Source organism: Pseudoalteromonas sp. S327, assembly GCF_005886415.1.
Lineage (GTDB): Bacteria > Pseudomonadota > Gammaproteobacteria > Enterobacterales > Alteromonadaceae > Pseudoalteromonas > Pseudoalteromonas atlantica.
In genome coordinates, this window is sequence record NZ_PNDP01000053.1 from 1 (window position 1) to 46,622 (window position 46,622).

Sequence of the window (46,622 nt, forward strand, 5' to 3'; positions counted from 1 at the left end):
ACACCAACAAAAAAAGGCACTAAACAGCACCTTTTTAAAATGATTTAGGCTTTATTTTTAGTTTTTGAAACCTAAAAGCTTAAACCTAAAAGCTTAAACCTAAAACAGACGCGATATAAAATCGCTGCTACAACTTAAGCGATTTTTTTCTCTTCGATGCTAGCTAGGTATTCGTCAAACGTACCCTGAAAATCAATAACCTGCTTGTCTTTAATATCAATAATGCGTGTAGCTAAAGATGATACAAACTCGCGGTCGTGGCTTACAAAAATAAGCGTACCCGCAAAGTCTTTAAGTGCATTGTTTAGCGCTTCAATGGCTTCCATATCCATGTGGTTGGTTGGCTCGTCCATTACAAGTACGTTTACGTCTTGCATCATTAGCTTACCAAACAACAAACGGTTTTTTTCACCACCAGAACAGTTACGCGCTTTTTTGTTTGAATCGTCGGCGGTAAACAACAAACGCCCTAACATGCCGCGAACCATTAAATCGTTATGCTTGGCTGTACGCCATTGCGACATCCAATCAAATAAGGTTAAATCGTTATCAAAGTCTTTTGTGCTGTCTTGCGGGCAGTAGCCAAAGGTCGCATTTTCAGACCATTTAATTTCGCCTTCATTACTTTTAAGCTCGTCTACTAAACAGCGTAAAAAGGTGGTTTTACCCACACCGTTTTCGCCAATAACTGCAAGCTTAGCGCCTGCTTCTAGTAAAAAGTCGCCGCCGCTAAATAATGTTTCACCATCAAAACCGTGGCCAAGTTTATTAACTTCAAGCGCTTGGCGGTACATTTTTTTGCCTTCGTCAAAACTTAACGATGGGCTCATACGGCTTGACGCTTTAACTTCATCAAGCTTAATTTTATCCATTTTTTTAGCACGCGAACTGGCTTGTTTAGCTTTAGAGGCGTTAGCACCAAAACGGTTAACAAAGTCTTGAAGCTCGTCAATCTCGGCGCTCTTTTTAGCATTTTCGGCTAATAATTGCTCGCGCTGTAAGCCTGCGGCTTCTAAAAACTTTTCGTAGTTACCTGGGTAAATACGCAGCTCACCGTAATCAATGTCGGCCATGTGAGTACATACCGAATTTAAAAAGTGGCGGTCATGCGAAATAATAATCATGGTGCATTTACGTTTATTAAGCTCATTAGCTAACCACGTAATGGTATGAATATCCAAGTTATTGGTTGGCTCATCGAGTAGCAGTATGTCTGGGTTTGCAAACAGCGCCTGCGCTAAAAGCACACGTAATTTCCAACCTGGGGCAACGTTTGCCATTAACCCATAATGAAACTCTTTATCTATACCCGCTTCTAATAGTATTTCTTCAGCGCGGCTTTCGGCTGTGTAACCATCCATTTCGGCAAAAACGCTTTCAAGGTCGGCTACTTTCATGCCGTCTTCTTCGCTCATTTCGGGTAATGAGTAAATACGGTCGCGCTCTTGCTTTACTTTCCAAAGCTCTACGTCACCCATAATTACGGCATCTACAACGCTGTATTGTTCAAACGCAAACTGGTCTTGGCTTAGGTTACCTACTTTAAGCCCCGGTGTAATCGACACATTACCCGCACTTGGCACAAGCGCACCGCTTAAAATTTTCATGAAGGTCGACTTACCACAGCCGTTAGCGCCAATTAAACCGTAACGGTTACCGTTACCAAATTTAGCTGAAATGTTTTCAAACAACGGCTCTGCGCCAAACTGCATCGTAATATTTGCGGTGGAGATCAAAAAGTTAGTCCTAGAATGAGTACTGACAGGGGCCAACTGCAGCAAAACGCCACAAACAAGACCAAGCAATAGGGTAAATTAGCTGGCGAATTATACAGATCCCCCCATGGTAATGAAAGGTAAAAGATACATACCTAAAATGGCAGCACGCTGGGCTATGAATCTATATAAGTGTAAAGCCGCGGGTTAATAGGGTTTATAAATGCGCTCTATGGCCGCTTTATTATTTTTAATAAGGCGATTAATTACAGCGACTTCGTCAAGCGTGACCGACTGTTTACTCATCATAAAATGTACGCCATTAACATTAATAGCTGGCGCCGTTTTTACCGGCAAAATGGTGCTGTAGCGCTTAGCAAAATATTTTGCGACAACAGAGTCGTCAATCACGTAATCAACTCGCTTTTTGTTAAGCATACCAAAGCGCGTATTTGCATCTGCGGTAAGTACTATTTGGTTGGGGTAGTGTTTTCTTATTTTTTCAAACTCAGCGCCAAAAAAGCTGCCTCTGTTAACGCCAACAATAAAGCCACGTTCAAAAAGCGCCGCTAAGTTAATTACATCTTTGGCATTTTCATGCTTATAAAGCAGCATAACTTCATCGCGATAAACATCAGTAAAATAAGAGTACTCGGCGCGCTCTTTTGTATAACTTGCCGCAAAGGTAATATCAATATGGCCTGTTTTTAGCTCTTGCTGAACCCGCGATAAGCTCGGAAAATAAACCCACTCAATACAAAAAGGCGAATTTTTAAAAACAGCGTTAACCGTATCTACCTCTGCGCCTACAAAGGCATTGCCTTGTTTAATTAAATAGGGCGCCCAGTTGGTTTCGTTGGTGCCCATTTTTAGCGTTTTAGTGCATGCCAGTACATTAAATTGCGCCATCAAAACTATAAACGCTAACAGAAACATCTTCATAAAACGTCCTTTTATACCAATCCGCATAATTAAGTGATCTATTTTGAGGATGGATAAACGTGTTGATAGCAAGGCAAAAAATTCGCTATTTAGTTGTTCTAAATGAGAATTTTTTAACGCAGATAGCGACACATTTAGCCCCTGAAAATGATTAAGTATTAATGTGGGTTGGTATTATTACTTAAATAACGCCTTAAGCGCCGCTTTATTTTTTACAATATGCGCATTAATAGTGTTAACTTCTTCTAAAGTAATCGTTTTTTTGCTCATCATAAAATGCACATTATTTACGTTAATAGGCGCTACTTGCTCAACGGGTAAAATAGCCGTGTATTTTTTAGCAAAATGGTGCGCCACTAACGAATCGTCTACTACAAAATCTACCCGCTTTTTATTTAATAAAGCAAAGCGTTTATCGGCATCGCTGGTAAGTACTATTTGCTTGCTATATTTATCGCTTAACGCTTTAAAAGTGTGCCCTAAAAAGCTGCCGCGATTAACGCCGGCTGTTAAGCCCTTTTTAAATAACTGCTCTAACGAACTAATATTTGCCGAGCCAGCATGTTTATACAGCAACATTGCCTCTTCGCGATAAGGCAAACTAAAATGGGCGTAAGCTTGGCGCTCACGGGTTTTGCTTGCTGCAAACATTAAATCTACACGGCCGTGTTTTAGCTCTTCTAAGGCGCGTAAGGAGTTAGGTAATAACGTAAAATTTATACAAAAAGGGGAGTCTTTAAAAATGGTTTTAATTATATCTATTTCAACCCCCGTTAACGTATTGTTTTTTAGTACCACATACGGCGGCCAGTAGCGCTCGTTGGTGCCTACATTAATGGTTTTATCGCATGCTTGGGTTTTAGCACTAAATAACCCCAAACACGTTACCCACATCAATAAAAACACACGCGTACAGCTCAAAACATTCATTCAAACAGCGCCTTAAGTGCCGCTTTATTTTTAGCTATATGCGCGTTAATAATTTTAACCTCATCGGGCGTTACTGTTCTTTTGCTTAGCATTAAGTGTATTTGGTCTTTATTAATAGCGGGTACGGTAGGCGCCTTCATTAAGTTGTTACCACGCTTACTTAAATAATTGCCTACTAGCTCGTCTTCTATTGCGTAATCAATACGCTGTTTATTAAGCATTTCAAAGCGCTTACTGGTTGCGCTGGTGTATTCTATTTGTTTTTTATGGCTTTTTTTATACTGCTCAAACTCTTCGCCATAATAACTACCAAAGTTAGCGCCTATGGTTAAACCTTGGTTAAAAATATCAGCTAAGTTTTTAACCTTGTGTTGATTGTTTTTGTTTTCATATAAACGCATTACCTCGGTGCGGTAGCCCTTTGTAAAATGAGCATATTTAGCGCGCTCACTGGTGTAACTTGCCGCCCAGCCTATGTCTATTCGGCCATGGCGCAGCTCGGTAAAAGCCCGTTTAGAATTAGGCAGCATTTTTATTTCAAAACAAAAAGGCGAGTCTTTAAAAATAACAGTTAACGCATCCACCTCTTTACCCTGTAACTGGCCGCTAATGCCCATTACATACGGTGGCCAAAAAGCATCATGTGCGCCAACGCTAAGCGTTCTTTCGCAGGCAAACACACCCCAAGAGGTACTAAACAACACACACAATAATAAGGTTATTAATTTATTCATTAAGTCTCTGAGGTAAGCTTTTTTGTACGTTATTAAAACAGTATAACCTAGCAAAATAATATAATGGTGAAGGAATCATTAAAGTTGTAAAAAAATGTATCTAAAAAGGAGAGGGTTGAGGTTTTAAGGAGATAATTATTGCTAAATTCAATACAAACAGCGTATTAAGCTAAAAAAACCTACTTATAAGTTCTTTAATTTATCAGCTTGTTCCTGTAGATTAAACAAGTATGAATGCAGCATTAACATTGCAAACTCGCAAAAGCCAAGGAGCGGTATAAGCAGTGCCCAATACCACATTAAATTATTATAACCAAAATGCACAAACCTTTAGCGACTCAACACTTAATGTTGATATGTCGGCGCTTTACCGTGAGTTTTTACCTTATGTTGTCCAAAATGGCCATGTGCTAGATGCAGGCTGTGGCTCAGCTCGCGATGCTGCCTATTTTAAAAGCCAAGGCTTTAGTGTGTCGGCTTTTGATGCAAGCCCTGCACTTGCAGAGTTAGCCAGTAATTACTTACAACAACAGGTAGCTGTTAAAACCTTTCTAGAGCTTGAGTGTGTTAATAAATACGACGGTATTTGGTGCTGCGCCAGTTTGTTACATGTGCCAAAGGCCGAGTTACCGCAGGTGTTTATAAACCTGCAAAATGCGCTTAAACCCAATGGCGTTTTATATGTATCGTTTAAATATGGCACGCAAGAGCGTGTACATAATGGCCGTGAATTTACCGATTTAACCGAGCAGTTATTAAGTAGTTTGCTAAATCAACACACGCAATTAAGCATAATTAAGCACTGGCAAAGTGTTGATCAGCGCCCAGGGCGCGAAAGCGAAGTGTGGCTAAATGCATTGATAACGCATAGCAAAGCGAAATTATAAGTGAATAGTTTTAGCGAACATCAACACCTGCAAAATAATAACCAACAACTTATTACGGGTGATAATGACCCGTTATTACCTAATCTTGTGCATGCCATAAACAACGCCACTGAGATTGAAATTACAGTTTCATTTATTCAGCCAAGTGGCTTAGCACTCTTGTTCGACCCACTAAGCGAAGCGTTACAAAGCGGCGCAACGCTTAAGCTACTTACCTCAGACTACCTCGATATTACTCATCCTAATGCATTGAGAGAACTCATGGCATTAGTAGATCGGGGCGCCGATGTGCGTATTTACCAAACGCACAGTAATCAAAGCTTCCATATGAAGTCGTATATTTTTGTCAAAACAAACGACCAAAACGAGATTACTGATGGCTGCGCCTTTATTGGCTCGAGTAATATTAGTGCCAGCGCATTGACCGAAGGGCACGAGTGGAATTTTAGACATGATTATACACAGCCAAAAACAAGCCAAGCAGCGAAGCAGTTTTTAAGTATACGCACAGCTTTTGAAAATATTTTTAATCACGAATTTGTTACTCATTTAAGCCATGAATGGATAAATAACTACATTACTAGGCGTAAAACACAGCAGCTTGTATCGGTAAACCATACCGATACAGTTGAGCAAGTTATTGAAAAAAATGAAGCTAAAACACCAAGGCCAGCTCAAATTGAAGCGCTTAATGCCCTAGCGCAAACCCGTACTGAGGGTTTCAAACGTGGCTTAGTGGTATTGGCAACAGGCATGGGTAAAACATGGTTAAGTGCATTTGATGTAAAACAATTCAAAGCAAAACGTGTTTTATTTGTAGCACATCGCGAAGAAATACTTTTGCAAGCACAGCGTACATTTTCTGAATTACTCACTTTATCAACTGGGTTTTATAATGGTAAACAGCGAGACAAAAACGCTGAGTGTTTATTTGCCTCTATTCAAACCATTGGCCGTAGTAATCACTTAAAGCAATTTGCGCCAACAGCGTTTGATTACATTATTGTTGACGAATTTCACCATGCAAGTGCGCGTGTATATCGTCAGCTTTTAAACTACTTTGAACCCCAGTTTTTACTTGGTTTAACAGCTACACCAGAACGTACCGACCAAGCTGATATTTTAGGGCTATGCGACAACAACTTAGTGTTTGAGCGAAATTTAACACAGGGGATAGATCAAAAAACGTTAGTGCCATTTCATTACTACGGGATTTGGGATGAAAACGTAAACTATCAAGCTATTCCGTGGCGTAATGGTCGATTTGACCCAACAGCACTAGAAAACAAATTTGCGACCCAAAAACGAGCAGACCACGCACTTTTACAGTGGCAGCAATACAAGCAGCAGCGCACATTAGGCTTTTGCATATCTACCAAACATGCTGATTATATGGCAGCTGCATTTAATAAAGCGGGTGTAAAAGCGCTATCAGTGCATAGCCAATCAAAAGTACGCCGCAATGAGGCGCTTAAACAATTAGAACAGCGCCAAGTTGAAGTATTATTTACTGTTGACCTATTTAACGAAGGCACTGATTTACCAAGTATTGATACCATATTAATGCTGCGTCCAAGCGACTCTAAAATACTATTTTTACAGCAATTAGGCCGTGGTTTACGCACCCTCGAAGGTAAAACACATTTAGTGGTGCTCGATTTTATTGGTAACCACCACAGCTTTTTAAATAAACCCTATGCACTACTACATGAAACCACGCCAAGTGGTGTAGTTAAAAAGCTTAAAAAGCCCAACCTTGCAAATGGCTGCTTTATAAATATTGATTTAAAAGTTACCGACTTTTGGCAGCAGCTAGCCAAAATACAGCGTACTACGGCGTTAGAAGATATAACGCAGCTGGCTGAGCAACTTGGGCACTTACCCACGTTAAGTGAGTTTTACTACCACTATGGCGATATAAAAAAAGTAAACAGTAATTACACAAGCTGGTTTGAGCTAATTGCTAAAACACAAAATATTGATGATGAAGCACAACAAAGTGCCAAGCAATTAGCACCGTTTTACGACTTTTTATACAAAGGCATACAAACAACCAGTATGAACAAATGCTTCAAAGCTATTTTGCTTGAGGCGTATGTCGCTTTAAACGGTTTTGCTAACCCCCCAACAGTTGCAGAACTTGCAGCCATGAGCGCAAAGGTTTTAGCGCGCCATCCAAATTTAAAGCAACATGATTTACCTATTAAAGAACAGCAAGCAGCTGCAGATTCCCAAACATGGCAAAGCTACTGGCGTAAAAATCCAATTAAAGCCTATACCAATAAAAATAAAGACGGCACACAATGGTTTACCTTACAAAACAACACCGTAAAAGCCACGTTTGACGTACCCGCAGAAAAACGCGAATTACTAAACAGCGCCGTGTTAGAGCTGGTTGAGTACACCTTAGCCAAATACAACCAGCGCCTAAAAGTAAAAACGCCAACTACGAAACAAAATACAGAGCAAAAAGCTGACAATGTAACTCAATTAGCGTTCAAAGATCTTGCCGATACAGCAAACGAGCAAAATAGCGCATTAAAACTGCCGTACTTTCCCAATATTAAAATTGCCTGTGGGCATTTTAAAACTGGGGATGAAAGCGATATGGAATTAATGGACGCGCCATTTGGCGCGGGCAAGCTTGATCCAAACGTGCATTTTTTAGCACGTGCATCGGGCAACTCTATGAACGGCGGTAAACACCCAATACTTGATGGCGACTTATTGTTACTTGAGCTTATAACTTCCGATAGAGCCGGATCGCTACGTGACCAAATAGTTGTTATAGAGCGGGATGAAATAGGCGGAGATGGCCAGTATTTACTTCGCAAAGTTAATAAATTACCTAATGGGCAATATGAGCTAATTGCTCAAAACCCCGATTACGAAGTAATGATTGCTGATGAAAGCATGCGAACGTTCGCACGGTTTAAACAAGTGGTTGTGTAGTCGCGATTTTATATCGCGTTTTAACGTGTAGACGCGCAGCTTGCTGGCGTTAAAGGCGAAGCTTTTTATATAGCTATTTTGCGTGAGAGCTTTAGGGATTTAATAACCTCTATTCGAGGTTTTTGCCAGATTGCTGGCGGCAACCAAAGAGTGAATACCGCCGTCCACCCTTTGGAATCCCACGGCGCGCCCGAGGATCACACTGTGCCCTCAAGTTAAAAATTGATGTGAACGTAACCGCCGTGTATTCGCCATCCATGGCGAAGTCACGGCTTAACTTGCATCCATGCAAGTGATTACTCATCAATTGATAACTTTCGGGTGTGATCACGGGGAGTTGGAGTATGTTGGTAGATAGGTGTTTATAAATAATGGCAGACGTTTAATTCATGCTTTTAGTTATATGAGACATAAACAGGAAAATTATGTACGAAAATAGTTTTACTAATTGGATGCGCAGGGTTGATCGAGAACAAAGTGAGGGTATCCAATATCCGGGTACTTATATCTGTGCAATTACAGTTAAAGATTTATAAAGATTTTTCATGGATTACAAACATAGTGTAGGTAGGAATGGCGAGCTCTGAAAAGGATTAGAAGGAAGGCTAAAACAGTTTGATAACACAATAAAAGGAAAAAGTGGTTCCAGTGGGGCTGAACGCGTACGCTTTAAGCATCAAGACTAACAACAGTTAGCTTCCAATTTATTTGTTGCAATTGCCTCCTTTGAATGCAATGTAAAATCAAATACCCCACAAGACTTAAGGGTTATGGGAGAAGTTTCGAAGTTTGAATTTGACTGCTTTGGAAATTTCACAGAGTTATTTAAACTGATACCTGAATTCAATGACCGAAGAGGTCGCCCAAATACAGCTTAACAATAAGGCGTAAAAATAGGTTTTAAGGGAGTAGCGCTATTCTAATAGCTTTAAATACTTGGGTAACGCATCACCTTAATTGTCGGCAAAGAGCGATAACCGTTCATTCAAGTGAGTTGTGATGAACTAAGTAAGAATAAGAGGACACTTTCCTCTTTTTCACATGTTTATATAAGCTACAATAGGCATGATATTTATAGCTGGCAATAGTTTACACTATTTGCTAATAATATAAGTTCATAAAATACGGACGTTTTCGCGTTAAAATGATGCAAGTGTCCTCTGATAAAGCTGATTAGCATCACATATGAATACAGGTCACACATGGCATTCGATATCAAAGAAGTTCCTTTAGTAAAAAAATGGATAATGCAATTCGATCTTGTGGATAGATATGCCGCTGAATTACTGCTGCAATCACTAAGCTATATAAGTTTTGCTGATTTTGAGAAAAGCATACAAAATCAGGTCAAAGAAATAGTTGAAGAAGCCCAAAAGGTCGATAATTCATGTGTAGCTATTTTTACAGTTTCAAAAAACTTGCAACATAAATTTAATAAAGATAAAGAAAGAAAACCCGAAAATGATAGTTCAGGCCGAATTGGCCATGCTTTAAAAAACTTAGAAAGAAACCTTGGAAAAAGTGTAGAGCTGACTCCTAGAATCGCCTCAATGTCACAAAAAAAAGTACGTCATATAATCTATGTAGATGACTTTATCGGATCTGGAAAAAGGTTTATTGATTTCTGGAGGAAAGATGTATCTAGGTCCGTGAAAAGTTGGGTTTCTGGAGGCTATTGTAAAATATGGCTTGTTTCTCACACTATTCATAAAGAAGGAGTAGAAAAAATACTTAAAAACATTAGTGCAATTGATTGCTCGAGGGTTAGGTCTCAGAATTTAATTGAATCTTCACAACTTATCAGAAATAAAAAAATTAGAGATTTACTAGTAAAATACAGTACAAGAACAAATAAAAGCGATGCTGCATTGGGCTATGGGGATAATTGTTCGCCTGTTGTATTTCAATATGGGTGCCCAAATAATGCTCCAGCCATACTTTGGGCAAATGGTAAGCCTAATAAAAAATCGAATAGCCTTTCGGAAGGGCGATGGGATTCTTTATTTAGTGAGCGTTCAATTGATACCGAGCTTTATCCTCTTTTTGAGAATAGTATTGCATATCAAACGTACCCTGAGTTGTTATGGAGTGCTGGTCAACATAAGTTAGCATTGAAGTTTTGTGATGAAGCCGATGAAAACACGAAACTTTACAACTTGATTTTAGCGTTATCATCTAGTGGATATACTCGAAAAAAAATTGAAGAGGTGTTGTTGCCAATCCAAAAAAAATCTAATGATGCTATTAACAACCTAATAATATTTGGCCTAATTTATGATGATATGAAACTCTCAAGGTTTGGTGAAGATGTATTAGAAAATAATCGAAAACACAGAAAGATATTTGTTGATAAAGAATATGAAAACTTTTATCCTTCCAGTTACTTAGGATTTCATCGTGAAGTTTAGTGTTAGCTGGTCTAACTTCAGCAGAGAGTGGATTCCACTCCTCAATGGAAATGTCTACTATAGAGCAAGGGTTATGCAAAACCTTTGTTCATGCGTAGGCTTCATTCCAAAGCTTTTGCATCACCCTCACTTCGTGAGGTTAAGTAAATGAATCGATGGAATCCTAATACTTACAACCGAGTGGGGTTAGAAAATGGATATTCTCCTGATTACTTGCTAACTTTAATCAAAAGTGGCAAGGCAATAAACTCAAAACATAAGCCTGTTATATTCACACTCGCACATTTGGCTAATTGTACTGATACTCAATATTCAGATCTTCATGCTTTTGTATCTAGAAAGAACTATTTCTCTGATGAAAACCCCCATTATCGAACTTTTAGCATAAACAAGAGGACTGGAGGGTATAGAATTATACACGCTCCTCACCCTGTATTAAAAATAGTTCAATCATGGATTGCTAGAAATATATTAGCTGATGCAAATGTTCATGATGCAGCTAAAGCATATAAAACGGGTGAGTCAATAGTTGATAATGCATTACCGCATTGTAAAGCTGAGTGGTTATTGAAGCTAGATATACGTGACTTTTTCAACCATTGTTCAGAACGTCAAGTTTATTATGTTTTTAAGAATATGAACTATTCATCATTATTGTCGCTTGAGCTAGCTAGGCTGTGTACGAAGGTCGATGACGAAAGGCTTCGTCGCAGGTGGAATAACACGGATAAAAATTACAAAATTGAAGAATATGCGTCTACTCGTGTAGGGAGTCTGCCTCAAGGAGCACCTACAAGCCCTGCTTTGTCGAATCTCATTTGTGAAAATTTAGATGAAATATTGTTTATGTTATCTTTGAAGTATGGTGGTTGTTATACAAGGTACGCAGATGACTTAACATTTTCTTTTAACAGTTCATCAAGAGCAGAGATTTTAAACTTCAAACGCCAAGTTTCAAATGAATTAAACAAATTTGGGTTTGAAATAAATAAAAAGAAAACACGAATCATCCCTCCTGGAGCGAGAAAAATAGTAACAGGCTTAAATGTTAATGGAAGTCAGCCAGCAATAACACGAGAGCTGAGAGATAAAATTAAAGCTGATTTATATTATTGTAAAAAATATGGTGTTGTTAATCACTGCGAAAAAAACAAGTACAAATCGATTATTGGTTTTTCCAATCATATGAAAGGAATGATTTCTTTTGTAAATTCAGTAAACCCTACATTAGGGGGGAAATACCAAAAACAGTATGATGACTTAAAGTTACCATCCTTATTATTATGATCCTAACAAGGAGAATCTAATGGCTAAACATCGTCTCGGTATTCATATTTATCAGACGAAGAGTTCTCTGAGCATCAATCAGGTAATTGGAAAGTATGACTATTTATCATACCTACATTCATGCCACATTTCACTTGGCATGGGGTTAGTTAATTTCCACGTTATATTCACTGGCTCACTGCCGTTGTGGCTTCGGTATTTAACCTCGCCGTAGCACAAACCCGTAGTTTAGTTAGTAGATACTAAAACTGACTTTTTATTTAAAATATTAAATTTTAAAGGGTTATGGTTTAATTTCTTTGCTTAACTCATCTACTAAGTTATGTGCAAATGGCCAAGGAATACCGGCTTTGCGTGTTAACTCTTTCAAATCGGGCGTAATTCTTTCAATATTTTTTGCTGCATTTAGATAAAGCCGATTTTGTTTTATAATACTTTTTTCTAGTAATTCCAGTCGCTCTTTTTCATTCTGGATTTCGTATTTTTGTACTTTTATTGACTCTAATAGTAACTGTTTCTCATTTACTGATTTTTGAACTGCATCTCTATCTTCATATAACTGCACTATTTCGGATTCTAATTTTAACTTTCTAAAAGAAAGCTCACTGACTTCACTCTCTAGGCTTTTATTAAACTGCTCTACTAATAACTGTTTTTCTTTTTGAAAAGCCTCAACAGCACTTTCTTTACTCTCTTTAATAGTAAAGCTTTTAACATTATTCAGTTGATTAATTTCTGCAAGTAGTTTTTTCTTCTTACTTATTAAGTCTTGGTTTTTAAGATTCAGCTCGTTTCTTAGCGTAGCCTCATACTCATCAATTTCATTTTTTATATTTGACCTCTGACTTATGCTTTCATTGATTTGAGATAGTTTTTGTAAAGCATATTTAATGTTTTTGACAAGCCCTTTATATTCCAGTCTATAAGCATTACGAATTTTTTCTTCGTCGTTTTTTACAATCACCTCAAGATTGTTTTTAGTATATGATAAATCTCGTAACTGTTCTTTGAGTAATGACACGGCTGAATATAAACTTCTCTTTTCTTGTTCGTATTTATTTAAAAACTCCCTTCTTGCAACCATCAAATCTTTAATTGATTGACGTTCATGTGCATGACATAGCTCTCCTATAAATCCAGCTGGTGCAATACTTAGCCATTTTGCATTTGAGCTTTCAAATAAGTCACTCACTTCTTCTAATGTTATGACTTCAGAGGTAGGAACAAAATTACTAAAGTCGAACTCGATAGCGTTTTTATTTAACCTTCTATATTCATAAGTTTTCTCAGTACTGCAGAAATGAGATACTGCTATTTCAATTAAAATTTGCTCGCCCTTTGAATAACCAATCACGTCAGGAATTCGCTTTGAATTATCAATTGGAGTTTCAATATCAACATTATCAAAAATAAGTGTAAAGCTATAAGGATCAAAGTTACCAATTGGTATTGTTAGTTTTTTACTGTTGTTAAGTACTTCTTTGGCTAATAAGTGAAGTTCTGTTTCGTAGCTCCATTTACAATCCTTTGTTTTTTGATCATCTGGGGCATGGGCGAAATGGTTTGCTTGTACAGCTCCTTTTTTGGCAATTAACTTTGCTCCGCAATCAACGCAAGTACAATTACACTTTAGGCCTCTTTGAACATCATCAATACTCGTGATCCAGTTTTGCTCATTGTATGCCCTCGTCATTTTATAGTTATGGCTCATAAAATACCCTTATTACAATTTATCACCCAACCGCCAATTTCCCAGCCTCATGCCACATTTCACTTGGCATGGGGCTGGTTAACTCCCACGTTATATTCATCGGCTGGCTGCCATTATGGCTTTGGTATTTTACTTCGCCGTAGTTTACAAACCCTATAGTTCGGCCGTTTTCGTCTTTGCCTTGTTCGCGCACAAATAACAGGATGGTTTTGCCAGTTTGTTGGTGCTGAATATAACTTAGGCCGCGGCCGTGTTCTGGGCGGGCGCTGTTTTGCGTTTGCCAATGAAACAGGGTGGGGCTGATTGCGTAGTCGTGATACAGCGTGGTGGGCGAGTAGGTTTTTTCGCACTTGTTGAGCGTTACAAATAACAGCTCTAAGTTTTGGTTTTTAAATTCTAAAACACCTTCGCGGGCGGTCGATTTTTTATCAAAAGAGTGCGCCCCAAATGCGGCCAGTATTTGCTGGCGCGTGTAGCGGCTGTGTAATTTTATTGCATGATTAGGCAGGCACGTTAAATCGCTTTCTTGCTGGTGAATACGGTTTATTAATAGGGTAATTACTTGTGTAAGTTCCTGCTGCAACTCTTTATGTTTAAGTGCCTGTAAGCTTTGTTTAAGGGTTTTAAAGCCTAAACTCGTGCCTGTGTTATCCCAAAAGTTGTAATGCGCCATAAGCGCGTACTGTTGGTTTTGTGCTGTTGGGGTAAAGCTAAAGTCGTTATTACATAAATCACGTAAAAAGTATAAGTAACTAAGCGAGTCGCAGCCGAGTAATTGAGTGTTTATAGCGCGGTAATACGCGGTGTAGATATCGGCTAGGTCTGCGGGTATTTCATCGCCTTTAAGCCAATGCCAGCCGCCGAGTTTTTTATCTTTTGGTTTGTATATATCTTCAAGCGTGACTTGTGGGTTTATGCGTAAAAAGTTACTTAGCGTAAGCGCGTCGTTAGTGTGTTGCGAATAGCTATTTATAAGCTGTTGTAAACGGCGTTTAGAGTTTATAGCTTGCTGAATATTTTTTAATATTGTTTGTTGTGTGCGCTTTTGTAGCTCTATACGGCAGCCCAGCGGCAAATGTGGGAAGTTGTTTTCAATCTCGGCTTTTACTGGTTGGTTGCTTTTACCAATAAGCGCGCGAAATTTACTAGCAAAATCGTATTCTGGGCGAGCATTACCTACAAAGTCGAGCACGGTGCAGCACTGTTTTTGGCTGTTGTCGGGCAGGCGCAAACCACGGCCGAGTTGCTGCAAAAACAGCGTTAGGCTTTCAGTTGGGCGTAAAAATAGTAAGGTATCGACCTCTGGAATATCGACCCCTTCGTTAAAAATATCAACCACGCAAAGTATTTGCATTTCGCCTTGGCGCAGTGCTTGTTGTTTGGCCGCGCGCTCATTAGTGTTTTTGCTGGTGAGTACATCGGCGTTTATGCCTGCTAAGTTAAACTTTTTAGCCATAAATTCTGCGTGTTTTTGGCTTACACAAAATGCCAACGCTTTAATGTTGTGAACATTTGTCACTATATCAGCAAGGCTGGATATAATTTTGTTAGCGCGGCTGTTTTCCCCTGTATAAAGGTTACTTAGCTCGGTTATATCGTAACGGCCGCCTCGCCATGTTATTTGACTTAGGTCGGTGTCATCATCTAACACAAAATATTGAAACGGGCATAAATGGCGTTGATTTATTGCCTCTGGCAAGCGAATTTCGGCGGCTATTACACCGCAAAAGTCATCGAGTATATTTGCGCCATCTTGTCGCTCTGGTGTAGCGGTTAAGCCAAGTAATATAGTGGGCGCAAAGTGATTTAATATAGCGCGATAACTCGCTGCGCTTACGTGGTGTACTTCGTCTATTACTATGTAGTCGTAGTAATCATGCGTTAAATTGAGCGATTCAATTTGACTGTTTAATGTTTGTATTGATGCAAATAATTGGTTGTAGCGTTGTGGTTTGTAGTTACCTACCCACAGCTCACCAAAGTCGTGATTTTTAAGCACGCCACGGTAAGCGCTTTGCGCTTGTTTTAGTATTTCTTCTCGGTGGGCTACAAACAAAAAGTGTGCGTTTGGGTTTTTATCGTAAACGGTTTTAAAGTCGAACGCCGATATAATGGTTTTACCCGTGCCTGTTGCAGCAACTACTAAGTTTTTAAAGCGATTATGCACGCTACGTTCAACGCTTAGTTTTTCTAAAATAGCTAGCTGGTGTGTTTTTGGTGTTATATCAAAATAAAACTGGCTGCTTGATTGCCCAACACCGCATTGCTCATTAAGAGAATTTATTAGCTTTTCTTTACATTCAGCTTTGCCTGTAAATAGCTCGAAATCTTGCGATTGCCAGTAGGTTTCAAACGTACTTTTGGTTTTGGCTATTATGTGTGGTATTTCTTGCGCTGTAATTTTTAAGTTCCACTCTAGGCCGCTAGTAAGCGCCGAATGCGATAAATTAGACGAGCCAATATACCCAGTATGAAAACCTGTATTACGCATAAACAAATATGACTTCGCGTGTAAACGCTCTTGTTGATTGTTGTAACTTAGCTTTACCTCGGTATTTGGTAAGTTTGCTAAAAATTCAACCGCCCTTGCATCCGTTGCACCCATGTACGAAGTAGTAATTACTTTGAGTTTATTGCCGCTTTTGGTAAAGGCTTCAAGCTCATTTTTAAATATGCGCAGCCCCGTCCATTTTATAAATGATACAAGCCAGTAAATAGTGTCGGACGATTTAATCTCGCGCTTTAGCTCGGTTTCGAGCGATATCCCCGCATTTGCACCGCTAAATAATTCGCTTTGGTAAGACCTGTTAGCGGATAAATATCGCTTGAGTAATCTTTAAGATTTGCAGCAATGGGGTTTTGGGTATTAAACAGCGCGGTAAGAATTCGGCCTTGGCTGTCGATAAGGTTTTCGTTGATCAGTTCATCATCTCGAATATGATCTTTAAGCCAAAGGACAAGGCTATTAGCTAGGCTAATTTGCTCTTGCAAACGCTCGTTAGAGTTAGGAATGGCATTTATTGCATGCTCAACAAGCTTGCCCAAAAAGCGCGAAAGCCATGTTGCGGCCTCTGCCGATTCTAGTTGGCGTTCGCCCACATAAAATTGGTCACGGTTTAAGTTTTGCTCAATTACTTGTGTAATTAACTGCTCGTAAATACCAATTTGCTGCATTAAAACCACTCCCTGTTTGCGTGCAGTTAGTTTACTAAAATGCGGTACAGCTACAAGTATTAATCGACTAAGTTACTAGTATTTAAGTACAAACGCTTGAGTTAAGTATTAGCCGGTAGAGTAATAAAATGACGATGCTAAGAAATTATCCCCTTCAACTTCACCTGAAAACACATAATTAATGAGTAAAGCGATGTTTGCATATGGGCGAAAAACGTAGTTTTGAACGAGAGGGTAGGGATACCCGAACTGGGCAGCGTACAGGGATGTGAAAGTTGTGCGTTCATCGCGTTTACGTTCATATTAATTTTGTATTTGAAGATAAGTGAAGTTGCGGGGCGTCGAAGGGTTCCAAGGGGCGTTCGGCGCTATGCGCCCCTTGGTTGCCATCGCCAACGCGATATTTAAGACGTGTATTACTTTGGAAACATAGATATGATTAAAGTATAGAAAAACTAATATAAGGAAGTAAAAAAGTGAACTTATCAGAAGCAGCAACGGAAATGCTAAACGACTTTAAAAAAAATACTGGGATATTACTACCAATCACAAAATTTTTATTAAGTAATTTATTTTTACTTAGTTTACTTGTTGTTGTTCCATTAAAAATAGCGTTTTGGATATTTCAGCTTGGTTACCTTTCAGCATCCGGAATAACATATGAAACAATTCAACGAAATGCTATTCAAGCGCAACAATTGTGGGTTGATATGTTCACCGTTCTTTCCACTGTTTTGATTTGGATAATGGGCTTTAGTCTATCATTATGTATTTTTGCTCTTTTGTACCCCCTTGTAATTAATTACCTTAGACTAAAGCAGCTAATTAAAAGACTAAAAATGAACGATAAAGCGCCAGTTATTCAATCGAATACTTCTCTAAATAAGAGGTTTTGGCGAGTTTATTTTAATAGAGTTGAGAAACAGGGAAAAATATTTTTCGGCTTTGCAAAAACTTCATACGCTCTTACATTAATATTTATAGCTCTTTTATTTTTTCTCTCAAAAGGGGCACAATATGTGTACGAGCATGCTACTGTTCTAGCCGAACAGAAAATTATAAAGTTTAAGTAAAGTGGCACTTGTGCCGATGGTAGTGGGCAACTAGGGTGTTACACTTTAAAAACGAGCACAATTGAGTATAAAGGTTTTTTAGTCGCTACATCTAACGAATCTGTATATTTGTTAAGTAAAAATATGGAGTTACTTATTATAGCTAAACAAAACGTACTCGTATTAAGCCGCGATAATATTCAAATCAATGAATAGTATGAAGTTAATATTTAAGATCTGCTTTTTCGCTCAGACACGCTTCTTGTTGGCGTTTTAAAAGCTACGCTTTTGGGCGTCAGATGAGTGTAACCGAATACGTGACTACTTTGAAAAATAAGAAACAATACACTGACACAGCATCATCCCTGTAACTGAAATTAAGTGGATCATGCCTATTGTTTTATCAACGGGACGTGCATATTTGGCAACAAAACGACCATCAAACATCGGAGTTGGAATGCGGGAGCGTTCAAAAAACATCGCAAATACATAAAATGAAACACTAGCGCCAATACCTTCATCCCAATTTGGGGGAAGTACACCATCCTTTTTCATATTTTTATTAATATGTTTAACAGAAATTCTTGAAAACAGTATGCCAGAGGCAAAGCTACCTATCATAAATACGATAAGAGAATACCCCGCAAAATGAGCTGCGGGCATCTAAAATACCCCTTCAAATATAGGTTTTCTGTCGTATATGTTTTCAGAGGTTTGTTTCATGAATTTGCTCATTTCATTACTCGCTGCAAAACCAACATATAGCCCTACACCTAACGCAATAACCCACCCATCGCCGTGGGGTTCCAAGGGGCGATATCCGTCCCTTGATTGCCATCGCCAATGCGACATGTATAAGTAATTTGTCGGCCTAGTAAAAAAAAGCCTCTAAAATCATCATAGAAAATAGACTCAACAAAAAGCCTGTAGTAGAAATAAGGTGCAAAAAAGCTAAAAACTTGTCTATTGGTCTTGCATACTTTGCAACATGGCTACCATCAAATAGTGGAGTTGGTTTTCGTGCCCTTTTAAAAAAAATAGCCATAGCGTAAAATGGCGCGCTTGCACCGATTCCTTTATCCCAGCTTGGGGAGCTTATTCCATCTAGTATCATTTTATTATCAATGTATTTAATTGAAACTCGCGGGAATAAAACAGCCATTATCATAAGATAAAAAAAGAAAAAGATAGTGCTGTATAATAGTATTTCTAGTATGGGCATTAGAAAAGTTCTTTTGTTAGAGGTTGTCTATCATATAAATTTTCAGTAATCTTTTTTGCTTTTTCATTAACATATAAGCTAACTCCAAAACCAACAAGTAAGCCTATTCCTACAGCTACGACCCAACCGTAAGGAGTTAGCATTAAAATTGTCGATAAGGCTGTTGTTGTAGCTGTAGCAGTATAAATTCCCGCTAAAGTTGAAACTCCAAAACCAGCCATTTCAGCTGATATACTTCTATGCCAGTCACCACCATTTTTATAATCACGATAAACAGAAACTCCTCGCACAACAGCATCGAAGGCACTCATTTTATATAATGCTAACTTTTCTAATGAAGTCAATATACTAGCAACTGTTATTATATGGTGAGTGTTTAGCTTTACTTTAATAAAGGCTTTTAAATAAGGTAATAATGCAGAGGCAAACTATCATTCCCGTCACTGAAATAAAATGAGCTGCTGCTATTGCTCTATCAATAGGCCGCGCATGTTTAGCTACAAAGCGGGCATCAAATAACTTGTTCTTAATTCTATACTTACTAAAAAGCATTGCAAATACATAAAATGAAGCACTCGCCCCAATCCCTCGGTCCCAACTAGGTGGATACACGCCACCCTTTTCCATTTGTATATTTATATATTTAATTGTCATTCTTGAAAGCAAAAGAGATGAAACAAAAAAGCTAAAAAGAAACGTTAAAAACAAGTAAGTTAATATAGGTGCTAGGTCCATTTATAAAATACCCGTATGAATAGGTTTGCGATCATAAATATTCTCAGTCGCCTTTTTAACTAAAGTATTGGTTCCAATACTCATGGCAAATCCGGCTGCAAAGCCTAATCCAATAGCAACAATCCATCCGTAAGGCGTTAACATTAGAAGTGTACTTGCGGCTAAATGTGTTGTTATAAAAGCACCAGTTGCTATCCCTACTGCTGTTGACGCCCCAAAACCAGCCATTTCAGCTGATATACTTCTATGCCAGTCACTATCATTTTTATAATCACTATAAACAGAAATTCCTCGCACAACAGCATCGACAGCAATCATCCCATAACCTAGCCAACGAGCATTATTTTCGAGACGTTTTATTTTGTTTAATTCAGCAGTACTACTTATATCAAGTTTAGATGAATGTCTGGCACTTTTGGCTATATGAACACCACGGTCAGGGTTAGACCAAACAGTACCTCTTCGACTTGCACGGTTAGTATTCATAAAACGCTGTAATTCAGCTTGGTATTTAACTTGCAAATCTTTAAATATAGCAAGTGCTTTTTGCTCTAAAGCAACCATGTGGTATTTAGGCATACCTGATTTATGTGCGGCTCGAATGTCTTTTAAAGATGCTTCATATTTAATCGCTAAATCAACAAATTTTGAACTGCGAGCTTCTATTGATGTGGCACCTGAACCAACAATAGCATGTGTGTTACTTTCTAAAAATGGTATCACTTGAGCTTGAAAGTCAGAAATTGCAAGCAAGGTTTCACTCCCAAAATCACGTAACATACCTGCAATATTTCTTTTTGATTGAGCTGGTAGTAGCGAGAATTGTCTGAGTATATTTTTTTGTTCTGAGGTAGGGTTATCTGAGAGTTGAGAATATTCTTTGCGCCAGATATATGGTGTACCAGAAGTTATTACTTCATTTTTTATATGGCTGTTGTCCTTTGAAAAAACGTCTTTTTTGTCTGTTTTGCATTGAACTGCTTTTTTTGTAATTGGATCAAAACAAATAACTATATCTATCGCCATGGTAATTCCTTTTACTTTAATGGGTACGACACCATAATAAATCGCATATATTTTTTAGTCAAATATCTCCAACGTTTTTATTTACAACAAATTTGAAGGCGGCTGCAGAGATAACTCCTATTATGTCCACGCCCGAAATTGATTAATGATAATTAATTTACAGCAGAGCTTATTTTTAAAAAGAAGGCCATTTGATAGTCATGGCTAAAGCGGTAAAGAAGCTCTAAAAAAGAGCGTGATCAAACTTCGCGCCTACATCGAGTGTTAAAAGAAAAGCTTGATGTAACCTTGTAAACCCGCATTGCTTTTGTTTAAAAGCTGCGCTTCTAACGTCAGCAAGCTTCGTCTACAAGAAAAATTAAACATCGACCATTTAGCTTGAGCCAAGTATGCGACTAATTTTTCCTAAACCGTAAGTACCAATGAAGCAAAACAGGGGCAATATTTAATGCACTGCTAACCTTAAATAGGTACACTTATTTGAGGTGTTATTTAAAGGAGTGAATAATGATTAAATGGATTTTAGTTTTGCTTAGTTTTATTTCAACGTACTCATATGCAGGCGAGGCCTACACGCAAAGTAAGTGCGAAAGCATAGAAAAGGAGCGTGAATCTATTCGCTCTCAATTTGGGCAGGGTTATAGCATTAAAAAAGGTGAGCGATTAACTGCTCGCGACAAAGTGTTATTTACCCAATTGGCAAAGCACTGTAATAAACTTAGAAAGAGTAATAACTCATACCGCCCACATGCTGCACATTCGGCGAACACCAACTGGTTACTTAATCAAAAGGTATCAAACATGACCTTGCACAGTGCCAGCTATAAAAACAAAGCTAAGCTTGAGGCGTGGTCTAAATTTTATAGCTTGCCTAAGCGGTGTCGTAAAAAAGGGATGGAGACAAGCGATTTTGTTTGGTGTAGCGAGTATAGAGTAGCGCAAAAGCAAGTATTTGAGACCCAATGGCAGGGGCCCCATAACTATGTTTAATACTAAGGTTCGCATAGTATTTATGTTTGTTGTAATGCTTATTGCCTCAGCGCTTATTGCTAATCATTTTACAGGGCGGGTGTTTAATTATCACGACCCGATAGGTGAAGTTAAGCGTATTTATAACGATTTAACCGTAACTCAGCCAAGTAAGCCTTTAGTTAAAGTACAACCCGTAAACTCTATAAAAACGCCGGCGGGCAGCAGCTCTTTTGTGCCTGCGCGTAATCACTCGCCTCAAGCAGATAAAACACAATGTACAGATGTATCTTTAGGCGACGTAAAATATAAGCGTAACGGTGATATATACACTTGGACCGACAAGGCGGGTATTGCACATTTTAGCGATACCAAGCCTAGCTTTGCTGTTGCAACGTACGAGAGTAATTTTTCTGAGCCACTGGATTATTTTGACCTTAATTTAAACACGCCAAATTTACCGCCTTCATTTAACCAAAAGCTACAAGTAAAACTCAATACAGTATTTAAGGTGTATGGACAAATTATTGGTGCGCATGCTCTAAAAAAGGTAAAACTAAACTTAACGGTATTACCTAACCGTAGGGCTTATAGCGCCGCTATTAGGAACAATGGCGGCAACCCAGAAAATACAGCAGGAATGTATTTTCATGCAACTAACTCTGCGTTTATTAATTTTAGTGGCGAACAAAACACCATGAGAACGGCAGTACACGAAGCCGTACATGCCATTAATAAAGCAGTTTTAGGGTACACGCCTAGGTGGTTAAATGAAGGGCTTGCTGAGTATTTTGAGTTTACCCGTAACAATATGCAAACTGCTATTGTAGAGCCAAATCAAACCTGGGTACGTAATAATAAGCTTACTAAAAACGTGTTTAGACTTAATCGGTTAACGGGGTTAAATAATACGTGGCAAAAAGACGACAGCAGTATGCTTTACGCTAGTAGCTGGGCTGCAATTTATTTTTTAATGGATACCCAAGCAGGCAGAGTATTACTTAAAAATATTATGCTGGCAGAGCAGAAAAACCCCTGTAACAAGCTTTCGAAAGATCAATTAAACGCGATGTTATTTAAACAGTTTCCTGCGTTTAATCATGACTATTCAAAATGGTTAAAAACGCCATTTAAGCCACATAATTTTTAGCTTGTTTTGTTAGACGCGCAACTTGTTGGCGTTCAAAAGCTGGGCTTTACGGTGATAATTTATAAGTAATGAGAAGCTGCGCCTCTAACGCGAGCAAGCTTCGCCCCTACGGTAAACTTGAATGCCGCTACCCAAAACTCATTACGTCTCTATTTAAATAATATTGCAATCATATTAAATACCGCTAAACTAATCATTAGTTAATTAATGACCGATTAGGTAGTCATTTATGAGATCTGAACAAGCATTAAAGCTGGCGCGTCGCTTGGGTGATTTAATTCGTCAGCATCGTACTTTACTTTATACCCAGAGCACGTTCGCTAAGATGATTGGTGTATCTCGCTCCACGGTACAAAAGCTTGAACAAGGAGAGGTAGTAAAAAGCGATATATTGTTTGAAGCCCTTGTTGTTCTTCAATTGCAAGGCTCATTGCTGGATGAAATTAACGAGCTAGCCGCAGATGTGGGCGGTTATAATGCAAGACAGCGTAAAAGCAATAAGACTCAGGTGGTTAACGATGACTTCTGAAGCTTATGTATTTATTGACGGTTTAGAAGACAGCCCCATAATTTGTGGTTTTTTTAAGTTAAATCCACAAACTGGCCGAGGTGAGTTTAATTATGGTAAAAGTTACCTTGCGCGCTCTGATGCGTTTGCGCCCCTTGGTTGCCAACGCCAACGCCAACGCCAACACCAACGCCAACGCCAACACCAACGCCATCACCAACGCGACATAGGGAACTAAAAATACAGAGCGCGAGCAAGCTCACGTCTACAAGCGCGATATAAAATCGCGCCTACATGTTAGTGCCTTTCTTTATGTAATCTTTGCATCTTTTAGCAAATTAAAGCTGCTGTGTGCGGTTTTAATTATGCGGTTATTTACTTCGGGTAATTTTATTTAAGTTTTAGTAACAATAAACGCAAACTTTTTGATTGAGGTGTGGTCATAAAAAGAGTTGCTTTTTACAGCTTGTTACAAATAAATAACGTGCTGCTTGGTTGTAAAATGAGCGTGTAGCTATTGCCAGCATTATAATGTGGCGCGCTGAGCTTACCAGTGGTTCATTAAATATTAACATTGATAAAATTGTTCTTTTAATTTGCACTGTCTAGTATTAAAGATTGACAGTACACACCCAAACAAAACATAATATTAACATTGGCTACACTTAAAAAGCATTTCACTTAATTGTATTGCGTAAATTGGTTGAAGGAGGGAAGTATTATGAACAAATTACTCATTGCATGCGCTATTACTGCTGCAACTTTGTACGTGTTTAAAAACGATTTGACCGCCTTGGCTCAAAATAATCTACCCAACTCAATAACTAACACCACGGCTGTGCAGCCTGCTCAACCTCTGGTGGTAGATATACAAGCAATGCAAAGTAGCCACGATGTAACTAATAAAGAAGGCACTGCACTTACCGAGCAAATAGTGATTACCCCCCAAGAGGTAGGTGAATACTCTGAGCTAGAAAGCGCTGCTCAAATTCAAAGCACGCTTGATTTAGCACAGTCAGAGCAAGTGTTTTTAGATAAAGTGCAAAGCAGCTTTGCTGAAAAGTCGCTATTTTTATACAGCTTTGAGTGTAAGCAAAACGATTGTAATGCAGGTATTGTGGCAACCGACGGCCAACCTAAACACGAAGACATAGCCGGCGTGTTAGCGCATTTATCGGCGTCTGAAGAGTTTGCTAATCACTCTGTGCAATTAGCGGGTGTGGCGGTTAATAACGATGGTATTTTACAATACGATTTAAATATTAAAAACATGCCCCCCGAATAATACTAAGCGTAATAATAGTTAATTATTTTGAGAGGCCAAACTTGGCGCTAGCTGTGTTAAAAATACAAAGATGCTAAAAGTACAGCAATGTACAACTAGTTAGTTTTAACAACTAAACAAGGCATTTTTAGCAATAAAACGTTTTCCCATTCTTAAAATAATTAAGCGAACTAATACAACTCTATACTTTTAAACGACAAAGCGGCCTTGTGGCCGCTTTTTTGTGCTGGAAATTGAGTAATGGCAGTTTTATCTTTAAATAGCGTATTTGCTGCGTTAAAAATTGTTTGTTTAGAGCAATAATATCAAGCTTATTTGCTCGGCTATTCTTTTGTTTGCATGTTTTTAGCGCGTTCTTCAGCCTCTATTAAGGCTTGTGATTTAGGCGCTTTCTTTTTTTCCTCAATCACGGGCTTTTTATCTGAGTTTGGGTCCCAGCTTTCATCTAGCGAAAGGTTTGCAAATGGGTTGCTAGAATCACTTTGCTTGGGCGTACTTTCAGGCTCTGGTTGCGCTGGCTTTTCTTGAGCTGGCTGTGGTTGGTGAGCTGTTGATATTGGCGCATCTAACGTGGGTTCGTTATTTGGTTTTGCTGAAACTGTAGCTTGTGCAGGTTCTTTACTTGGTTTTAAAGGCGCATCTGGATTGTAGGTGCGAATTTCGGGCTCTTTAAAGTCGTGTTCGCTATTTAACGTGGTTTGATCAAGCTCGCTGTTTTTATCGGCTGTATGCAGCTGCGCGCTGGTATTAGGCTCAGTGATAGGGTTACTAGGCGCAGCCGGTTCGTTTATAAGAGTAGACTCTTGTGGTTTTACTTCCTCAACGGGCTCTGCTTTTGGCTGTTCTACCGCGGCGGCTTTGTGCTTACGCGTGCGCTTAACCGAAGGAGCATCTGGGTTAAACTCTCTTACCTCGGGCTCTGCAAAGCCTTTTGCATTTTGAATACGCGCTAATGTATTTTTTGCGGCAGCTTCAAACTCTGCGGTGTTTGGCTCTGGCGCTACTTTTTTAGGTTCAGGTGCTGGTGCATCTTCTTCTGGTTTAGCTTGTTCTGGCTCAGCCTCTGTGGCTTGCGTATTGGCAGGCAATGGCTCGTTAATTGTCTCGTTTATTGGTGCATTAGAGCTTGCAGGCTCTGGCTCACTCGGGGCCGAAACCGTGGGCACAGCTGGTTTTGAAAGTTCATCACTTGGGGTTGGAGCCGTTTTGGGTGGTGCTGCTTGCGCTGCGCTTTTGTTGTTATTTTTTGGGGCTGTAGCCGTTGGAGCAACAGGCGGCTCGGGCTTATTTTGTTTAGCGCGGCGTAAACGTATAACCACCATGGCGCCAATTAATACCACAATAAGCAGTAGCAAACTTGGTAACAATAATGAACTTGGTGGCTCTGCAACTGGCGCAGGTATAAGTACAGGTGCGGGTTTGGGCGTTGTATTAACCGTTGGCTGCTCTTTTTTAGGCTCTATTATAGGCGCTGCTTTTGGGCCTGTTTCAGTGGCCACCGGCTGCGCTTGGCTAGTGGTAGGTGTTAACTCGCTGCTATTAGGCGCAAGTTCACCCTTAGGTGTGCTTGGCGCATCCTTTCCTGTATTAATTGGCGCAGCCTTAGGCTCGTTAATTTCTGAGCTTTGCTGGCTTATTTGATTTGTAGGCTGAGAGCTTGTAGTTGCTTTGCTTGCGCTTTGTTTTATTGCTTTTTCGGCCGCAGTTATTTGCTCAAGCAGCTGTTGTTCTTGCTCGGGGGTAAGGGTAAGTGGTTGTGGCTCTTGTTCAACAACTGGCGGCTCTACAGGTTGTGGTTTTGTTTGTACTTGCTTGGGTTTATTACAGTTTCTTTTAAAATCGCGTGCGGCGCTGCGGTATTTGGCACTGGCTTTATTATTACTGTACTGCTGCATTTCTTGCTTAATTAAAATACACATGGCTTCGTTATAGGCAGCACTTTGGTTGCTGTAAAATAAAGCAAAGCAAAAAATAAGTTGAGAGAGTCTAATAATCATAAAACACGGCGCTTAAGTATCAATAGTCTGATTTTAAGCGCAAAATTAAAATATATCTAGGCACTAAGGGCGACTAAATCGCGGAGTGAGGTTTGTAACCTAGTGAGATAAGTAAAAACCACCCAACAGCACGCCCTCGTTAATCAATCACCATTAAGCTGCGATACTCGTCGTAGGCAAATTGGTCGGTCATGCCACTTATGTAATCTTGAATTAGCCTACAACGGTAGTAAAACTCGTAAGCGGCAAAGTGATCGGGCTCTTCTTGCATGGCATCTATGGCGTGCTGATAACTATTTAAGTGCTTTTTAGAGAGCTTTTTAACCAAACGCGATTCGATTAATAATCGTGAGTCGCCATTTAATGCGCGTTTAAAATCGTCGCTGTTAAGTTGTAGCAGTGGTTTATAACAATCGAGCAGGCCGTTAATGATGCGATAGCCTTGTAGTTCGAGTTTTTCTACCTCTTTGTGAGAAAACACATGCTTAAGCGCCACCTGTTTAAGGGTTTTAGTAACGGCGTGTAGGTGGCTGTTATCTTCTAGTAGGGCTTGGTTAAAGTCGCCGTGGTAAATAGGCTCAATGTGCTCTATATAACGCTTTGCGGCGTGGTTTACAAGCGGGTGAAGCAAGGCCACGCGCAGATAAATAAAAAACTCGCTATTAAAGTTGTAAGGCTGCGCGTTGGCGCGCTCTAGTGCGTAATCTACCGCTTTATCTACAAAATTTAGGTGTTCGGTGTCGTCAATGGTTAGGTTTATAAGGGCTTTTTTATATTCACTTTTTAGCTGCTGACAAAGTAGCTCGGTGGTTATTATGTCTTTTTCTACGGCGTCTTCTATGTCGGCTAAGCAATACGAAATATCGTCGGCGGCTTCCATAATGTAACTTGCCGGATGGCGGCAGTATGGCTCTATAACCAGCTCGTTTTGCAATGCCTCTATAAAGGTTTTTTCGCTGTAGTAGTAACCTACTTTTTTCATTAAGTAGTTTTTATTTTGCGGTATGTCTTTTGGGTTTAATCCCGCGGGGCGGGTGTACTTTAAAATGCCCGCGCTTTGGCAATAAGTTAAGTTTAACCCCAGTAGCGAATGAATTATGCGTATGCCTTGGGCGTTGCCTTCAAAATTACAAATATCGTGCGCTAGGTGCTTAAAAATAACCCCTATACCGGTATTTTGCTCTTGGCAGCGCGCTGGTGTAACACTTGCTAAATTGTTATTAAACCAGTGATTTATGGCAGCTTCGCCAAAATGTCCGAAGGGTGGGTTGCCTATATCGTGCATTAGGCAGGCCATTTCTACTAGGCTTTCTAGTGGGCGCTCTAGCCCTTTTAAGCCAAACTCGGTTTGTTGCTCAAAGCTTAAATTTGCAAAAATGCGCTGTACTATAAAACGGCCAACTTGCTGTACTTCTAGTGAGTGAGTTAAGCGCGAGCGCACCGCTGCGTTTCGCTCTAGCGGAAAAACCTGGGTTTTTTGCTGCAACCTACGAATAGCTGCACTGTTAATTATACGACCGCGATCGCTTTCCATCGCCATTTGTAAATTTGCAGTCGTGCGATACATGCGCGCTGGGGTTATTTTTTTACTAAAGTCGATAGTCATCGGAGTCCTTGCTTAGTGGTGACGACTGGCAAAGTAAATGCGCGTTGTCATTCGTTTTAAATACTTACTAGTTAATATATACATCTAGACGAGTTAGGTACAGGTGCTTGTATCATTTAAGGCCTGGCAATTGTATTATAAAGCTATATTTTTCAGTATTTAACGCATTTTAATGTAGGCGAGTATTTGTAATGAAGTATGTATTTTTAAAGGCGATGATGTTGGCTCTTTTAGTGTTAACCAGCCAAGCGACATATGCGGCAAAAGAGCAAACCGTTGTACTTATATCAATAGATGGCATGCGTTGGGATTATATAGAAAAACACGGCGCGCCTAATTTAAAAGCAATGGCTGCTAAAGGTGTACGCGCGCAAAAACTAATGCCTGTTTACCCAACAAAAACGTTTCCTAATCATATTTCTATTATTACAGGGTTGCTGCCGGTAAATCATGGCATTGTAGATAATAATTTTTGTGATAAAGCCCGTAAAAACGAGTGCTACAGCATGGGTAAAGGTATGCGCGATAGCACGTGGGTAAATGGCATTCCACTTTGGAATTTAGCAAAAATGCAGGGGCTAAAGTCGGCTACTTATTTTTGGCCAGAGTCGGATGCGCGCTTTAACGGTATGACGCCCGACTATTACTTTCATTATTCTAAATACAGTGAGTACCAAGGCCGTGTTGATCAAATAATACAGTGGCTAAGCTTACCTAAAGCGCAGCGCCCACGTTTTGTGGCAAGTTATTTTTCGCTTGTTGATAGCATGGGCCACGAGTTTGGCCCAGACGCACCGCAAACTCGCGATGCGGTAAAACAATTAGATGAACTAATGGGCCAATTACAAACCCGTTTGAGCAAGCTAGAGCAAGAGATTAACCTTGTTATTGTATCCGATCACGGTATGGCGCATGTAAACCCAGAGCAAAGTATTGATGTTTCTACATTGCCTCAAAACGATAATTTTATAGTTAAAAATACCGGCCCGCGGTTACTTATTTATGCAAAGCCTGCTGTAACAAGCGAGCAAATTACAACTTACAAACAACGTTTGCAACAAGCCGCAAACGGGCGTTATACGGTATTAAACGACGAGCAATTAGCAGCATATCACTACAATAAAGGCACTCGTGTGGGCGATATTGTTGTGCAAACTAATGCGCCAGCGGTATTTACTAACGAAGGCAAAGCAATGTACTTAGGTACTCATGGCTATGCCTATACCGATGATATGGCGGCTACATTAATTGCAGTAGGGCCTGCTTTTAAACAAGGGCTAAGCCTTGAAAAGGTAAATAATCTTGATATTTACCCGGTACTTGCAAAAGCAATGGGGCTTAAGCTTTTAAGTAAAGTAGATGGTGACGGTAAAACGTTAATGCCTGCTATAAAACAAAAAATAGTAGTGCATTAATTAACTGCGCACTTTTAGGCTTTTAGTGACTTAACCTTGAAAGCTCAACAGTCCCTAAGCCAAATAAAAAAGAGCGCAAATGCGCTCTAAAGGGAAATAATTATAAGTGGGCTATATACAGCCAGCTTTAAATCACTTACTTAAAGTTAGCAATGCTTGTTTTAGTGTCAGTAACCGTACGAATAGCATACGCTTGGTTAGTTACACCAAAAGCTAAGCCATTTACGCTCCAATTAGGGTTAGAGAAGTAATCGTATTGCGTTGCACTACCGTAAACATGCGGGTAAGCCATTATACTTGCAAATTCGTTTTGTACGCCGTGGCCCATTCCATCAACATATACGCCGCCCGATGTATCGCCTTGTTTACGTGAGTGCGCTAGGCCTTGGTTATGACCAAGTTCGTGTACAAACGTAGTGGCACCACAGTCAATAGCAGTAATAGAGTACATACGGTCGCTCATTGAGCTGTATAAATTACCGTTAGTGCCTTGGCCAACCCAAGCTAAACCACACGAGATTAAACCATTACCCGCACTTTGGCCGGTACCAAGTACGGCAACCATATCGGCTTTCCAGCTAGTGCGTAAACCATCTACGTAGCTGCTGTTAGTTACTGCATCTAACCAATCTTCAGACGGTGTAATTGCGTAATCGCCTAGGTTTTCTGTTCCCGCTAAACGCAGTGTAATGTCTACCCCATTTTGGCTATAAACCTGGTTACTAAAGGCGATCAGCTGGTTTATTTTAGTGTTTATGTTACTCGTAGCTGCGGCCGATTGGTCGGTATATAAAATACCAATATCAATCGTTACTGCCTGTGCTGCACTGGTTGCAAATAGCGCGCTGGCAATGGCTGCCGTAGAGATTAGTTTTTTCATTTTTATATTTCCTTACTTATGTAGTGGTTGGAAGTTTTACTGCTGATTGATTTAGTTGGGTTACTGCGTGTTGGGTTGTTCAGTTTTTTTTGGGGCAAACATATCTATGGTTTTATCTGTTTTTGGTGTGGGTGCATCTACGTGATGCTCTATGTGGTTTTGGTATAAGTCGCGTTTTGCTGCAATCCAGCCATATTTACCTTTACTTTCAAAAACGTAATTGCCGCTAGGTGCGGTAAATTGCCCATAAATTGCATCGTTTCCTACGGTCATAACCGTGGTGTGTAGTTGCCCATTGGCACCAATAACTTGGCCAAATATGCTTTTATCGCCATTACTCGCCTCCGATAACGAGGTGATTTCGGCGCTGTAGGTTTCAACGGTTTGCGGAATTGAAATATCAAACGAGTCGCCAGCTTCAAGGGCTTGTAACGTATTTAGGTCGAACTCTATGTAGGCTTCGTTGTTTAAATCGCTTGGTAGTACGTTGGCGTTGGTAAGTACCTCTTTAGCTTTTTCAGATACCTTGTTTATAGCCTCAAACTGGTTGCTTTTCGCTGGTGCCTCAATGGTTTTAGGTTTTACGTTAACGGGATCTTTACTCATATCAATGGGCTGTGGTGCTTTTTTATTTGCTGCAAATTGAGAGTCAACGGGCACTATATCCACTGCAACAGGCGCCGTTACCTGCTGAGGTTTTTCGGTATTAAATAGCAGCTGATAAATAGCAAATGCAGATAGACCAAGGGCAACAATTATTAAAATAGCGCGTTTCATTTGTTTCTCTTACGGGGTTTTTAGTTAACTAATTGTTACGTTTTATATCATCTAGAGAATTAGATCAAGTTGGTGATGGTAGTATAAAAGTGCTAATTATTTGCATTGTAAATGATTGTAAATAAACAATTTACCTATAATGGGTTTTGTTTGTTGAGCTAAAAAGGATGGGTTTTTATAGAGTTTTAGCGGGGTGTAAGCGTAAGCGAATAATTGTTTTTGTTTTTAATTTGGCAATGAAAGGTGTGATCTTTATAGGTAAAAAAAATTTTAAAATAATGAATATTTTTCACGCTTAATAGCGTAAACGCTAATTGCAAAGCGTAAATAGGCAACGTATGTTGTGGGCTTAAAAATCTAAAATTAAGAGGGATTTTATGACGTTTTCCGATCAGCTGCTTAATCGAGCAACCGCAGGGTTGGTGGCTGTTATTATTGGTTTTTCAAGTTCTATTGCGCTTATTTATCAAGTTGTTATAACCCTTGGCGGCACGCCCGATTTAGTCGCAAGCTGGCTTTTAATGCTAGGGCTGGTAATGGGCATAACCACTATTGGGTTGTCGTATTATTATAAAGTGCCCGTTTTAATTGCATGGTCTACCACTGGGGCGGCTTTACTTATTTCCAGCGCGCAGGGCTACCATTTAGGCGAAGCCATTGGTGCATTTATGTTTGCCGCTACATTGGTTTTTGTGTCTGGGGTTACCGGTTGGTTTGAAAAAATAATGAACCGTATACCGAGCGAACTTGCCTGTGCCATGCTGGCAGGCGTATTGGTTACCTTTGGTATAGATGTATTTAATTTTATGAATGAGCTACCACTGGTTATAGGCCTAATGGTGCTTATGTATTTTTTAGGAAAACGATTTTTTGCGCGTTTTGCCATGCTTAGCGTTTTAGTTGCAGGCGTGCTACTGGCGTGGCAAATGGGGCATATTGATACTGGCGCTATTCATTGGAAAATAAGTGAGTTTGCATACATAGCGCCGGTGTTTAACTTGCAAGCGTGTATAAGTATTGGCTTACCACTTTATATAGTAACCATGACCTCTCAAAACTTACCGGGTATTGCTGTACTAAAGGCTCATAATTATAAAGCGCCTATCTCAGCTACGCTTAATGTAACTGGTTTTATTAATATTTTAACTGCGCCGTTTGGTACGTACTCTATTAATTTAGCCGCTATTACCGCTGCTATTTGTATGAGCGACGAGGCCGATAAAAGCCCCGATAAACGCTATTGGGCAAGTATTGCCGCAGGCGTATTTTATATTGTTATGGCACTTTGCGCGGCAACGCTTGTTGGTTTAGTGGCAAGTTTACCCCAGGCATTAATTTTAGCCTTAGCGGGTATTGCGTTGTTTGGCACCATTGCTAATAGCTTGCAGCAAGCTTTAAGCTCAGCCCAATACACAGAGGCTGCAATAGTTACGTTTTTGGTAACCGCATCTGATTTAACCATGCTCTCGGTGGGCTCTGCGTTTTGGGGAATAATTGCCGGCGTTTGTACGTTGATGATCACCCGTAAAAGTTAAATAAAAGTGCCTATGAATAGGTTAAAACAGGTAAAAGCGTTGCTTTTAAAACGCCAGCAAGCTGCGCGTCTACAGGGTAATTTACCTCGGTGTTAATTTTGTTGGTAGTAGGCGCGAAGCTTGCTCGCGTAAATAGTGGCTATGACATTTAATAAATGCTTATCTTACAACTAAAAAAGCGGTGTTAAATTTAACACCGCTTTTTTACGTTAAGGCAATAAAGATGCGTTTAAAGCATTGGTTTTAGCACATCATATAAAGCGTTAATGTGATCGTCTCTGTCGTTTAAAGCGGCTATGTAACGGTACTTTTCGCCGCCTGCGTTTTCAAAAATTTCGCGATTTTCTTCTTCAAGCTCTTCGAGTGTCTCTAAGCAATCGGCGCTAAAAGCAGGGCTTAAAATTGCAACGTCGGTAATGTTTTCATCAGGTAACGATGCAAGCGTGGCGTCGGTGTATGGCTTTAACCATTCGGCTTTACCAAAGCGGCTTTGAAAAGTGCTAATTACTTTATCTTTATCAAGGCCTAGTTTTTCAACCACTAAACGCGTGGTTTGCAAACATAGGCAGTGGTAAGGATCGCCTCTATCTAAAAATAGCTTTGGCATACCGTGGTATGAAAAAACTAATTTTTGTGGCATGCCGTTTTTTTCTAAATCTTCACTAATGCTGCTAGCTAACGAATCAATGTAAGCGGTGTTTTTGTGATAACCATTTACAAAGTGTAGCTCTGGCACCCAGCGCCATTTTTGCAATACTCTTGATACGGCATCAAATGTTGAGCCGGTGGTAGGGCTTGAGTATTGCGGGTAAAGCGGTAGTACAATTATGCGCGTTAGGCCTTTTTCGCGCAGCTCTTCAAGGCCCGCCTCTATTGAAGGGTTGCCGTAACGCATGGCCATAACAACTTCGGTATTGGTGTAACCTTGCTCTTGGAGTAGCGCGTTTAGTTTGTCGCGTTGCAGGCGGGTAATATGTGTTAGCGGCGAGCCGTTTTCGGTCCAAATGCTTTCGTATAGTTTTGCTGAGCGCTTAGGGCGAATACGCAAAATTATACCGTGCAGTATTATCATCCACACTAAACGTGGAATTTCTACAATGCGCGGATCGGATAAAAATTCACGTAAGTAGGTACGCAGTGCCGCAGGGGTGGGCGCGTCTGGACTGCCTAAGTTGGTAAGTAAAATGCCCGTTTTTTGATTAAAACGTCCGTCGTGGGGATTGTCAGTGACTGCAGAAAATCGCGACACGCTGTGCTCCTTAAAGCAATGTGATACCAATTCGCAATAATACTTAATCATTTTGCGGGGCTAAACGTGTCGCTACCAGCGTTAAGCAATTCTCATTTAGAACAACTAAATAGCGAATTTTTTTGCCTAACTATCAACACGTTTTTCCACCCTCAAAATAAATTACTTAATTAAGCGGATTGGTATTAAACAGTTTAAAATATATACCCAGATTAACAGGTACCTGTTTGAATTAGTTTAGCTTATTTACGGTAATTGTAACGAAAAAAGCCACAGTTTAGATCACTCATTTAGCACTTTTTACCATTATTCTAAATGGGGTCGGTTTTTTGGCTTCTAGTTGCTGTAGTTTTTCGATGGATTTTTTACCAAACACATGGCCTTTAGGTAACAACATAATACCGCTGTGGCTGTGTAACGTATGGCCTAAAATCATATTGGCTTTTAGCTCTTGAGCGCTGCATATAATAATAGAGCCCGCATTATTAAGTTGCTCATTTAATTTGCTATGGCTTGCCTCGAGTGCGCGCACAATTTTAGGGTGGTAAAAAGTGCCACTGTACATTTTTACGCTTTCGAGTGCATCGCTGTGGCGCTCTTTGTCTGTGGGGCTTTGGCTTTGTTCAAATGCGTTCCAATAATCGCGAGCAACGCTAAGCACCATAGCGCCAATAGGAATGTCGTTTGCTGCTAATCCTTTTGGTAAACCGTTGCCGTTAAAGCGCTCATATTGATGATAAATTGCATCAGATACATCATGTAAATGTATTGCAGGCATCAGCATTAATTGTGCTGTGCTAGGGTGCGTATAAAAGGCTTTGCGCTGTTGCTCGCTTAGCCGGCTCACTGGCTTTTTATAGAGCTCTGGGTCCATAGCAAGCAAACCTATTTGCGCTAAGTAACCCGCCATGGGGGCTAAATCTATACTTTTTTGCGAGAGGTTTAAGTACAGTGCTATTTGGGTGCAGGTGTCGGCAATTTTTTGCGCTTTGTTGCCATCTAAGTATGGGTTGGCGTTTATAAAATTATAAAGTAGCTCTACGGTGGCTTTGTGTTCGTGTTTTTCGCGCTCGTTTGCATCTTCTAGCTGTTTAAGTACCTGCTTAATTTGCTTTGTACGCTTTTCTACTCGTTGCTCTAACGAGTTATTTAATTCGAGAAGTTCTTTGTTTTGCTGTTTTACTTGCTGCTCGAGTTGCTTGTTTTGTTTTTTTAGCCGAAATTTTTCGATGCTGTCGTTAATGCTGCGCAAAAGCATATCGTTTTGCCATGGCTTTTGTATGTAGCCGTTAATTTGCGCTAGGTTTACAGCTGCTAGGGTGGTTTCTATTTCGGCGTAGCCGGTTAATAAAATACGTTGTGTTTCGGGGGCTTTGTTACGGGCTTGCTCTAAAAATTGCGCACCATTCATGGTGGGCATTTTCATGTCGCTAATAATTAAGCTAAATTCGTGGCTGTTTAAAAGCTCAAGCGCTTGCACTGGGCTTTTGCAGGTCATAAAACTAAAGTTATTATTTTTTAATAGGGAGGTTAGTGAGCGCAGAACAATTTCGTCGTCATCAACACAAAGTACATCTACGGCAGTGATTGAATGTGCAGCGTCTGCTGGTTGGGTCATAGTGCTACCTTTTAAAATAATAAGCATAGCCTAAAAATTGCCCCTAGTTTGCATAATTACGTATGGCAAACTAAACGTTATACATGGATGCGTATTTATGGAGCGAATAGGATGAGCACTTTAACCGACGACTACAAACAAGCCTTTTTAGATGAGCAGCAAAAGCGCATAGCCGCAGAGCAACTGCTTGCCGATAAAAGCCAATTGTTAGTTGTGTTAAATGGCGAACTAACCAAAAACGTTGCTGAGCTGTCCTTGTATCAGCAAATGTTTGTTCAGGCCGACAAAATGGCAAGTGTGGGTGTTTTGTCTTGCAGTATTGCGCATGAAATAAATAACCCGCTTTCGTATGTAATTAGCAATATAGAAAGCTTGCAATATGTTAGCCCTCTTTTATCAAAATCTCTTCACTATAACGAGCAGTTTTTAACCGGCCAATTAAATGCAGGGCAATTTAAAAGCGTGTTGGTTGATCTAAAAAAACAATACGAACTAGCATGGAATGGACACGAAATTTACTCGCAGTTGAGCGAAAGCCTAGATGGTTTAAAGCGCATAAAGCAAACCGTGCATAATTTATTAAACCTTAGCCAATTTACAAGTACCTATAACAAGCAATATATAGATGTAAGCGAGGTTGCAGGCTCTGCTTTAGGCGTGTTGCAAGGGCAGCTTAAATACTGCGAAATAAAAACCAATTTTGAGCAAGTGCCGCTTATTTGGGGGGAGCTGTCGTCTATTCACCAAATTTTTGTTGAGCTGTTATTAAATGCTCAACAAGCGTGCGAACATGAATTAGAAAAAGGCACCATTATTGAACTAAGCGTAACGCAGCAAAATGAGGGGGTATGTATAAAAGTGAAAGATAACGGTTGTGGAATGGATGAAAATACCCAAGCGCACTTATTTAAGCCTTTTTTTACTACACATAAAACCGCCCACTCATTAGGAATAGGAATGACCGTTGTTAACTTTATTTTGCAAGATCACGGCGGAAAAATAGAAGTTAGCAGTGCTTTAGGAACAGGTACTACCATTTGTTGTTGGTTACCCGTAAAAGTACAAAAAAGCGTGATAAACCCATTGTAAATAAAGTGTTAACTTGATTTGGGGTTGAAATTAAAATCCTTAATTGTATGTGTTTTGAACAAGTTTAAGTGTTATTTTTTAGTATTTACATTTTTTTGCATAGTTAGACCTATTATTTAGTTTTTTTCATTTCTTTTTATTTGCATATGTTGCTAGGATGTTCCCCAGTGCGATGCGTTACATCGCAATAACAAATATTAAAGAACACACTAAACAGGGTCGTCACCATGTCAACATACCGTTTAAATACATTAGCTGCCGCTGTTGCGTTTGCCGTAAGCGCACCAAGCATTGTAAGCGCTCAAGAAGCACCTGTTGAGGCTGCACAAAATATCGAACAAATTTCTGTATTAGGGTCGCGCGTTTCTAACCGCACCTCTACTGAGTCTTCGTCACCTATTGATTTAATAGACGCTGATGATTTAAACAAAGGCGGCTTTACAGAACTAGGGCAGAGTCTGCAAGCTACTGCCCCGTCGTTTAACTTTTCTCGTACGCAAGTATCTGATGGCTCTGATTTATTTAGACCAGCAACGCTGCGCGGCTTACAGCCAGATCAAACGTTAGTGTTGGTTAACGGTAAGCGCCGCCATAATCAATCTATTTTTGGCCTTAACGGCACTGTAGGTGCAGGCGCTGCCGGCACCGACATGAACGCCATTCCGCTAACTGCGCTTAAAGGTGTAGAAGTACTACGCGATGGCGCAGCAGCTAAGTATGGCTCTGATGCGATAGCTGGCGTAATTAACTTATCGCTTAATAATTCAACTGGCGTAACAACGGGTTACGTACAGTACGGCGGCACCAGTGAAGGCGACGGCGATACGCTTTCTGCAGGTTTAAATCGTGGTTTTGACTTAGGTAACGAAGGCGGCTTTATTAATTTATCATTTGAGTATCGTGATGCCGATGGCACTAACCGTGCAGAGCGCGATACCGGTGGGTCGTTAAATGTTGAGCCAGGCACGCTGAGTGAAGATGTACGTTGGAGCCAAGGTAACTCAGAAAGTGAATTTACCTCGTTGTTTTACAACATGGCTTTGCCAATGGGCGACAGCGAATTGTACTCATTTGGTGGCTATTCTGAGCGTACCGCGCTGGGTAATGGTTTTTACCGTAACTTTAACGAAGCGTCTAAAAATGTAACGCAAGTATACAGCGATGGCTTTTTACCCCGCATTTATAACGAAGCTGAAGATATTTCAGTAGCGGTTGGTTTTAGAGGCGATATAAACCCAGATTGGGGATACGATGTATCGGCAGTGTATGGCGAAAACAAATACGACTTTACCTCACGTAATACTATAAATGCCTCTTATGCGGCGGAGTACGTATTTAACAACCCAGATGCAAGCGATGCCGATATAGCAGCCAATGCAGGCCCAAGCGGCGGTTACTCTGGTGGTTTTAGATTTGATCAAACAACAGTTAATGCTGATTTTAACGGCATCGTTGATATTGGCCGCAATGAGCCTTTATATGTAACTATTGGTGCTGAATACCGTAAAGAAAACTACGAAATAGTACCTGGCGATGAAGCCTCTTACGCATGTGGCTTGGCAAATACCGATGCTTCGTACCCGTCAGTAAACGATCCTGATCAATTTGCTGAGTGTGGTTTTCAGGCTTATAACGGTTTGCGCCCAGAGGCAACAAACAAGAGCGATCGCCACAGCTACGCGTTTTATGTAGATGTAGAAACCATGGTAACGGATGCATGGAACGTAAGTGGTGCGTTGCGCTACGAAGACTTTTCAGATGCGGGCGATGACTTAATTGGTAAATTAGCAACACGTTATGAATTTAACGATGACTTTGCAGTACGTGGTGCGGTTTCTACTGGTTTTAGAGCGCCATCGCTTCAGCAAAGTGGTTATACCGCATTTACAACTAACCTAGGCTCAGATGGCACACTTACGCAGTCGTTCACTGCAAATACGGGGACTGCTTTTCCAAGTGCGTTAGGTGTAGATAGCCTAGAGCTTGAAACCTCAACTAACTACAGTGCTGGTTTTGTTTACGATGTAACAAGTGAGCTTTCGTTAACGGTTGATTTTTACCGCGTAGAAATTAAAGACCGTATTACGCTTGGTAGTTTACTTTCTGCAGAGGATGTTGCCTTTAGCGATGAAGCCGTAGCTGCGCTTCAAGCAACCGGCGCAGTGCAAGCTAACTACTTTTCAAACTCTGTAGATTCAACTACACAAGGTGTTGATATTATTGCCTCTTACCGTACTGATGTAGAGGGCGGTAATTTTGGAGTAACCTTTGCGGGTAACTTAAACGACACTAAAATTGATAACGTGAACGCAGAAGAAGGTATTCCTGAGTCGGTGGCGTTTGATGATTTACAACGTAGCTTTTTTACCGACGGCCAGCCAGGTGAGCGCGCAACTTTAACGTTTGACTATGAGCGTGATGCGTATGAAACAACGCTTCGCTTTAATTACTTTGGCGAAACAGACGTTAAATACTTTGGTAATGACCACATCCCTTTACCAGGTGAGCTTTCGCCTACGGGGTCGTTTAAACCAACTAGTACAGTTGAATCAGCAGTACTAGTGGATTTAAACGTTAGCTACCAAATTAACGAAATATTTAACGTATCGGTAGGGGCTGATAATATTTTTGATGAAACCCCAGATGAGCTAGGTGATGACGAAGTGCTTAACTTTATTACCAACGGCGCGTTTAAATACCCTGTACGTGCATTGCCTTACGGCTTTGACGGGCGTACTTATTATGCAAAAGTAAGCTTTGAATTTTAATTATTTGAGCTAAAACTTGTTACTAAGCGCAGTTATTTACTGCGCTTTTTTTATGTTTATTTATTATGAAAAAGAGCGTTAAAATACTTGCAAGGTTGAAAATTAGGCATACAATCGCCACTTCTTAAGGTTCTTATTGTTATAAATAGTTAGGAAATAAAATGGCTAAAAAATCGAAAACCAAAGCCGCAAATAATAGTGCGGTAGACACCGGCCGAGGTGTTATTAATCATAATGCGCTGGCGGCGCTAGTAACCTCTAAAGTGTTTAAACCTCAAGTGGTTAAAGCTAAAAAAGGGAAAGGCTCGTTTAAGCGCAATAACAAACACGTAGGACGAGAGTCTTATTTAATCGCGGCTTAAATAGCACCGATCAAATAAGACTTTTAACTACCTACTTTTTGCCAAGCATACGCGTAAGGGTGTTGTCTTTATCAATAATATGGTGCTTTAAAGCGCCCACAATATGTAAACCTAACGCGATAAGAAGCGCATTTGCTGTAATACCGTGAACGGTTTTTCCTATCTCTGCTAAGCCTTGGTTAAAAGCGAGGCTTTTTTGTGGGTTTTCTGGGTTGGGGTTGTGCGGAATAAGCTCTAGCCCGAACATCTCTACGCCATGCCCACCAAAGCCCGACATAATCAGCCCCGAAATAGGCATAAGTAACATGCTTATTATAAGAACGTAATGCACAATTTTAGCTAACACTTGCTCATAATTTGGGTGTTTAACATCGTGCTTTGGCCAGCCATTTACAATGCGCCATGTTACTCTTAATAACGCAAAAGCAAGCAGCATTACGCCAAATGACTTGTGCCAACTCATTAGAAAAAACGCTTTAAAGTTTTCCATATATAGGCCTGAGCCTAATAACCCAATAATTAAAATAGCTACAATCCAATGCAGGCTTATGGTGGTGTTGCTTAACGTACTTGTTGTATCTTTTGTAAGTTTCATTGTGGTTATTCCTAACTTAAAAAGTGGCGCTTAGTTGCGTGTACAATTGAATAATCTACATTAATGCAGCTAGCTTAAACTATAGAGGGTTAAAGTAGGGTTAACGAAACTTATTTCTTAAATTTAAAAGGATAAACCCGCAACGTGAAGTGAAAGTTGTAGGCGCGAAGCTTGCTCGCGCAAGATGATAGTTGCTTCTCTAAAAGCGACGCGGCTCTGAACCTCTTTGTGATTTATTGATCTTTAATACAAAAATGCACAAAGAGAAGGGATAGAGAAGTAAAAGTGGTAGGCGCGAAACTTGCTCGCGCAAGATGCTAGTTACTTCTCTAAAAGCGACGCGCCTCTGAGCCTCTTTGTGATTAATTGAGCTTTAATACAAAAATGCACAAAGAGAAGGGATAGAGAAGTAAATGAGTAGCCAAAGTAACTTGGTATAAGTTATCTGTATATCACCACCGAGTACACCGAGGCGCTTCGCGCTACACAGAGAAAACACCCGTAACGCTTAGTCACTTCTCTTGGTATTCTCCTTCGCTTCTCGGTGGTGAAACAATCACTTTATATCTCGGTTAAGGCGTTGCTTTTAAACGCCAGCAAGCTGAGCGTCAACAAGGTAATTTACCTCGGAGTTAATTTTGTCGGTATGCGCGAAACTTGCTCGCGCGCGATGCTCGTTACTTCTCTAAAAGCGAAGCGCCTCTTAACCTCTTTGTGATTAATTGAGCTTTAATACAAAAATGCACAAAGAGAAGGGATAGAGAAGTAAATGAGTAGCCAAAGTAACTTGGTATAAGTTATCTGTATATCACCACCGAGTACACCGAGGCGCTTCGCGCTACACAGAGAAAACACCCGTAACGCTTAGTCACTTTTCCAGCTATTCTCCTTCGCTTCTCGATGGTGAAACAATCACTTTATATCTCGGTTAAGGCGTTGCTTTTAAACGCCAGCAAGCTGCGCGTCTACAAGGTAATTTACCTCGGTGATAGTCTTGTTGGTAGGCGCGAAAAGCTTACTCACGCGCGATGCTAAGCATCTAAAAATCTAGGCCACTTTCTTTTAAATTATTGGCGATGGTTTGAGAGGGGTTTTCACCAAATAACTGCGTGTAATCTTTAGTAAATTGCCCTGCGTGCCAAAACCCCCAATTGGCCGCTATGATTGATATAGGCTTAGTTTGACCAACCATTTTAAGCTCCCGTCTTACGTTATTTAAACGGGTTAAACGCAAAAACCTAAGCGGATTAATACCTAAAATGCTTTCGAAACTGTACTGCAACGTGCGCCTACTAACAAAAGTAAGCTCGCAAAGTTCGGTTATGGTTATTGTTTTTTGTGGGTTGGCTGCCACGTACTCTTTTACTTTATCGACCACCGCTTTACGGTGTTTGTAGCTTGGGGCTATGTTTTGCTGCGGGTTATCGGCTTGCAGTAAATGCAGTGTTAGCATACTAAGCATATCTTGCTGTGACTCTGGTTTAAGCCCAAAACCTTTATTTATAACCATACTGTTAATAATTTGCCTTGCCGTTTGCAGCGATGAGTCACTTACCGTTAAACGAGCAGATTGTGCAGATGATAGGTTTTTAATAGTTACGCCTTGTAACTGCGCCATGTACTCAATTGAATGCCAATCAATAACCAAACCGTAAATATCAAATTGTTCAGGGGTAATTAGCTCAAAGTCGCTGCTGCTGGTACGGCACATAAATTGATTGCTCGCTACATCAAGGCCATTAATTTTACTTTGCTGCGACTGACTCGGTATGCCAAGCCAAATAGAGTTAGGGGCTATGTTGCATTGCTGGCGCAGTGCACGCTCGGTGTACTCTTTAAAAGCATGAATATCGTTGTAATTTACGCCTTCTATACAGCCATAAAAGCGGCCATCGCTTACTTGGTCGTACTTTTGCTGCCATTGAGTGAGGTTGTGGGCTTGCTCGTCAATATCGTGCGTGTATACCTTGCTCTTTTGTGGTGCGTTGTTGCTGCCTTGCTGCGCCATATAGGTGATGCTCTTTTAAAGTAAACATATTTTTAGTTTAAGTTAATGCCAAATAAAGGCATTAACTTACTGAAATAAAATAATAAAAAACGATTTGCCAAAATTCGATAGCCACTTGGTACAAATTAAGCCTTCTTGTGACTATTCAAAATTGATTTATAGCTTATATGAGGCAAGACCTATACCAAGGTTTGTAATATTAGTTATGCGGAGTAAATCATGGGGCATACGTACAGTTATACTTTAGGAACACATACTTATCAATTCAAGAGCTTAGCGCAGTTAATGGCTAAAGCTACGCCGCAGCGCTCGGGCGATAGGTTAGCGGGAGTTATTGCACAATCGGCACAAGAGCGCGCTGTAGCGCAGATGACATTGGCCGAAGTACCGCTAAAAACATTTTTAAACGATGTACTTATTCCCTACGAGCAAGACGAAATTACACGCCTTATTATTGATGAGCACGATGCAAACGCTTTTAAGCTTATATCGCACTTAACCGTGGGAGATTTTAGAAACTGGTTATTAAGTGATTTTGCAACGCCTGCGGTACTTGCAAGTGTTAGGCAAGCCATTACCCCTGAAATGGCCGCTGCGGTAAGTAAAATAATGCGTAATCAAGATCTCATACTTGTTGCTAAAAAGTGCCACGTAAAAAGCGCGTTTAGAAACACCATAGGTTTGCCTGGGCATTTATCAACCCGCTTGCAACCTAACCACCCAACCGATGACATAAATGGTATAGCTGCCTGCATGCTCGATGGCCTTTTATACGGCAATGGCGATGCGGTAATTGGCATTAATCCCGCCACCGACAACGTAGTGCAAGCCATTAAGTTAATGACACTGATGGATGATGTAATTCAAAAATACGAAATTCCGACACAAAGCTGCGTGCTTACCCATGTAACTAACACCATAGAGTGCATAGAAGCAGGCGCGCCGGTTGATTTGGTGTTTCAGTCTATTGGCGGTACAGAAGCCACAAATTCAAGCTTTGGTTTTAATTTAAATACACTAGCTGAGGCGCAAGATGCTGCGCTGAGCTTAAAGCGTGGCACGGTTGGCAATAATGTAATGTATTTTGAAACCGGGCAAGGCAGCTCGCTTTCGGCTTATGCACACCATGGGCTTGACCAACAAACCTGTGAGGCGCGTGCTTATGCTGTAGCACGCAAGTTTAACCCTTTATTAGTTAATACCGTTGTAGGCTTTATTGGCCCCGAGTATTTATTTGATGGTAAAGAAATTACCCGCGCAGGGCTTGAAGATCACTTTTGTGCCAAGCTTTTAGGCATACCTATGGGGTGCGATGTGTGTTACACCAACCACGCCGAGGCCGACCAAAACGATATGGATAACTTACTTACCTTATTAGGTGTGGCGGGATGCTCGTTTGTAATGGGGATTCCTGGTTCGGACGATATTATGCTTAATTACCAAACTACCTCATTTCATGATGCCTTATATGTGCGCCGAGTTTTAGGCTCGCGCCCAGCGCCCGAGTTTGAAGCGTGGCTTAGCAAAATGAAAATTATGGAAAATACCGCCGAGACTATTTTATCAAACACCTTACCAACTGCCTTTGCTAAGCCATTAAAAGCAGTACAAGGAGGCATGTAATGAAAGCGGTTAAAAGCATAAACACGCAAAGCAGCCACGATCACGATAATGGCAAAGTGGTTGAAAACCCATGGAGCGATTTACGCCGTTTTACCGATGCGCGTATAGGCCTTGGCCGCGCAGGCATTAGTTTACCTACATCTGAAATGCTAGCGTTTCAGCTATCGCATGCTCAGGCGCGCGATGCGGTTAACTTTCCGTTAGATATTAGCGAAATGACAAAAACTCTCAGTGCTATTGATGCGCTTAGCGAGGTTGAAAAACCGCTAAGTGTACAAAGTGAGGCTGTTGATCGTGTTACCTATTTACAGCGCCCCGATTTAGGCCGAAAGCTAAACCAAGCAGGGCGTACAACGCTTTTAAATACTATGCAAAGTAGGCAAAGCAGTACACAGGCGCAATACGATTTAGCCATTGTGGTAGTTGATGGGCTTTCGTCGTTGGCGGTACAAAAAAACGTAGCGCCATTTATAAGCGAGCTTTTAAAGCAGCTTCCTACTGAGCCCTCACCTTACAAAATTGCGCCAATTACCCTAGTAGAGCAAGGCCGCGTAGCGATTGGTGATGACATTGGCGAGCTGTTAAACGCACAAGTGGTAATGGTATTAATTGGTGAGCGCCCAGGGCTTAGCTCCCCCGACAGCCTTGGCCTTTATTTAACGTGGGAGCCAAAAACGGGGCTTAACGATGCGTGCCGTAATTGTATTTCTAATATTCGCCCTGCAGGGCTTAGCTACTTTGAGGCTGCCCGAAGAGCCGTATATTTACTGCAAGAGGCCAAAAAGCGCGGGCTTACTGGGGTTAACTTAAAAGACAGAACACAAGACGATGTAATAGAGCATCAGGTTCAAACCACAAATTTTTTAATCGCGGAATAAAACCATAAAAAGAGGTCAATATGTCTAATAACAATAAAGAGTATCTTGCACAAAGGCAGTTAAAAAGTGGCACTGCGGGCTGGTTATTGCTTGCAGGGCTAGGGGTGTCGTATGTAATTTCGGGCGACTTTGCAGGCTGGAACTTTGGCATAGCCGAAGCCGGCTGGGGCGGATTTGCCATTGCTGCGGTGTTAATGGCAATAATGTATTTAACGCTGGTGTTATCGCTTGCTGAAATGTCGGCAGCAATTCCTGCGGCGGGTGGCGGTTACAGTTTTGCACGACAAGCAATGGGCCCAGCAGGGGGTTATTTAACTGGCCTTGCGGTATTAATTGAATATGCATTAGCCCCCGCCGCCATTGTTATATTTATTGGCTCGGCGGTTGAGGCGTTAACGGGTTTTAATGGCCCGTGGGTATATGCACTGTTTTATTTAACGTTTGTAGGTATTCACTTAGCGGGTGTGGGTGAAGCGCTAAAAGTAATGATGGTGATAAGTGGTTTAGCAGTATTGGCTATTATTGCCACCGCCGTGGCGTTAATTGCTAATTTTGACGCGGCTAATTTATTTGATGTTGCAGTAACTAATGCCGCAGGTGCAAATGAATTTTTACCACTTGGTTGGTATGGTGTGTGGGCTGCATTGCCTTTTGCTATGTGGTTATTTTTAGCAGTAGAAGGCGTGCCGCTTGCTGCCGAAGAAGCTAAAAACCCAGCTAAAGATGTACCTAAAGGCATTATTGGCGCTATGTTATTTTTACTGTTTACCGCTTTACTTGTTGTGGTATTAGTTCCCGCTGCCGGTGGTGCAAACGCAATGGGTGCCAGTGCAGTTCCTTTAGTTGATGCGCTTAACGCCACGGGCAATACAAGCTTAGCCACTGTGGTAAATATTTTAGGCTTAGCGGGATTGGTCGCGTCGTTCTTTTCGATTATTTATGGTTATAGCCGTTTAGTGTTTGCGCTTTCGCGTGCGGGCTATTTGCCGCGTTCGTTATCAATTACTACAGAGCGCAAAGTACCAGCGCGTGCGTTAATTGTACCCGCTATTTTTGGGTTTATTGCCTCACTGAGTGGCGAGGGCGATTTAATGCTAGCCATGGCGGTGGTAGGTGCAACGGTATCGTATGCGTTAATGGCGCTGAGCCATATTATGTTACGTATTAAGCAACCTAATTTAGCTCGCCCGTATAAAACGCCAGGTGGCGTGGTTACATCGGGTATTGCGCTAGTGTTATCGCTTATTGCATTAACGGGTGTGTATGCGTTTGACCCTCGTGCATTTTTATACACAGTAGTGCTATTTGTGATTGGTGCAGCTTATTACTTTGGTTATAGCGCTAAGCATTTAGTCGCTAAAAGTGCAGATGAAGAGTTTGCCATGCTTGCCGATGCTGAAGCGGACTTAGCCGCCTCAAATTAAGGGGGTTAACACTAGGGTAAAAGCGTTGCTTTTAAAACGCCAGCAAGCTGCGCGTCTACAAGGTAATTTACCTCGGTGTTAATTTTGTCGGTAGATACCATCTCTCATTTT

36 protein-coding genes and 2 pseudogenes are annotated in these 46,622 nt (G+C 40.5%); 18 read left to right on the forward strand and 20 right to left on the reverse strand.

Annotated elements, in window-relative coordinates:
- Window positions 1–134 precede the first annotated feature (134 nt).
- From CWB60_RS16135 to CWB60_RS16150, 4 genes are all read right to left on the reverse strand, one after another.
- Window positions 135–1,736 carry an ABC-F family ATPase gene (locus CWB60_RS16135; protein ID WP_138578953.1) on the reverse strand — a complete coding sequence of 534 codons (1,602 nt, stop codon included), beginning with the start codon at window positions 1,734–1,736 and terminating at the stop codon, window positions 135–137.
- 186 nt (window positions 1,737–1,922) lie between these two features.
- On the reverse strand, window positions 1,923–2,657 hold the full coding sequence (locus CWB60_RS16140) for a substrate-binding periplasmic protein (RefSeq protein WP_138578951.1): 735 nt from the start codon (window positions 2,655–2,657) through the stop codon (window positions 1,923–1,925).
- A gap of 177 nt (window positions 2,658–2,834) precedes the next feature.
- Window positions 2,835–3,587, reverse strand: a complete 753-nt coding sequence (locus tag CWB60_RS16145; RefSeq protein ID WP_138578949.1) for a substrate-binding periplasmic protein — start codon at window positions 3,585–3,587, stop codon at window positions 2,835–2,837.
- Complete coding sequence (locus CWB60_RS16150; protein WP_138578947.1) at window positions 3,584–4,321, reverse strand: substrate-binding periplasmic protein; 738 nt, start codon at window positions 4,319–4,321, stop codon at window positions 3,584–3,586. Before CWB60_RS16150 ends, CWB60_RS16145 begins: the two co-directional genes overlap by 4 nt.
- A gap of 284 nt (window positions 4,322–4,605) precedes the next feature.
- Between CWB60_RS16150 and CWB60_RS16155 the strand changes: the two genes are divergently transcribed.
- The 4 genes from CWB60_RS16155 to CWB60_RS16170 all read left to right on the forward strand — a co-directional run bounded on the left by CWB60_RS16155 (window position 4,606) and on the right by CWB60_RS16170 (window position 11,855).
- The gene (locus CWB60_RS16155; RefSeq protein WP_138578945.1) at window positions 4,606–5,208 is read left to right on the forward strand and encodes a class I SAM-dependent methyltransferase; all 603 of its coding nucleotides are present in this window, start codon (window positions 4,606–4,608) and stop codon (window positions 5,206–5,208) included.
- Window positions 5,209–8,160: a DEAD/DEAH box helicase family protein gene (locus tag CWB60_RS16160; protein ID WP_138578943.1), complete on the forward strand. Its 2,952-nt coding sequence runs from the start codon at window positions 5,209–5,211 to the stop codon at window positions 8,158–8,160.
- Window positions 8,161–9,362: 1,202 nt separating this feature from the next.
- The gene (locus CWB60_RS16165) at window positions 9,363–10,568 is read left to right on the forward strand and encodes a phosphoribosyltransferase-like protein (RefSeq protein ID WP_138578941.1); all 1,206 of its coding nucleotides are present in this window, start codon (window positions 9,363–9,365) and stop codon (window positions 10,566–10,568) included.
- A 147-nt stretch (window positions 10,569–10,715) separates the two neighbouring features.
- Complete coding sequence (locus CWB60_RS16170; protein ID WP_138578939.1) at window positions 10,716–11,855, forward strand: reverse transcriptase family protein; 1,140 nt, start codon at window positions 10,716–10,718, stop codon at window positions 11,853–11,855.
- A gap of 283 nt (window positions 11,856–12,138) precedes the next feature.
- Here the strand turns inward: CWB60_RS16170 and CWB60_RS16175 are convergent, their stop codons facing one another.
- Both CWB60_RS16175 and CWB60_RS16180 read right to left on the reverse strand, forming a co-directional pair.
- Complete coding sequence (locus CWB60_RS16175) at window positions 12,139–13,566, reverse strand: coiled-coil domain-containing protein (RefSeq protein WP_138578937.1); 1,428 nt, start codon at window positions 13,564–13,566, stop codon at window positions 12,139–12,141.
- A gap of 22 nt (window positions 13,567–13,588) precedes the next feature.
- Window positions 13,589–16,740 (reverse strand): annotated as a pseudogene (locus tag CWB60_RS16180) (DUF3427 domain-containing protein).
- A 476-nt stretch (window positions 16,741–17,216) separates the two neighbouring features.
- Here CWB60_RS16180 and CWB60_RS16185 point away from each other — a divergent pair.
- Window positions 17,217–17,813 carry a hypothetical protein gene (locus CWB60_RS16185; RefSeq protein WP_138578935.1) on the forward strand — a complete coding sequence of 199 codons (597 nt, stop codon included), beginning with the start codon at window positions 17,217–17,219 and terminating at the stop codon, window positions 17,811–17,813.
- Between the two features lie 300 nt (window positions 17,814–18,113).
- Here the strand turns inward: CWB60_RS16185 and CWB60_RS16190 are convergent, their stop codons facing one another.
- The 6 genes from CWB60_RS16190 to CWB60_RS16210 all read right to left on the reverse strand — a co-directional run bounded on the left by CWB60_RS16190 (window position 18,114) and on the right by CWB60_RS16210 (window position 20,775).
- The gene (locus CWB60_RS16190; protein WP_138578933.1) at window positions 18,114–18,455 is read right to left on the reverse strand and encodes a hypothetical protein; all 342 of its coding nucleotides are present in this window, start codon (window positions 18,453–18,455) and stop codon (window positions 18,114–18,116) included.
- A complete protein-coding gene (locus tag CWB60_RS20760; RefSeq protein WP_171036160.1) occupies window positions 18,456–18,602 on the reverse strand; it encodes a hypothetical protein in 147 nt (48 codons plus the stop codon).
- Window positions 18,603–18,663: 61 nt separating this feature from the next.
- Entirely contained in the window at window positions 18,664–19,014 is a 351-nt protein-coding gene (locus CWB60_RS16195; RefSeq protein WP_138578931.1) for a hypothetical protein, read from the reverse strand.
- Window positions 19,014–19,358 (reverse strand): hypothetical protein, encoded by a 345-nt coding sequence (locus tag CWB60_RS16200; protein ID WP_138578929.1) that lies wholly within the window; start codon window positions 19,356–19,358, stop codon window positions 19,014–19,016. The genes CWB60_RS16195 and CWB60_RS16200 overlap by 1 nt, the downstream gene beginning before the upstream one ends.
- Window positions 19,359–19,401: 43 nt before the next feature.
- Window positions 19,402–19,749 carry a hypothetical protein gene (locus CWB60_RS16205; protein ID WP_126009557.1) on the reverse strand — a complete coding sequence of 116 codons (348 nt, stop codon included), beginning with the start codon at window positions 19,747–19,749 and terminating at the stop codon, window positions 19,402–19,404.
- Window positions 19,750–20,775 carry a DUF389 domain-containing protein gene (locus CWB60_RS16210; RefSeq protein ID WP_138578927.1) on the reverse strand — a complete coding sequence of 342 codons (1,026 nt, stop codon included), beginning with the start codon at window positions 20,773–20,775 and terminating at the stop codon, window positions 19,750–19,752.
- Between the two features lie 507 nt (window positions 20,776–21,282).
- Here CWB60_RS16210 and CWB60_RS16215 point away from each other — a divergent pair.
- The 5 genes and pseudogenes from CWB60_RS16215 to CWB60_RS16235 all read left to right on the forward strand — a co-directional run bounded on the left by CWB60_RS16215 (window position 21,283) and on the right by CWB60_RS16235 (window position 24,687).
- Window positions 21,283–21,765, forward strand: a complete 483-nt coding sequence (locus CWB60_RS16215) for a hypothetical protein (RefSeq protein WP_138578925.1) — start codon at window positions 21,283–21,285, stop codon at window positions 21,763–21,765.
- Window positions 21,758–22,894, forward strand: coding sequence for a DUF1570 domain-containing protein (locus CWB60_RS16220; protein ID WP_138578923.1), 1,137 nt, complete (start codon window positions 21,758–21,760; stop codon window positions 22,892–22,894). Before CWB60_RS16215 ends, CWB60_RS16220 begins: the two co-directional genes overlap by 8 nt.
- A 229-nt stretch (window positions 22,895–23,123) precedes the next feature.
- The gene (locus CWB60_RS16225; protein ID WP_138578921.1) at window positions 23,124–23,423 is read left to right on the forward strand and encodes a helix-turn-helix domain-containing protein; all 300 of its coding nucleotides are present in this window, start codon (window positions 23,124–23,126) and stop codon (window positions 23,421–23,423) included.
- Window positions 23,413–23,553: pseudogene (locus CWB60_RS21125) on the forward strand (type II toxin-antitoxin system HipA family toxin); the annotation flags it as partial. The gene CWB60_RS16225 and the pseudogene CWB60_RS21125, both read left to right, overlap by 11 nt.
- 570 nt (window positions 23,554–24,123) lie before the next feature.
- Window positions 24,124–24,687 carry a hypothetical protein gene (locus CWB60_RS16235; RefSeq protein WP_064385816.1) on the forward strand — a complete coding sequence of 188 codons (564 nt, stop codon included), beginning with the start codon at window positions 24,124–24,126 and terminating at the stop codon, window positions 24,685–24,687.
- Window positions 24,688–25,010: 323 nt separating this feature from the next.
- Here CWB60_RS16235 and CWB60_RS16240 read toward each other — a convergent pair whose 3' ends face one another.
- Window positions 25,011–26,684, reverse strand: coding sequence for a cell surface protein (locus CWB60_RS16240; protein WP_138578919.1), 1,674 nt, complete (start codon window positions 26,682–26,684; stop codon window positions 25,011–25,013).
- Between the two features lie 139 nt (window positions 26,685–26,823).
- Window positions 26,824–28,290 carry a dGTPase gene (gene dgt, locus CWB60_RS16245; protein ID WP_138578917.1) on the reverse strand — a complete coding sequence of 489 codons (1,467 nt, stop codon included), beginning with the start codon at window positions 28,288–28,290 and terminating at the stop codon, window positions 26,824–26,826.
- Between the two features lie 191 nt (window positions 28,291–28,481).
- On the opposite strand from dgt, the gene CWB60_RS16250 reads away from it, so the two are divergent.
- Complete coding sequence (locus CWB60_RS16250) at window positions 28,482–29,705, forward strand: alkaline phosphatase family protein (RefSeq protein ID WP_138578915.1); 1,224 nt, start codon at window positions 28,482–28,484, stop codon at window positions 29,703–29,705.
- 136 nt (window positions 29,706–29,841) lie between these two features.
- Here the strand turns inward: CWB60_RS16250 and CWB60_RS16255 are convergent, their stop codons facing one another.
- Together CWB60_RS16255 and CWB60_RS16260 are read right to left on the reverse strand one after the other, a co-directional pair.
- On the reverse strand, window positions 29,842–30,585 hold the full coding sequence (locus CWB60_RS16255) for a zinc-dependent metalloprotease family protein (protein ID WP_138578913.1): 744 nt from the start codon (window positions 30,583–30,585) through the stop codon (window positions 29,842–29,844).
- Between the two features lie 60 nt (window positions 30,586–30,645).
- A complete protein-coding gene (locus CWB60_RS16260) occupies window positions 30,646–31,362 on the reverse strand; it encodes a protease inhibitor BamI-like protein (RefSeq protein ID WP_138578911.1) in 717 nt (238 codons plus the stop codon).
- Between the two features lie 377 nt (window positions 31,363–31,739).
- On the opposite strand from CWB60_RS16260, the gene CWB60_RS16265 reads away from it, so the two are divergent.
- The gene (locus CWB60_RS16265; RefSeq protein ID WP_004589605.1) at window positions 31,740–32,897 is read left to right on the forward strand and encodes a benzoate/H(+) symporter BenE family transporter; all 1,158 of its coding nucleotides are present in this window, start codon (window positions 31,740–31,742) and stop codon (window positions 32,895–32,897) included.
- Window positions 32,898–33,126: 229 nt separating this feature from the next.
- On the opposite strand, the gene hemH is transcribed toward CWB60_RS16265, so the two are convergent.
- Window positions 33,127–34,146 carry a ferrochelatase gene (gene hemH, locus CWB60_RS16270; RefSeq protein ID WP_064385809.1) on the reverse strand — a complete coding sequence of 340 codons (1,020 nt, stop codon included), beginning with the start codon at window positions 34,144–34,146 and terminating at the stop codon, window positions 33,127–33,129.
- Between the two features lie 286 nt (window positions 34,147–34,432).
- Window positions 34,433–35,764: a response regulator c-di-GMP phosphodiesterase, NosR family gene (nosR, locus tag CWB60_RS16275; protein ID WP_138578909.1), complete on the reverse strand. Its 1,332-nt coding sequence runs from the start codon at window positions 35,762–35,764 to the stop codon at window positions 34,433–34,435.
- Window positions 35,765–35,875: 111 nt separating this feature from the next.
- On the opposite strand from nosR, the gene CWB60_RS16280 reads away from it, so the two are divergent.
- The 3 genes from CWB60_RS16280 (at window position 35,876) to arfA (ending at window position 39,983) form a co-directional block, all read left to right on the forward strand.
- Window positions 35,876–36,853, forward strand: coding sequence for a sensor histidine kinase (locus CWB60_RS16280; protein WP_138578907.1), 978 nt, complete (start codon window positions 35,876–35,878; stop codon window positions 36,851–36,853).
- Window positions 36,854–37,080: 227 nt separating this feature from the next.
- Window positions 37,081–39,621 carry a TonB-dependent receptor plug domain-containing protein gene (locus tag CWB60_RS16285; protein WP_138578905.1) on the forward strand — a complete coding sequence of 847 codons (2,541 nt, stop codon included), beginning with the start codon at window positions 37,081–37,083 and terminating at the stop codon, window positions 39,619–39,621.
- Between the two features lie 161 nt (window positions 39,622–39,782).
- Window positions 39,783–39,983 (forward strand): alternative ribosome rescue factor ArfA, encoded by a 201-nt coding sequence (arfA, locus tag CWB60_RS16290; RefSeq protein ID WP_024032961.1) that lies wholly within the window; start codon window positions 39,783–39,785, stop codon window positions 39,981–39,983.
- A gap of 31 nt (window positions 39,984–40,014) precedes the next feature.
- On the opposite strand, the gene CWB60_RS16295 is transcribed toward arfA, so the two are convergent.
- Window positions 40,015–40,578: a cytochrome b gene (locus CWB60_RS16295; RefSeq protein WP_054982087.1), complete on the reverse strand. Its 564-nt coding sequence runs from the start codon at window positions 40,576–40,578 to the stop codon at window positions 40,015–40,017.
- A 1,039-nt stretch (window positions 40,579–41,617) separates the two neighbouring features.
- Window positions 41,618–42,586 carry a helix-turn-helix domain-containing protein gene (locus CWB60_RS16300; RefSeq protein ID WP_138580020.1) on the reverse strand — a complete coding sequence of 323 codons (969 nt, stop codon included), beginning with the start codon at window positions 42,584–42,586 and terminating at the stop codon, window positions 41,618–41,620.
- A gap of 219 nt (window positions 42,587–42,805) precedes the next feature.
- On the opposite strand from CWB60_RS16300, the gene CWB60_RS16305 reads away from it, so the two are divergent.
- Genes CWB60_RS16305 through eat form a run of 3 tightly spaced genes read left to right on the forward strand, consistent with a single transcriptional unit; the run spans window position 42,806 to window position 46,511 of the window.
- Window positions 42,806–44,209 carry an ethanolamine ammonia-lyase subunit EutB gene (locus CWB60_RS16305; RefSeq protein WP_138580021.1) on the forward strand — a complete coding sequence of 468 codons (1,404 nt, stop codon included), beginning with the start codon at window positions 42,806–42,808 and terminating at the stop codon, window positions 44,207–44,209.
- Window positions 44,209–45,087: an ethanolamine ammonia-lyase subunit EutC gene (eutC, locus tag CWB60_RS16310; RefSeq protein WP_138580022.1), complete on the forward strand. Its 879-nt coding sequence runs from the start codon at window positions 44,209–44,211 to the stop codon at window positions 45,085–45,087. The genes CWB60_RS16305 and eutC overlap by 1 nt, the downstream gene beginning before the upstream one ends.
- Before the next feature lie 20 nt (window positions 45,088–45,107).
- A complete protein-coding gene (gene eat, locus CWB60_RS16315; protein WP_096042685.1) occupies window positions 45,108–46,511 on the forward strand; it encodes an ethanolamine permease in 1,404 nt (467 codons plus the stop codon).
- The last annotated feature ends 111 nt before the right edge of the window (window positions 46,512–46,622 follow it).

Bases quoted from the DNA above. Each gene is read 5' to 3' on its own strand.
- CWB60_RS16195 (WP_138578931.1), bottom strand. From the start codon at position 19,014: ATGCCCATACTAGAAATACTATTATACAGCACTATCTTTTTCTTTTTT.
- eutC (WP_138580022.1), top strand. From the start codon at position 44,209: ATGAAAGCGGTTAAAAGCATAAACACGCAAAGCAGCCACGATCACGAT.
- CWB60_RS16235 (WP_064385816.1), top strand. From the start codon at position 24,124: ATGAACAAATTACTCATTGCATGCGCTATTACTGCTGCAACTTTGTAC.
- CWB60_RS16215 (WP_138578925.1), top strand. From the start codon at position 21,283: ATGATTAAATGGATTTTAGTTTTGCTTAGTTTTATTTCAACGTACTCA.
- CWB60_RS16225 (WP_138578921.1), top strand. From the start codon at position 23,124: ATGAGATCTGAACAAGCATTAAAGCTGGCGCGTCGCTTGGGTGATTTA.
- CWB60_RS16220 (WP_138578923.1), top strand. From the start codon at position 21,758: ATGTTTAATACTAAGGTTCGCATAGTATTTATGTTTGTTGTAATGCTT.
- arfA (WP_024032961.1), top strand. From the start codon at position 39,783: ATGGCTAAAAAATCGAAAACCAAAGCCGCAAATAATAGTGCGGTAGAC.
- CWB60_RS16170 (WP_138578939.1), top strand. From the start codon at position 10,716: ATGAATCGATGGAATCCTAATACTTACAACCGAGTGGGGTTAGAAAAT.
- CWB60_RS16305 (WP_138580021.1), top strand. From the start codon at position 42,806: ATGGGGCATACGTACAGTTATACTTTAGGAACACATACTTATCAATTC.
- CWB60_RS16175 (WP_138578937.1), bottom strand. From the start codon at position 13,566: ATGAGCCATAACTATAAAATGACGAGGGCATACAATGAGCAAAACTGG.
- CWB60_RS16140 (WP_138578951.1), bottom strand. From the start codon at position 2,657: ATGAAGATGTTTCTGTTAGCGTTTATAGTTTTGATGGCGCAATTTAAT.
- CWB60_RS16250 (WP_138578915.1), top strand. From the start codon at position 28,482: ATGAAGTATGTATTTTTAAAGGCGATGATGTTGGCTCTTTTAGTGTTA.
- CWB60_RS16285 (WP_138578905.1), top strand. From the start codon at position 37,081: ATGTCAACATACCGTTTAAATACATTAGCTGCCGCTGTTGCGTTTGCC.
- nosR (WP_138578909.1), bottom strand. From the start codon at position 35,764: ATGACCCAACCAGCAGACGCTGCACATTCAATCACTGCCGTAGATGTA.
- CWB60_RS16240 (WP_138578919.1), bottom strand. From the start codon at position 26,684: ATGATTATTAGACTCTCTCAACTTATTTTTTGCTTTGCTTTATTTTAC.
- CWB60_RS16295 (WP_054982087.1), bottom strand. From the start codon at position 40,578: ATGAAACTTACAAAAGATACAACAAGTACGTTAAGCAACACCACCATA.
- CWB60_RS16205 (WP_126009557.1), bottom strand. From the start codon at position 19,749: ATGGACCTAGCACCTATATTAACTTACTTGTTTTTAACGTTTCTTTTT.
- CWB60_RS16210 (WP_138578927.1), bottom strand. From the start codon at position 20,775: ATGGCGATAGATATAGTTATTTGTTTTGATCCAATTACAAAAAAAGCA.
- CWB60_RS16260 (WP_138578911.1), bottom strand. From the start codon at position 31,362: ATGAAACGCGCTATTTTAATAATTGTTGCCCTTGGTCTATCTGCATTT.
- CWB60_RS16150 (WP_138578947.1), bottom strand. From the start codon at position 4,321: ATGAATAAATTAATAACCTTATTATTGTGTGTGTTGTTTAGTACCTCT.
- CWB60_RS16265 (WP_004589605.1), top strand. From the start codon at position 31,740: ATGACGTTTTCCGATCAGCTGCTTAATCGAGCAACCGCAGGGTTGGTG.
- eat (WP_096042685.1), top strand. From the start codon at position 45,108: ATGTCTAATAACAATAAAGAGTATCTTGCACAAAGGCAGTTAAAAAGT.
- CWB60_RS16280 (WP_138578907.1), top strand. From the start codon at position 35,876: ATGAGCACTTTAACCGACGACTACAAACAAGCCTTTTTAGATGAGCAG.
- CWB60_RS16190 (WP_138578933.1), bottom strand. From the start codon at position 18,455: ATGCCCGCAGCTCATTTTGCGGGGTATTCTCTTATCGTATTTATGATA.
- dgt (WP_138578917.1), bottom strand. From the start codon at position 28,290: ATGACTATCGACTTTAGTAAAAAAATAACCCCAGCGCGCATGTATCGC.
- CWB60_RS16300 (WP_138580020.1), bottom strand. From the start codon at position 42,586: ATGGCGCAGCAAGGCAGCAACAACGCACCACAAAAGAGCAAGGTATAC.
- CWB60_RS16165 (WP_138578941.1), top strand. From the start codon at position 9,363: ATGGCATTCGATATCAAAGAAGTTCCTTTAGTAAAAAAATGGATAATG.
- CWB60_RS16145 (WP_138578949.1), bottom strand. From the start codon at position 3,587: ATGAATGTTTTGAGCTGTACGCGTGTGTTTTTATTGATGTGGGTAACG.
- CWB60_RS16255 (WP_138578913.1), bottom strand. From the start codon at position 30,585: ATGAAAAAACTAATCTCTACGGCAGCCATTGCCAGCGCGCTATTTGCA.